We start from the raw sequence: 55668 nt of genomic DNA on the forward strand, positions 1-55668 counted from the left end.
CCTGGTTTCGATTTATCGCCAGAGTGCCTTACGCAGGAGCCCCTTGCCTCGCGGAACACGTTTCGGCGTGGACGCCAAGAAAGCTAATAACAGGCACATAAAAAACAAAGTCCCGGTTTTGGATTTTGTGCCGGAAGTTGCTTACGCAGGAGCCCTCAGCCTTTTGAACACGTTTCGACTATATAAAATAGAATGACAACCAAAAAAAGAAGGTAAACAAATGGCAGAAAAATTCACATTCACACCAACAGACATCAGCGCGTTAAAAGACCACTATGACGTCATCGTTATCGGCTCAGGCGGTGCTGGCTTAACCGCTGCCATTCAAGCTCATGAACTGGGTTTGAAGCCAGTTATCTTAGAAAAAATGGACAAAATTGGTGGCAACACGACCCGAGCTTCCTCAGGGATGAACGCTGCTGAAACGCTTGTCCAATTAAAACACGGCGTTGTTGATAGCTTCGAAGACTTCTATGCTGAAACGTATAAGGGTGGCGGCGAGAAAAATAACACGGAGCTACTGAAGTTCTTTGCTGAGCACGGTGCGTTAGCCATTGATTGGTTAGCAGATCACGATATTCATTTGGATGACATCACGATTACAGGTGGGATGAGCGTTATGCGGACGCACCGGCCAAGTTCACTGGCGCCAATTGGTGGGTTCTTAGTGACAGAATTATTGAAGCAGGTTGCTAAGGCAGGTATTCCATTATTTACCGGCGTTAAAGTAACCGAACTCGTTAAAGATGGTGATAAGGTTGACGCTGTTAAACTAGAAATTGACGGTAAGACGAGTGATTTAAAGGCGGATGCGGTCATTCTGGCTACCGGTGGTTTTGGTGCCAACCAGGACTTGCTGACAAAATTCCGACCTGGTTTGAAAGGTTACAAGACTACCAACCAACCAGGCGCTACCGGTGACGGCATCAACTTGGCGCACGCGTTAGGTGCTAAGCTAGTGGATATGGATCAAGTTCAAGTTCATCCAACGGTTCAGCAGGACACCCCACATGCTTACCTCATTGGTGAAGCCGTTCGTGGTGAAGGTGCTATCCTAGTTAACAAGCATGGCGACCGGTTCACTAATGAGCTGGATACCCGTAAGAACGTTACCGCTGCCATTGATGGTTTAAACGAGGGTGGTGCCTATCTTATCTTTGACCAAGGCATTCGTGACCGGGTCAAAGCCGTTGAATTCTATGACCACATTGGGTTAGTAACGACTGGTCAAACGACGGATGAGTTAGCTGACCAACTTGGGTTTGATAAGTCTGCGCTAAGCAATGCTGTTTCAACGTGGAACAAGGCAGTTGCGGATAAAAACGATGCTGAATGTGGCCGGACGACTGGTATGGATCGTGACATTGCGCACGCGCCATTCTTCGCCATTCATATCGCACCAGCTGTGCACTACACGATGGGCGGTATTGCCATCAACCACAATACGCAGGTGCTGGATGAAAACGATAACGTGATCATTGGCCTCTTTGCGGCTGGCGAAATCGTTGGCGGTCTGCACGGGAATAACCGGATCGGCGGGAATTCGATTGCTGAGACTGTTATTTTTGGACGACAGGCTGGACAACAGGTTTATAAGTATTTGAAGTAGCGCTTTAATGAGTAGCAGTTTTGGTTATTTAAGCGGTTGAGATACCGAAAAAACCTCAGGAATTTATTCCTGAGGGTTTTTAAAGTTTCGAATGGTTTGTTTATAGTGCGGCGCTAACTATTTTGTCCCGCACTTTCCCCAAACGCCAACGTATTCTGATAGATCGGTGTCTCACGCAGATCATAAATCGAAACAGTTCCCGTATAAACTTCCATAACCCGAAGCTGGGCCTTCTTCTCGTCGGTCGGGTAGATGGTATTCAGGTAGGGGTAAGCTTCAAAAATTTCTGGCATGAGGTCGGTGCCTGCATCGCGTACTTCACCATTAACGGTGATGGCAAATGACTTCAGCGTTTCTTCACCTTTTAAACCAGTCATTGCCAGGTTCGGATTGTCCTGAAGTTGGGCGTAAAAATCCTTTGTTTTGCCGGTGGTGAAGTAGAGCTTCCCATCCTTGGCATAGAGGGTATCGATAATCCGGGATTGGGGTTTGTTGTCAGCGTCGACCGTCGAGACAACGGTGGCGTGAATATCGGTTGCCAGCGAGTTCAAGTAGTCGGCAGCAGTCATGGTTTCATGGTTCATATTAAGCGCTTCTTTCTTCACGAAATTTAGGATGATCTCATAGCAATCGCACGCAAATGATATCAACCACCTGGTCACGCTATGAGATCGTAATAGAACATCAGTTTCCATTATACGGTTCTTTTCGTGAATTAGAAATTAGGAAGACTAAAAAAATTCATAGAAAATGGGATCAACCGTTGTTACTCACATTTCGGTAAATAAAATTGCCGCTACCGCAATAAACTGCCACTTTCCATTCCGACCACATAACCGGCTAACCGATTCGCCTGGGTCACAGCCTCAAGCAACGGTTGGCCTTGACTTAACGCAACCAATAACCCGCCACAGTGGGTATCGCCCGCACCAATCGTATTGACAACGGTCACGGTGTCAGCAGGCACCAGCGCCGTTGTTTGCCCATCGGTAAAATAACAGCCTCGGCGCCAAGGGTCACGACAACGGGCTGGTGGGTCAAGGCTACCAAGTGCGCTGTTTTTTGGGCGACGGTCGCAGCACCCGGCACCAGTGTGTTGAGCTCCGTTTCGTTGCAGTGCACCATCACACCTAGTGCCCACAATCGTTGCCAGGTCGTTTCAGACAAGAATGCCGCTCGTGGTGAGGCGTCAACTAACACGGTGGCATCGGGCCGCTTACGGGATAGGGCATCAAGAATAACTGCCGCGGTGGTGTCGTTTTCCAACTCATAGCCGCTGACGTAGAAGGTGTCGTAGTCGCTGAGGGTCAGCCGGTCAAACCACTCGGGCTGCCATAGCTGTTCGACGCCGTTGATGGTCAAAAAACTTCGCTCACCGTTGGGCTCAACGTACGCCACATCCCAGCCGTTATCGGCGTCGGGGACTGAAAGCAGCTGTTGAATGCGGGATTGGCGCATCGTCTGTCGAATCTGGTCAGCGTACTGTCCCTGACCAACGGGCACAAAGAGGTCGGCGCTTGCCTTAAGGTACTGGATGGCGCCGTAAACGTTGAAGGCGGACCCGCCCACCCGGTACCCCTGGAGGATGCCGGTGATATCTTCGCCCGTTTGCGGTAGTTTGGGCACGTGTACCAAAACATCGACGAAGGCCGCGCCAATCACCAGAATCTTTGCCATTACGCCACCTCCTCACTGGACTTGGTCGTTCCAGAAATAAGGTGTGAAACGATAATGCAAACGATGGCCACGATGGCGGACACGAAGACACCTAGGCTGTTATCGCGGAAGATATCATGCGCAAACGGGCCGTTCCAAACGGCATTGTTGGTGAAGAGAAACCCAGTAACAGTAGCGATGATCCAAGAAATGATGCCGCCCCAGTTGTAGTGCACGGGACTGTCCGGCTGCATAAGGGATACCGCATAACCATTTTTGCGCGACATCACGCTATCGCCTAGGAAAATTGCGACCCAGCTGGCGAGGCAGATTCCCAAGAAGTTCAGAAAAATCTCGAAATTACTCAAAAAGTTGCCCGAAATAAAGAGGACGTAAATCGGAATGGCGATGATGATCACACCGTGAATCAGCAATGATGTCCGCTGTGACACGTTAATGCCGATGGTTGCCAAATTGATGCGCGCTGACCGTAACGAGATGATGCATTGCGGAATGAGGCCACCAGCCGCGACTAGGAAGTAGATCACGCCCAACCAACTTGGCAGGGCGGCGTACATGACGCCAAACGGATCGCCAGTCGTCGCGAGGGTCGGCTCGATGGTGCTGAGCAGCACCCCGCCGGCCATCAAGACAAAGAGCGGCACGGCACCACCCATGGTCGTTGACCAAAACGTCGCAGCGGGTTTAGTACCAGGCTTGGCATAGCGCCCCAGTCGGCAGCTGCCATGGACCAGGAGATGCCTGATCCGGCGGCCACGATGCTGATGGCGGGTAACACGCCGGTGATCCAGTGTCCAGCCGGTAATTTGAGGGCTGCCGACCAGTGCGCTTTCACCAGAAAGATACCGAGAATCACGATGGTCAGAATTCCGAAAATATACGACAGCCAGGTTTGAATTTTCGCTAGTGTGGCTTCCTTTAAAAGACCCGATAACAGCACGAGACCGCCAAATATCACTAGGGCAATGCCACGGGTGACGTCATTTTTAACGACGTGAATGACGCCGAATAGGGAGACTAGCAACAGCGTTCCAGTGATGACGTTGACGGCTAGCCACCCCACCATGTTCAACCAGGCGATGGCGTTAGGAATCTTATTCCCGTGGGTGCCATAGGCTGCCCGACTGAGTTTAAACGTTGTGACGCCTTCACGCTGGCCCAGCATGGCGACCCAGCCAGGCACCAGAAAGGAGAGCGCGCCAATCAGAGCGGCCAGCAGGGATTGCAGAAAAGACAGGTGGTAGCTGACGATCATTGCACCAAAGACGAAGCCCATGATGCCAATGTTTGCGGCGAACCAATTGTAGAAGAGCTTGCTTGGCGTTAATGTTTTCTCTTGTTCGGGTACCTTGACAGGTTGTTCGTTCATATTGACCCCTCCTGTGGGTGATTAGCGGACAGAAAACTGCGCTATTTCGTTGGCGTAGGTGGTGAGATCGTGCTTCGGGTTAGCGGTTTCGATCAGCGTGATCCAGTCTGGCGAGATGGTGTGCAGCCCGTTCTTGGCGCCGCAGATCGCAGTGGCCATGGCGCCGATGGTATCGGTGTCGCCACCAAGGTTGGCACAGAGCAGGGCACACCGTTTCACATCGCGCGTAAAATAGGCGATGGCTACAGCTGCTGGGATGCTTTCGGACACCATGGTGCCAGTACCAATCAGGGTATAAATGGCAGTCGCAAATCCGACTTCATCATCGCGATATTGGTCGGCCAATTGCAGTGCTAGACGCAACCGGTCATGGGTTCGGGCTGCCCAGGTCGGCGCGCCCTGCTGAAAGGCAAGGTCGTTGGCTGCTAATGCCACTTGGATGATCTGATCCCACGACTGATCATCAACGGCAGCGCAGGTCGCACCCGCAATCATTGCAGCACCGGCCAACGCAACGTCGGTGGCGTGGGTGATCCGGGTGATCTGGACGACCATGTCGACCAATTGTGGCAACTGGTGCGGGGAAAACAGAGCACCGATGGGCGCAATGCGCATCCCGGCGCCGCTTGTCAGCGCAGTCGTCGTAAACGGCGTCGGGTCTTCACCCTTGCGGATGGCGGTTAACGCGGCCTTGCTGCTGGGACCGAGGACGTTGTTTTCCCAGGAATGGACGGCCTCTGCCCAGGTTAAAATATGATGGACGAGGGCGGTTTGATCTGGAATCCAGTGGGTTTCGATCAGGGCATCTAAAATGGCAAGCGCTTGGTGGGTATCGTCCGTATACTGACCTTTAGTAAAGTGGCGGGCAATATCGTTATTGGCAGGGCCATCTAAGAACGTGGTGATACGGCCGAACTGATTTTGAATTTTACCGACCGGCCAGAGTTCGGCAGGCATACCCATGGCGTCACCGATGGCCTGACCGTACAGGGTGCCAAGAATGTGGTCATTTGTGGTCAATTGAGAACTCCTTTCGAAATTTAAGTTGAAACGACTTTTATTGATGGACATCGACGACGGGTTGTTTAATCGACAGGTAGCCGTTAAAGGACAAGTGCACAATATAAAAGTAAATAATATCTAAACAGGTGTAAAATAAAAGTAGAAATCACTTCAATCCTACTTGTTAGATAAGATAGTTGATTTCTACTCGTTCGTCAAGTCAAAATAGTTGAGCTGATACTCCTTTGCCGGTCGGCCGGGGTGCTTAGCACTGCTGGTACCAACCGGTTTGAAAAGGTGCTTATGGTTCTTTTTGAAATTGGAATTATCGATCGATTCGAGCGGCACTTGCTGAAAAACAGCGAAGACGGTGCGGGCGCGCTTTAACGTGAAGTAGTCGCCAAGAATCAGTAAGATATTTGGCTGGTAGTCCAATTTGTTACAAATACGTTGGCAGGCGACTTTTAAGATCCAGTCGTGATCAAACCCCAGCGTGGTATTCGGGTCGGCGCTACGGTCAGTTAGCTGGTTGTAGTAAGTGTCGTGATCTTTGATTGCCGTTGTGTGAAAAATAAGCTGGTCGTTTTGCAGGCGGTACTGGGTCGCTTCGTAGTCAAACGTGAACCACCTGGCATCCGCAGCCCCGTAACCGGCTGTTAGCGGCGGCATTTCAGGTAAAAACGTCATGTAGGCCAATGAGAGCGAGCGGTCGCCCGGCACCCGATTAGGCTGGGTGAAGGTGGCGAGCTGTTCGGTGTGGAAGCTGGCTAATTCTAGACCAATTTTTTCGCGAACCAGTCGTAACGCGGCGGTGTCAGCCGACTCTGACGGCCGCATGACCGTTTCAGGCAACGCCCAGTAGTCTTTAAATGGGGCGTCCGCCCGTTTGACCAGCAAGAGATTGACGTGTTTGGTCGTGTGGTCAAAGCTCCAGATAATGTTCGTAATGGTGATCTTAGGTTGCATGGCACTGCTCCTTTCGTGAGAATGGCTACGTCTATTTTACTTTAAATAGCCATAAAATTCACTACTTAGGGGCAATCTCACTAGTACTCGCGGCGGGCTAAAGCACCAATGATCAGCATCGCAAGCACAGCCATACCAATCCCCGCAATCGGCGTAATCATTAAGCGACCTGTTCGACCAGTTGGCCGCCGGCAAAGGAACCGGCCATGACACCGACGTTAAACGCGGAAATGTTTAGGGCGGATGCCATTTGAACGTCTGCCGGCAAGAATTTTTCCGTTGCCTGCATGGTAAATAACTGTAAGCCTGGGACGTTCATGAAGGCCAGGAGCCCTAACAGCAAAATGAGGGCCAGACCAATAACTTGCAGGGATAAGCCAAACAGCATCGCAATCAGGACAACGGCCAGCGCTGCGAACATCATGAAGAGTGCTCGGAGCGGGTTTTCGTTTGCCAACCGACCACCCACTGTGTTGCCAACGGCGACTGCGATGCCGTAGATGATGAGAATAATGACGCTGGCGGAGGCGGCCCAGCCCTGTTTCGTGAGAATCGTGGTCAGGTATGTGTAGACTGGAGAGCTCGCACCATACCCAATGGCGGTTAAAATGAGCGACAGTAAGATCGTTGGTTGTTTTGCGATTCGCAACAAACTGCCGCGTTTGCCCTGCGCCGGCATTGGCAAGCCTGCGGGAACAAGAATAAAGTCGGCGACTAGACCAATTAGACCGACAAACGCAATCGTCACAAAGGACATGTGCCAACTCGCATGCTGGCCGATAAAGGTTCCCAGCGGTACACCGGTGACGGTGGCCACGGTCAGTCCGGTGAACATAGCAGCAATGGCGGATGCACGTTTATTCATGGGGACAACGTTGGCCGCAATCACCGTTGCGACGGTCATGAAAATGCCGTGAGCTAAGGCGGAAACAACGCGTCCGATTAACAAAACGGTGAAGTTCGGGGCAGCTGCAGTCAACAAGTTACCCACGATAAAGACGGTCATTATCAGTAAAATCAGGCGTTTGCGCGGAATCCGGCCCGTAATCGTCGTCAGCAGCGGGGCACCCACCATCACGCCAGCAGCGTACACCGAAACGGTGAGCCCCGCGGTGGCAAGACTAATGTGGAAGGCATCAACGATCATTGGCATCACACCCACGCTGATGAATTCGGTTGACCCAATCGCAAAGGCGCTAATGGCCAGTGCTAAAAGGGTGAGGGAAGGGGCAATTGTGCGTTCGTTTGTCATATCATTCTCCTTACTAATTGTTGGTTATATGTCAGCAAGAAACCATTATACGGGGAATGTCTGGGCAAACAAGTACGCACTATTTAGTGCCCTAGTACCTTTTTGGGTAGAATTGTGTGACGTGAGGTATTTGGAGCGCTAAAAAAAGAAGCAACGCCGATTGACGTTACTTCTTTAGTCGTTACGATTCAATAGTCAAGATTGCATCAAACACTTCTTGCGGCAGCTCAATATCACTGTGAGCAGCTGCACGTTTGTTGCTATTTTGACGTCGTAAGAGTTGCTGCTTTTTTGAAATACTGTGCGACTCACCATTGACCGCGGCGTTTTTGCGCAGCGGAGGAATGTCCACCCGCGCAATGGATTTGCCCTCAACGATAGCCTGAACCGGCATTGGGTACAGCCGGCGCGGCACCACGTACTTGAGCTTATGGACCAGTTCTTGTGTTTGGTCGGCAACATCGCTTCGATAGGTGACAAATGTGAGCGCATCAACCCTGGCGTAGTTGATCTGAACATCAACTCGCACCACATCTGCTGGTGCGTAGCATCAAAGCGCGTTGAAAGGCTAGCGTAGCCGTGGGTCAGGGACTTCAATTCATTGAAAAATGAGTACGCAATTTCGGCTAACGGAATCGTGTACGTCAAGACAACCAGGTCGTCTTGATTCGCCATATCGACAAACTCACCCTTATGCTGATTAGCTAAGCGCATGACATCATTTAATAGAGCTGCAGGTGTTGTGAGTTCGATCCGCATTCTCGGTTCTTCAACGTGTTCGATCTTGTTGAAATCTGGGAAGTGTTGGGGATTTGTTACCGTCAGGAGGTCACCAGTGCCGTTATTTTGCGTGACGCGATAAGTGACGTTGGGGGCGGTCACGATGACGTCAACACCGTATTCATCATGGAGCCGTTCCTTGATGATCTGCAGGTGAAAGATACCAATAAAACCGCAATAAAATCCCGGTCCTAAGGCATCTGACACAGCATTGGCGACATGCAGTGACGGGTCGTTCAACGCGAGTTTGTTGATGGCATCCTTCAATGCTGAATAGTCGTCTTGAGGGTAAATACCGGCAAACACCATGGATTGCGCAGGCGCATAGCCTGGCAATGCTGTATTTGTTGGGTGTTGTGTCTCAGTTAGCGTATCACCGACTCGAACAAGCTGTGGATCCTTGACGCCGGTGATGACGTACCCAACGTCGCCAGCATGAAGTTGGGTTTGCGCTAGTCGGTTGGGCGTTAGGATCCCGATCTCTTTCGTATTGAACGACAACGCGTTTGCCATTAATGTCAGGTTCGTCTGGGCGGAAAGAACGCCTTCAAACACTCGGACATAGGCAATGACGCCCTGAAAGGCATCGTATTCGGAATCAAAGACGAGGCTTTCAGGGGCAATTGGTCGTTGGCTGTTGGCGCTGGCAACCGATGAACAATGGCCTCCAAAACGTCATGAACGCCTAATCCAGTTTTAGCTGAAATGGGTAAAATGGGGCTGTTCTTTAGTTCCGGGAACATGGTCCGAATCTGATTCTCGGTTCGGTCAACATCGGCACTGGCACTATCGACCTTATTGACCACGGGCAACACAACGATCCCCGCCTGACGTGCCAGTCGATAGTTCGCAACCGTTTGAGCTTGAACGCCTTGAGTGGCGTCGACTAAGAGGATGGCGCCTTCCGCTGCCGATAAACTTTTTTCAACCTCGTAATTAAAATCTACGTGTCCCGGCGTATCAATTAAATTAAATTCATACTCCTGACCATCATCCGCGTGGTAGATATTTCGGACGGTGCGTGATTTGACAGTGACACCATGTGCCTGTTCAACAGCCATGCTGTCGAGCAATTGGTCGCTGGCTTCTCGTTTTGTAATGGTGGCCGTCATCTCCATGATCCGGTCAGCCAATGTGGACTTACCGTGATCGATATGGGCGATGATGGCAAAATTTCTAATATTCATGATTTAGTTTCCTGCTTTCTGAAACGCGTTTCCATAATGGTGTTGCTAACTAATGGAAATGTGACCAGTCAGGAGACTACTCCTGACCTCAACTATCGTGCAGGAGTTCCGATGAAGAGAATTTCAGTAGACATGGTGATTCACCTCCGGATTTAAAATACATATGGTTTACTGTAGACAACTTTAACTGAACTTGCAATGACCAATAATGGCATAGCGTCATGTAGGGCATGGCATACGCTAGTTTCCCAGTTGAAACGCAGCCTGATAGGGAGGCGTGACGGACAGATCAAAGATTGCGACCGTTCCCTGGTACACCTCAAACACGCTCAGAGTGGCCTTCTTTTCCGGCGTTGGATACAGTTCTTTCATATAAGGGTTCTGGTCCATGATGTCGGCAAGGTAGGTGGTGCCGATCTCGCGGACATCACCTTCAACCGTAATGGCGTAAGACGACATGGTGTCAGTCCCGTGGCGACCGGTAATTGAAACGGCCGGATCGGCCTGCAGTTGTGTGTAAAATGGCTTAAAGTTGGCGGTTAGAAAGTAAAGTTTGCCATCTTTTGCGAGCATCATATCGATAATCCTTGATTTGGGGCGGTTATCGGAGCCCATGGTCGATAAAACGGTCGAGTGAATGTCGTTGACCAGCAAGTTGAGATAGTCATTGGCGGTCATATTTTCATGATTCATAATTGTGCCTTCTTTCAAATAAATGAGACGGATACTTGTTATTTATATTAATACTGGTTAGAATAGACGTCAACCGGAACAGTAACTTTGAATGTTACAGGAAATGCGTGTATACTGTGCACAGAATTCAAGGATAATAGGTGACTAAAATGAAATTTTCCCATAAATTAAGTGACGCCATCCATATCTTGGCGTACGTTGATATCTATAAGGATGATGACCTTTCAAGCAAGGCAATTGCGTTGAGTGTCGAGTCTAATCCGAGTTTAATTCGCCGGCTGATGTCGACCTTATCAAAGGCCGGCCTGCTGACAACGCGTCCAGGAACTGTCTCACCGGAACTGGGCCGAGCTGCCAGTGAGATCACCGTCTATGACGTTTATGAAGCGCTAGGTAAGGAAGACCTGTTGCACATTGATGATAAGACCAATCCGAAGTGCATCGTGGGCGGCAACATTCAGCAAACGCTGGATAGTGTTTACGATAAGGTGCAATCCGCAGCTGAAAACGTGATGGGTGCGGTGACGTTGCAGAGTATTATTGATGATATTTTGGTTCGGAAAAGCAAGCGTCAGACAGCTGAATAACTAGAGTAGCAGGTGAAGCATAGTCGAAAAAGGGGCTATGCTTTTTTGTTTGCAAAAAAATTGGCCTCACTTTAAATGTAGAGACCGCGTAAAAGAAAGCGATACCGAATAATCGATAATCCTGTATTTTATAAATTAACGGGTTGACGTTTTACTTTTACCTATTACAATGTAAATAACAAGTTGAACGAAATTGTTTTGAAGATAGGTGCCTCGAGCGGCATCAGGAGGCACAGAATTATGATTAGTTTTAAAGATGTCACAAAGGGGTACGGCAACGAGAACGCACTTAAAGATCTGTCATTAACAATCAACAGTGGCGAGCTATTTGTACTCGTTGGCCCATCAGGAAGCGGCAAAACGACGCTGCTTAAAATGGTTAATCGATTAATTTCACCAACATCAGGTCGCGTGTTTATTGACGATGACGATGTCGCCAGCGTCGATGTTCAAGACCTGCGTCGGCATACCGGATACGTTCTTCAAACTGGGGCGCTGTTTCCGAATATGACGGTTGAACAAAACGCCAGCGTCCAACTAGAAGCGCTTGGTTGAGATGCAGACAAACAACATCAACGGATCAGTGAACTACTGGCACGCGTTGATTTAGATCCCGCAGTGTTCTTGGTGCGAAAGCCGAGTGAACTTTCCGGTGGTGAGGCACAGCGCGTCGGCATCGTTCGGGCCTTGGCTGCTAACCCAAAACTGATTTTGATGGACGAACCTTCAGTGCGTTGGACCCGCTGTCAAAGCGGCAGCTGCAGAACCTGATTTTGAAACTGCATCATGAGCTGCCCACAACGTTCATTTTCGTGACGCATGATATGCAGGAGGCCATTAAATTGGCTGACCGATTGGCAGTGATTCATGATGGGACCTTGCAACAGTTTGGCACACCAAATGACATTTTGGCGAGTCCCACCAATGACTTTGTGCGTGACTTTTTTGACGATGGTCAGTCGCGGAAACAATTTATGAAACAGGTTCTCGCAGCGGGCTATGGGCGACCAGTTCAAACCGCCGATGAAGTGACTGTTTTGAAAGACGAAAACACGATTTACGACTGGGCTGAAGTGGTTGCTGAAACACCTGAAATGTTGGTTCAGGTCAATCAACAAGTTTTGACCGGTGCTGACTTAATTGCTTACATGTCAACGTTAGGGTAGGAGGAAGTATTAAAATGAATGATTCATTAATTAAGTATTGGCATTCCAACTCCCACGCAATCATTGGCGCACTTGGCACGCATATTGAATTTCAGTGATTGCCGCTTTGATCACTATTATCATTGCCATTCCGTTGGCCGTTGCGCTGATCAATCACCGCCGCGCTGGCGAGTTTGTCTCACAGGTCGCAAGTGTGATTCAAACGATTCCAAGCCTGGCAATTTTAGGATTACTGATTCCAATTATCGGGATCGGGACGGTTCCAGCGGTGATTACGTTGGTCTTGTACGCCATGATGCCGATTTATCAAAACACCTACGCTGGATTGACGAATATCGATCCCGTTTTGATAGAAGCTGCGGATGCCATGGGGGTCTCAAAATCGTTTAAACTGTTTCGGGTCGAAATCCCGTTAGCGATGCCCATGATCTTATCCGGGATTCGCATCGGCGTCGTCATGATTATCGGGACCGCCACCCTTGCAGCCCTGATTGGCGGTGGCGGTCTTGGGACGTACATCCTGCTTGGGATACAGTCCAACAACAATGCGGCGCTGATCATTGGGGCGGTTCTGGCCGCTGTGCTGGCGCTAGTTGCTAGTTGGCTGATTGGCCTTTTGTCGCACGTTTCCTTTAAAAAGTTAGGTATCGGCGTGTTGGTCGTTATTATTTTAGGCGGCTTGGGTTTTGGCGTTGATAAGTTAGCTACGCCGCACCGCGAGACCATTACCGTCGCCGGTAAAATGGGTGGCGAGCCTGAAATTTTAATTAGTATGTACAAAGATCTCATTGAACAGGACAATCCAAAAATTAACGTGGTTGTTAAACGTAACTTTGGTGGCACGAGTTTCCTGTTCAAATCCCTTCAGAGCAAGAAAATTGATATTTATCCCGAATTTACTGGGACGGTCCTGCAGTCGCTGGTCAAGACAAACCGGGATGTGAACCCGGATCCGAAAATTGCGTATCAGGACGCCAAAACCGATTTACAGAAACAAGATAAGATGACGCTACTGCAACCCATGCAGTATCAAAATGGCTACGGGATGACTGTTCGACGGTCAGTTGCGGAAAAGTACCATTTGAAGACCATTGCTGATCTGGCCAAACACCCGCAGTTTAAGGCTGCCTTTGATCCTGACTTTTACTCTCAACGGGATGGGTATCCCGGCTTGAAGAGGGCGTACGGTCTAAACTTCAGTTCTGTTCGGACAATGGAGCCGTCATTGCGGTATCAAGCGTTGCATGATGGTAAGGTAGATGTGACGGATGCGTATACAACGGATCCGCAGATCAAAAAGTACGATTTGGTCGTTTTAAAAGACAACAAGAGCTTCTTCCCCCCATATCAAGGAGCACCATTGATGCTGACCAGCTTTGCAAAGTCACATCCAGGCGTGGTCAAGTCACTGCATAAGCTGGCTGGCAAGATCTCCACCTCAGATATGCAGGAGATGAACTATAAAGTCACGGTTGAACACGAAAAAGCGTCGACCGTTGCTCGAGATTATTTGAAGACGCATCATATTTTAAACTAATTCTTTAGGAGGAATTGAACATGACAACATACACAATTACAGGTGCAACAGGTCACTTAGGCAGCATCGTTGTTCAGGATATGGTCAAGATGGTTGGCGCAGCGTCACTACAGGCGGCTGTTCACACCCCAGCGAAGGCAACAGCGCTGAATGACCAAGGCATCAAAACCGTGAAGGCCGACTACCTGGATGTGGATACGATGACCGCAGCCCTGCAGGGGACTGACGTGCTCGTTTACATTCCAAGTAAGACCTACGATGTGCTGCAACGGGTTACTGAGTTTGAGAACACGTTAACTGCGATGAAAAACGCTGGTGTCTCGCAAATTGTTTTCGTCAGCTTCTATGCTGATCAGGAAGACAATCCCTCCACCATGTCGCCATACTACGCCTACGCACCGCGGCGGTTAGCGGGTTCCGGCCTGCAGTACGCGGTGGTTAAGAACTCACTTTATGCCGATCCGCTGGTGCCTTATCTGCCTGAGTTAATTGAACGCCAAGCCTTGATCTATCCGGTTGGTGATGCTGCGATGTCATTTATCGCCCAAGACGATAGTGCTGAAGCCATTGCGACCGTTGCCGTGAAACCAGAATTGCGCAATAACGGTCAGGTGTACACGGTGACCCAGATTGAGGCCTATACCATGGATAAGTTGGGGGCAATTATGACTGAAGTTACCGGTAAAAAGATCGGCTACAAGCCTGTTTCCGTTGCTGAATTTGGCCGCATTTATGCGCCTGAGGGTGACGGCGATGAGCTGGGGTCGATGTACGCTGGTGGTGCCAAGGGTGAACTTGGTGCTGTCACAACCGACTTTAAGACGATTACTGGGCGTGACCCGGAAGATATGGCGCATTTTTTGAAGGCGCGGTATCAAAAATAATGGTGCGATTAAAAGAGCTTGCTGCTTAACCTAATAAGTGGCAGGTTTTTTTGATTGTAATTTTCACGAGGACTCCTATACTTGAAAGAGTTGTGCACGACCATTTTCACTGCGTTGAGTGCAACGATTGCACTATATTCTCGTTACCTCTTGGGGACATTTTAATGATGCCTCATTTGTAGAAAGGATCCTTATTTTGGAAAATCAAGCCATTCCCAAGAAGACGTTGCTTGCCATTCTTGGCGCAAGTCTAATGGCTTTTTGCGGCGTGCTCGTTGAAACGTCGATGAACGTGACATTCCCAACGCTGATGAAACAGTTTGGGTTACCCATGAACGTGGTCCAGTGGATCGCAACCGGGTACCTGTTGCTGGTTTCGTTAACCATGGCCACTTCGGCTTTTGTGCAACGTCGCTTTAAGATTCGCAGCATTTTTATTTTTGCCGGTCTGGCATTCATTGTCGGCAGTTTTGTGTGTGCATTAGCACCAAGTTTTACAGTGCTGCTGATTGGTCGGCTGATTCAGGCGGTGGCAACCGGATACGCCATCCCGTTGTTATTTGCAATTATTCTGCAGCAGATTCCCGTTGCGCGGTTAGGCTCATTCATGGGTCTTGGCAGTATGGTGGTTGGGATTGCACCATCGCTGGGCCCAACGTATGGCGGCATGAGCACGTATTTGTTTACGTGGCGTGAGATTTTCTGGTTTATTCTACCCGTCGTTGTCATCGCGGTGTTACTAGGGAGTTTCACCATTCCTCAGAAATTCGAAACACACCGTGATCCGTTTGACACGTTCGGCTTTATTCTGCTGGCGGTGGCGTTTTTCTTAGTTGCCGAAAGCTTTACAGATGCCGGTACCTATGGCTGGATCAGCATACAATTCTGGGGATTTCTGGTTGCTGGTCTACTTGTGCTGGCATGGTTTGCTTACCATTCCACACATTCAAAACGGATTTTATTGGACCTCGCTATTTTTAAATCACCAACGTTAGTGTTGAGTCTCATTCCATATTTTCTGTTACAGCTGATCAATATCGGTATCTCGTATCTGTTGCCAAACTATGGTCAATTAGTTTTCGGAGCCAACTCACTGGTTGCAGGGTCGGCCATCCTGTTAGGCAGTTTGGCCGCTGCTGTCATTCAACCGCTCAGTGGTCGGATGCTGGATAACCGCGGTGCGGCGGTACCCATTCGTATCGGTGGCGCCATTATCGTGATTGCGATGGTCTTGTTTGCCAGTTTTGGTCTGCATCTGACAAATACACTGATCGTCCTGTTTTATCTGGTTTTTGGTATCGGCTTTGGCTTTAGTTTTGGAAATGCCATGACCAATGGGATTCAACAGGTTGATTTGAAATTACAACAGGATGCCAACGCGATGTTCAGTACCAGCCAACAGTATGCGGGGGCAATTGGTACGGCAATTATGGCAACTCTGTTGACCAGCAGCCAGGAAAGCGGTAGACATTTGTCCCAGGCAGTTTTGTCAGCACAGGGCAGTGAACATGATTTTATATTGCTAGTGGTGCTATCAATCGTCGCCTTTGGGTTGATGATCGTGAACTTTAGAAAGCAAGCACAACTTAAGACAACAAAAAGTGTTTTTTAGACACTAAAAATCTCCTCTAAACGTCAAGTTTAAAGGAGATTTTTGGTGTCTCGGCGAAGAACTAGTGCTTAACAGACACCTTATCACTATGATAAACAGCGCGGTCCAGCTCATCCTCGCCCGTGGCCAGCGCAATCGCAGTCGTGGTATCACCCACAACGTTAGTGACGGTCCGAAACATACCTGAGAACCAGTCGATGCCAGCGAATAATGCGATGCTCGACAGGGGAAGCCCCAGCGTTGGTACGATGATCGTTAGCGCCACCAGTCCGCCACCCGGGACCACAACGGTGCCAAGGCAGGAAAGTACGGATAGCAGCACGATTTGAACCAGTGCAATCGGTGTGACGCGGATGCCGTAAAGTTGCGTGAGCATGACGCACACCAAAGACAAATACATCGCAAGCCCGTTGCTGTTGAGTGCCATGCCAAGGGGTAAAACGAGTTGGCTGATTGGTTTGCTGACGCCAAGTTTGGACTGGGCATCACTCATTTCAACCGGCAACGCAACGGCGGAACTTGTGGTGGTAAAGGCCACCATGATCATTTGCGTAAAGCCGTGCACAAGGCCAATCAACGGCACTTTCGCCACCCAACTGATGACGCAGAAGAGCGCAATGAGAAACACTGCGGTTGCCAGACCGTAAATCAGCAGAAAGGTCAGCAGCGGCAGAAAAACTTGGCTGCCATTGTCCGCAACAACGCCTGCGATAAGGGCAGCGATGCCAAGCGGGGCGGCCTTCATGATCAGCATTACTAGCTTAACGGTCAGTTGATTAGTTTGTTTAACCAGCGTCAGAACTTGGCTGAACTTACCGTCTTTGTTGGCTTGACTCAGGACGAGGCCAAACAGGATGGCGAAGATGATCACCTGAATGACGTTGCCCTTAGCGAGGGCGTCAAAGATATTGGTTGGAAAGAAGTTCAGGATGGTTTGACTGATGTTGGTCGGGGTGTTGAGGTGGACGGGGGTCTTGCGCAACTGGTCTAAGTGGACGCTCAGGCCAGGTTTAAAAAGCAGACCAGTGCCTAGTCCAACCAGGGCGGCCAGCAGGGTGGTCATGAGAAACCAGAGCCCAGTTTTGGCACCTAACCGGCCGAGGTCACGCGGGTTCAGACTGCCGAGGGCTTCGATAACAGCACCGAAGATCAGCAGCACGACTGCCATTTGGATGAGTCGTAAGAAAATATCACCCACCACAGTCACGCCGCTGACGTTTTTGCCAAACAACATTCCGGCAATGGCACCCACTAGCATGCCAATGGTGATTTGGGTGGTCAGACTGACTTTGTGCATGCGGGGCCTCCTCAATAGGCTTGCTGGAACAGACTTGCGGTGAGCAGTTTAATGCCAGCAGCTAAATCCTCTGGTGCAGTGTATTCGTTTGGCGCGTGGCTGATGCCGTTGACACTGGGCACGAAGATCATGGTGGTTGGGGTGACCCGGCTCATGATCTCACTGTCGTGGCCAGCACCCGAGTCCATCACCACGGGATCAAATCCGAGTTGGGTGGCTAACATGCGGTTAGCTGCCAGTAAGGGGGCGGCTAACGGTGCCGGCTTATCGTGCACCCACCTGATGATCGACGCGGTGATGCCGGGCGCTGATGTTTGATTGACGAGGTGGCGCATGGCCGTTTCAAAGGCGCCTAAGACAGTGTCGTCAGCGTGCCGGCAATCAACTGTGAAGACAACCTTACCGGGGATGACGTTTGACGTGTTCGGCGAAACCGTCAGCTGACCCACTGTGAATGTGAGTTGCGACTCTGCCGTTGCTGCGGTCACACGCAACTGTGACATTAAGGTGATGGCAGCCTGTAGTGCATCGTGCCGCTGGTTCATGGGCGTGGTGCCCGCGTGATTGGCCGTGCCGGTTACGGTGATCGTGAAACGACGCTGGCCCACAATGGCGCTGACGAGTCCAATCGTGCGGCCAGTAGTGATCAGACGCGGTCCCTGCTCAATATGCAGTTCGGTAAACGACTTGGGCAGAGCTGGCAGCTGCCGAGTGACGCCAGGGAGTTGCTGCAGCTGGGTTACTGCGGTGATCCTTGCGGTGTCAAATGATGCGCCGCTATCATCGGTCAACCCAGTTATATCAGCAAGCCTGGCGTAGTGTTTGGACCCACTGAATGTGGTCGGAAAACGACTGCCTTCCTCTTCGCTAAATGAGATGGCGCGCAGCGTCTGATGCGGCTGGCCATGACGGTCGCGGAGGGTCAGCAATGCCTGAAGCCACCCAGAACACCATACAGGCCGTCGAACTGGCCCCCGTGAACAACGGTGTCCATGTGAGAACCCGTCGCGATAGCTGGCGCTGTTGCGCGTCCCGGCAGATCCATGTAGACCGTGCCGTAGTCGTCGACGCTGACGCTCAGGTCTTGCGCCACTGCAAAAGCTATTAAGGCCTTTTGGGCAGCGACCCAGCGAGGTGTGTACACCAACCGATTTTGACCGGTCGTGCCATCGGAAAGGTGAATGATCCGCTGAAACAGGTCAGCGATTGCTGGCTGCATTGCCGTTTCATTGGTCATCATGGTTAGGCCTTCTGACTGACACCGGCCAGTGGTGATGAGGCCACCGCACCGTGTTCGATTACCCGTCCAGGACCCGCGAGGTAGGCTTTTCGACCCGCTTCAACGGCGAGACGAAAGGCTTCTGCCATTAACGGAATATCCTTGGCCGTTGCCATTGAGGTGTTGGCCATGATGGCATCTGCCCCCATTTCCATGGCTTCGGCCGCCTGACTTGGTCGGCCGATACCGGCGTCGATGATAATTGGGACGTTGATCTCGTCGATGAGAATCTGAATCAGGTCCTTGGTTGCGAGGCCTTTATTTGTGCCAATTGGGGCAGCCAATGGCATTACGGTGGCGGCACCAGCATCGACAAGACGACGGGCAGTGTTGAGGTCCGGCAACATGTATGGCATCACGATGAAGCCTTCCTTTGCCAAAACTTCAGTCGCCTTAACGGTTTCTTCGTTGTCCGGCATGAGGTACTTTTTATCCGGAACGACCTCCAGCTTGATGAAGTCGCTGCCGCTGAGTTCGCGGGCAAGACGAGCCGTTCGAATGGCTTCTTCAGCGTTAGACGACCCAGAAGTGTTGGGTAAAATCGTCACGTCCTTCGGGATGAAGTTGAGAATATTCTCCTCGGCTGAGGCGGTCCGACGCAGGGCCATGGTGATGATCTGGGCCTTTGCGTGCGTCACTGCAGCATCAATCAAATCGTAGGAGTATTTACCCGATCCGAGAATGAACCGGGATGAAAAAGTATGGTCCGCAATGGTGAGTAAATCCTGAGTATCAGTTGTCATTTATAAAACTCCTTTGTTAAAGTTCGGTCACGCCTAAAATCAATTGGGTGATCATGTTGCTTCGTGTCCGGCAGCGACCATGACCCGTGGTGCCATTAATCCCTCTGCCCCTTTGGATTCACCGTCGCCGGCAATGTAGAGGTTGGGGCGCGGATGTTTCGTGGTCACGGTGTTGGCACTGTGCACGCCGGCCATCCCGGTCCCCATAACGAGGGGGGTATCAGGAAAAACGGCGCTGACAGCATCCAACAGCAGTGCCTTTGCAGCTGGGTTATCAAAGGCTTCGCAGATGATGTCTGCGTCCTTGAATAGGTCGGGCACGTTGTCTCGGGTCACTTCCGTTTGGACGGTATCGATAGTCACAAACGGGTTGAATTCTTGCAGGTTCTGCTTCATTGCCACGACCTTAGGCATGCCCACCTGACTGAGTTTAAACTGTTGCCGGTTGAGGTTGCTGAGTTCAACGCTGTCAAAGTCGATCAGGGTCAGGCGACCGACACCAATTCTGGTGAGGGCGATTGCGATATTAGTGCCAAGACCGCCGCAGCCAGCGATAACAACGTGGGTAGCCGTCAATTTTTCAGTGGAATCCTTGACGTTGCGTTCCTTCATGCCGGCATAGACATCCGAAATGGGCATGCCTTGGATCGTTGGTTCCGTAACTGTTTCTGACATAGTGTCCCTCCTAGCGTCCGCCACCGACAAAGGAAATGAGTTCCACCTTGTCGTTTTCGTTAAGTTGCGTGTCGTCAAACTGTGGTCGGTGAATGATCTCACCGTTCAATTCCACCACCACGTTGTCAATTGGTGCGTCACGGGCAGTTAAAAACGCCGTGATCGACTGGCCGGCAACGTGCTGTTCTTCTGTCCCATTTACAATAACCATCAAAAAAGCCTCCTCTTCAGATACCCGAAGCAGGAGACTGAAACCGCTTGCTCAACCGGGTCGTGATGGCGCCGTCCCACAACCAAAAAGCGAGTCCGCTCTTTGATTGAAGGAGCGGGCTCGCCAGTTAAGTCAAGTCAGTTTTAAGTCGCGCTTCCTTCGGTAGTATCAACTACATCAGGTTCGATGGGTATTATCTCAGCCGTTGCCGGCACCCCAGACGAACTTTGCATATTTTGTTTTGCGTCACTAGGTGTGACTTCGCTTATATTTATAACCGACTCGATTTAAAATGTCAACCGAAGACGTTTTTGTTGTTTTTCTTGTTTTTTTGCTCTGATGAAGCAATTCAATTTTGGCGCTCGGTGAGGGTGAGTCTGACTATACAAGCGAGAAATTGTTCGTTAGAATGCGAGTGCAATACTATTTTTGAGTCGGGAGGATGGTTTCATGACCCTAACAAACAGACCGTTATACCTTGTAACTGACCGAACCGGATTAACGGATGACACCTTTTTTGAACGGTTAGAACTTGCTTGCCAGGCTGGGGTTGACCTCGTTCAACTACGGGAGAAGACGTTGGCCAGTGGTGACTATTTCCGATTGGCACAACGCGTCAAGATGATTACTGACCGCTACGACCTGCCATTACTGATCGATGACCGGTTGGACATTGCCCAGGCGGTGGACGCTGCCGGCGTTCACGTTGGTCAAAGTGATCTGCCAGTGGCGGTCGTTCGCCAAATTTTGGGACCGGATAAACTCATCGGTGCCACTACCAAAACGATTGCGCAAGCTGACCGGGCAGTGCGTGAGGGCGCGGATTATCTGGGCGTCGGTGCTATTTTTCCAACGAGACCCACGTTAAGACGGTGCGTACCAGCGTCGATACGTTGGCAGAGATTAAAGCGCGGGTGCCGATTCCAGTCTATGCGATCGGTGGGTTGAAGGCCAGCAATGTGGCGGCAGTTCAGCCCGCTCACGTGGATGGCGTCGCAGTTGTTTCGGCCATTATGCAAGCGGAGGATACGATTGCTGCAACAGAGGCACTGCGGACAGCTGTCCTGAAAGTATTGTGAGGTTTCACTTGTAATTCGCCAACACTTATGGCATGATTTGAATCAAAAGCGAGGGGAGCCCCATGTGGGCTGAGACGGTTAACGACCGGACCCTTTGAACCTGAGAGTTAGAACTCGCGTAGGGACGGCTATGAGACATGAAAACACGCGCGATTTCTAACCTCTTGACTGCTAGTTGAGAGGTTATTTTGCGTGGATCAACACGTCTGTCCCCTGAGGAACACAGAAAGGATGAGCAGTTTGGCAAAAGCGACAGAACAGGCACTGCTGCAGGCGCTTGAAGATCACCAGGATGACTTGTTTGAAAAATTAGGACAATTAGTTGCGTTCAAAACAGTGTCGCCAACGGCACGGAATACCACACCGTTACAAGAGATGATTACGACACAACTGGAAACGGCGGGGTTTGACGTCAAGACGCAGCCTTTCTATGACACGGATACGCTGGTGTCCGCGACCCTTCATGGTACTGATGCGAAGGCACACAACAGTCTGTTACTTAATGGCCATGTTGATGTGGCCACGATAGCTGACCAGGACTGGCAGACCGACCCGTTTACCATGCAACGCAACGGTGACTTGGTGATTGGCCGCGGTGTGAGTGATATGAAGGGCGCCATGGCCTGTTTTCTGTACTTGTTCGACCAGCTGAAGGCCCTTGGTGTGCAGTTGCCGGGTGATTTGAAATTCCAATCTGTCGTGGGTGAAGAGGCCGGTGAAGCTGGGACCAAACGGTTGCTGGAACAAGGAGAGACGGTGGATTTTGCGTTGGTTGGCGACACAAGTGATCTGCAGTTGCAGGGACAGGGTGGCGTTATTACTGGCTGGGTCACGCTCAAGAGTCAAAAAACCTATCATGACGGTAACCGCGTCAACATGGTGGCGGCTGGTGGCGGATTAAAGGCTGCTAGTATGGTCGAAAAAATGGTTGTGGTCATTCAAGCGTTGCAAACGCTGGAACACTATTGGGCGGTTACGAAGTCTTATCCGGGGTTTCCTGCGGGGACGGATACGATTAATCCGTCGTATATTGAGGGTGGAATTCACCCAGCATTTGTGGCGGATGAGGCGAGACTCTGGATCACTGTGCACTTTTATCCCGATGAAAATGTTGATGATATCACCGCTGAAGTGGAACAGCAGGTTCTTGCAGCGGCGACGGCTGATCCGTGGTTACGTGATAATTTGCCAACATTTGAATGGGGCGGTGAATCGATGCTCGTTGATAAGGGCGAGGTCTTTCCGTCGCTTGAATTGGATGAGGATTCGGCGGCTATTCAGTTGTTAGAAGTAACTCATGAGTCACAGATTGGTGAGGCACCAACTGTGACCATGTCAACGTCTGTCGCGGATGGTGGTTGGTTTGACTACTTCGGCATTCCGTGTGTGATATACGGACCAGGTACTATGTCACAGGCACATACCAACGATGAACAAGCCAGCTTTACCCAGTTATTAACCTACATAAAGATCATTGCCCGCTTTGTTTGGCAATGGTGTCACGCTGAGAAACCAGCGAAGGAGAATTAACATGCAAAAGAAAAAATTTCACCTACAGGATATTATTTTAATTGCCGTGATGGCCATCGTTTTTGGTGCCATTTTTGTTGGGACAGATTATTTGTACAACGCACTGTATATTGTGATTGGCCCATTTGCGAACGAAGTGTTGTTTGGGCTGTGGATCATGGCTGGACCTCTTGCTATTTTTATGACGCGGATTCCTGGTGCGGCCATTGTCGGCGAAGTGTTGGGCGCTGCCGCAGAAGTGATTTTCGGTGGCACCTTTGGTATCGCAGCGTTGCTTTCAGGTATTGTTCAAGGTATCGGGAGTGAAGTTGGGTTTACCATCTGGCGGTACAAACGCTGGGACTGGGTCAGTCTGCTCACTTCTTCCGTGACAACGACTGTCGTGGCGTTTGCGTATGAAGTATTTAAACTGGGTTATATTCATTATTCGCTGCCGATGATTGCCGCGTTGTTTACAGTGCGGTTGATTTCCGTCATTTTCTTCGGCACGGTGCTGGTGCACAGCATTTACAGCCTGTTGGCACGATCGCGCGTATTGAAATTTAATCGATAATAAAAAGGGCTTTGACTGGATCGGTCAAAGTCCTTTGTGTGCTAGTTTAAAGCATTTTTGATGAAGTCAAATGTAATTTGTAGCACATCTGGCGTAAAGAACGCATCAGATCCGTGGTCGCTTTGGTCGATCTTATAGAACGAGACATTCTGATGGTGTGCCTTGAGTGCCTGATACAATAAGACGCTTTGCTGAAATGGGACAAGCCGATCCTTATTCCCGTGCATGATTAAAAACGGCGGCAGTTTCGTCACCCACATAGGTGATGGGATTTCCCTTTTGAACAAGGTCGGGGACGTCATAAATGTGGTTGGTGCCGAAAAACTCACCTTCGAGACTATGCGCGGTGATGTGGTCTTGAGTCGAGGGTACTTTGTTCATTTTGCTGATGTCAGTCGGACCATAAAAATCGATACATGCCTTATAATTCAGCGGTTGTTCAAGAACATCTTAGTCATTGAATTCTTGCAGGTTTGCGGTCACGACGGCCGTAGAAACAGTGTGGCCGCCGGAGGAATCTCCCCAAGCAAGATAGCGGTTAGCGTCTACGTGGTATTCGCTGGCATGACGTAACATAAAGCGCGTGGCCGTTTTCAAGTCTTTGATCTGTGCAGGAAAGGGGCTTTCTGGCGCCCATCGATATTCAACCATAGCAACCACGAATCCCTGGCTGGCGACGTGAATCATGTGTGCCATGTGATTGCCAAGTTGCTGCTTGTGAAAAGCTGACCCTTGAACCCACATGATGAGTGGGTACCGGTGAGGACTGTTTTCTGCCTCTGCTGGTGTAATGATGTGCAAATGTAGGGTCAAACCATTTTTAACTGCGTAAGGAATGTTGAGTTCAACGTGTGGATAACTTGGTGTAAGAGACACTTTTAAAGTCTTCATACCTTCTGGGACATCAGTGACTTCTGGAAACTCACTATAACTGTAGTTTTTTGGTGAAATGTATTGAGTCATATCTCGCTCTGTCATATCAATCTGTTCCTTTCAAAATGCTTTTTTGTTTTTTCGTATCAGTAAAGTATTCATATATAAGTCCGAGAACTAAGATAAGTGAAAATGCGCTCGCAAAATTAAATGCAAATTGACTGGTATTGTTACCGAATACGTTAGCAAGAAAACTATAAACATAAGGGGCAATGAAATTAGCTAGTGAAGCAGCGGCCGTTGTTGCTGAGGTTGCATAGGCCGAATTGGCTGCAGTGGTATGTTTGTTCACAGCTGCAAACATGTAAGGCATGAAAAGTCCAAATCCTGCGCCGGTTAGCATCATTGCGATGTAATAGACAACTACGCCATGCGTAGTAGCAATTATCAAATTTCCCATAAAAAATAGTACCGCAGCAATAATACCGCCAAAACGTTTAGCAAATTTCATATAAAATCCAAACAAAAGACCGGTAATTAGACCAAGGACTGAATAAGCAACCATCATGTTGGCAGCACCTGTGGCTGTAGCAATGTGTTCTTCAACTACCGCTAAGTTGAAATCAATATTAACGCCACCTTGACCTAAGTTAAAAAAGAAAGTTAAAAGTACCCATACAATCACATCTTTTCCAAGATGCCTACTCGTACCATTGCTTGAATTTTCTGAATTATCAATACGCTGATTTTCGCCTTCGCCGGCTAATTTTTTTGGTAAGAAATGAAGAGTTAAGACGAATACGACTAGACCTAATAGATATATCAAGAATGCTGACCGCCAGTTGATCGTAATGAGTAGGCCAATTGCGAAGGTCAGAACTGTACCTGAAATTCCGATAACAGCACTTTGAATTCCCATTAAGGTATTTCGTACTTCACCAGTATAAAGATCAGCAATCATGCTTGTCCCGATAGGTTGAATTAAACCTAAACTAAGCCCTAGAAAAACTCTGCTGGCTAAAATAATTGGAAAATTATTTAATACCATTGGCAGTAGACCGCTAATTGTCCAAAGCAACGCGCCAAAAAGAATGACATTTCGTTTGCCGATTTTTGTTGCAAGAAAAGCTGCCGCAATTAAGGCGATGAACTGTGGTAAGGCAGTGATTGAAAAAAAAGACTGCAAGGTGGCTTTAGACACCGACGGAAAGGCTTGACGGAGACTTGGTAACAGAGCCGATGTTGCGCTGGCGCCGGTGATTAAAAATGTTGAAGATAATAACGCGATTTTAAAAGATAGGGAATCGCGATTGTCGGACGTTTGATTCATGATGGTGCCCCCATTTCGTAAGATGTAAACGCATTTCACAAATTAATATTAAAGCGCTTTCAAATACGACATTAAGCAATATTCTGCTGAGATTGGGGTGAATCCTGCTATTGATGGGTCAGCCGATACTGGTTTGGGGACTGAGAAAAGTGATGCTTAAACGCCACATTAAGCGCTTTGACGTTAGGAAAACCAGTCGTAAATGCAATGGCCTCCAGACTGTCTGAGGTTGTTAATAACTGTTTTTCTGCTGCTAATAGACGCCGACTTGTGACGTACACTAATGGCGATTGATTCAGATATTTTTGGAACAAATGCGCAAAGTAGCTGGCAGACAAGTTGGCAATTCCTGCCAATTTTTCCACGGTGATCTTTTCTTGATAGTGGCGGTCGATCCACGTGATGACTGGGGAGAGATGATCCATTTGTGCGGAGTAATGGGGTGTTCTTTTAGTGGCATCGGCCTGAGAATAGTGAGTAACAAGGTCACTCAAGATAAGATAGACTAAACCAATCTGCTCTGCCTGCGTGCCAGTAGTTGCCGGGTGGCGGGTCGTCTGATATAAGGTGTTAAAATAGCCTTGGAGCTGAGTATCATTTGGAATACGATTCTGGATGTGGGTTTCAATCGCGATATTACTGGCAGTCAGGATATCGTTTGGCAACATCACGGTCAGCGCGACTCGTTTATGGTCTGTGGGTAAGTCCAGACTGTGCACCTCGTACGGATTGATGACGACAACTTCACCTTTTGATTGGTCAAAGTACTGACCGTTGACGGTGAAATTTGTGTTTTCACCAGTGATCACATAGGCGATTTCAAATGAGTGATGCCAGTGACTTAGGACACGGTGTGCAACGCCATTATCGTGAATGAGCAGGCGAAATGGCAGGTGTCGATTGGGCGTGATCGTTTCGTAGAAAATATCAGTCATGAGAATGACTTTCGTTAGTATAAATAGTGCCATTTTTGCTGGCTTAGTGTATGCTTATTCTAATTGAATTCTAATAGGATTTGTTACAGCTACCATAGCACGGAATGGCTGATTGCCCAACTATTCCAGATTTGTAGCAGTTAAAGGAGTGTCCTAAATGCCACCATACAACCAATTACCTAAATTCAACTTAGGCTTTTTCCCAACACCAGTTCATAAACTAGAACAGCTATCTGAACAACTTGGCGTGAACCTATATCTGAAACGAGATGACCTGACCGGCCCCAATCTGTTCGGCGGCAATAAGATTCGTAAGCTTGAGTACCTGGTTGGCGACGCCTTAAAGCAGGGTGCAGATACCCTGATCACCTTTGGCGCAACGCAGTCTAATCACGCGATGGAAACCGCGGTAGCAGCGCGAAAGGCAGGCATGGATGCCATTTTATACCTTGAGACGATCACGCCCAACAAAGTGGGGGATGATCGGGCTAATATTCTGGTCGATAAAGTGTTAGGTGCGAAGATTCACTACGTCTCGATGGAAAACCGAACGGAAGCAGAAGCGGATGCGTTTGCGATGGCGGCAGCCAAGAAGGAAGCGGCCGAGCTTGCCAAATCGGGTCACAAGGCCTACATCATTCCGGTCGGCGGTGCAACACCAATTGGGTCAACGGGGTTTGCGCTTGGGTTTAAGGAACTGATGGCTCAATTACCCGATATTGACGTTGATTATATTGTGCAGGGGAGCGGCACCGGCGGCACAGCAGCCGGGTTGATTGCGGGTGCTAAGGCGTTTTCTAAACCAGACCATCCCACGCAGATCTTATCGATGAATGTTAGTCCGAAACCGGAGGAACATTATCAAAAGGTTGTCGATATTGCCAATGATGCGCTTGAATTACTCGGTTTAGCGCGGAATGTGACCTTGGCGGATACTCATTTTGACCAGTCTTACTTTGTTGAGGGGTATGAGATTCCGAGTGCGTCAGGGTCAGCAGCAATCCAGTTATTGGCACGAACGGAAGGTATTTTGACCGATCCAGTTTATACCGGAAAAGCGTTTGCGGGATTACTGGATTACGTCAAGACCGGGCAAATCAAACCTGGTAGTAACGTTGTGTTCTGGCATACTGGCGGTGTTTCGGCGCTGTTTGCTGAAGATAAGATCGTTGGGAAATTGTATTAAACTAAAAAGCCAGCCACCCTTTGTTGGGGATGGCTGCGTTTTTGGTGTTAATCCAAATGACTTCTCTTCTGAATGATGGTGATGATATTTGATCTGAAAATAACAGTGAGCACCACCACGTAAATCACAAATGTAATGACTTCTTGTACGGTTCGAGTGGTCAGTAGGACTGACCAGTTGATTTGATACATGATGTGCAACCATAAACTATTTAACAAGAGATTGAGCCCCATTGTGACAATGAAACTCGAAATCATAATTTTAATGAACGATGGCGTGCGCTGTAAAAAGATACCGAACACAAGCCCCGTTAAAAAAGCGGTCAGAATGAACCCAGGGAAAAAACCGAACTTAGGGAATAAAATCATGCCAATTGTATACGCAATGGCTGCGATACTGGCTGTCCAGTAGGGTGAGAAGAGCTGGGCAGTTAAGGCAATGACAATAAAAGCGAAGGACAGTTTCATCGTTTGAAACTGGAGGACAAGAATACTATTTAAAACAACTTCAATGGCGACAAACATGCTGGCCAAAACGAGCTGTTTCAAGGGTGCAGAGGTGCGGGTCATTAGTGGGATTTTTCCTTTCGTGGCTGGGCGTCTAAGCGGGCAAATGAAGAGACCGTTGTAGCATTATTTTCTGAACTGCTTTAGTATAATGGAAATAATGATGATTGAGAAGACCCAGGAGGTGATGTGACACATGTTGTATTGTGATACATATGAAATACCAATCGTTGGCCGTTTAACATTGCTGGCAAACGACGACGCATTAGTAGGATTATGGTTCAATGGTCAGGCACACTTTGCCGCCAACTACGATCTAAGCCAGGCTGAGAAACGTAGCAATGCGATTATTGACACAACGAAACGGTGGCTTGACCGCTATTTTGCGGGTGCTTAAAGTGTTGCAGACGATTCCATATGGGCAATCGATGTCTTATCAAGAAGTGGCAAATGAAATCAGCCGTCAAACTGGGCATCGCTCCTCTGCCAGAGCGGTGGGTGGTGCTGTCGGGAAGAACCCAATTTCAATTATTATTCCTTGTCATCGAGTTTTGGGTAAGAATGGCGCGTTGACTGGGTATGCAACGGGCACAGATAAGAAGATTGCCTTGATGAAATTAGAGAACATGATTCTCGTTTGATGAAGTGCAAAATTGAGTTGGATGCCGAAAAGACTTGGGACGACGCCCTCAAGCCTTTCCGGTATCGTTCGGTATCGACTCCCATCGACTCATGAGGGAGCCGATACATGTAGAAAGGATCTGTTTCATGACCATCTTCGAAAAATTCAGCCTCATCGAAAACCCAATCAATCAGACACCAATGGCGAAGTACATGCGCAATCAATTCCCGTTTGCCGGGCTTAAAGCACCAGAACGTAAGCAACAGTCGCATGATCTGATTCAAGCTAGTAAAAAATTGCGAATCTCAGAGATCTTATCCGGAGTTACCCAGCTTTATCAACGCCCACAACGTGAGTATCAGTACGTTGCCATTGACATGTGTGTCGCTAATGTCAGGCGATTGTCGTTTGCTGATATCACGCACCTCACCAGATATATTACTGAAAAGTCCTGGTGGGACACCGTTGACACATGGCGAAAAGTTTTTGGCCTTTATATCATGCGTCACCCAGAGCAAAAACAAGCCGTCTTTGCGTTGTTTTATCAGAACGCGAATATGTGGATGCGTCGGGTGTCGATTATTCTACAACTGACTGAAAAAGAGACTCTGGATACGTTGTTGCTGACCAAGGCAATTGAAAACGACCTGAATACGGATGAATTTTTTATCCAAAAGGCGATTGGCTGGGCATTACGCAATTACAGTAAAATGGATCCTGAATGGGTTAAAAGGTTTATACAGACGCACCAGCTTAGCAAACTTGCCCGGCATGAAGGTGCTAAATACCTGACAGGTGTTTCAAATTAGTCATCATCTGTGTTAGGGTTAATGGAGTGACTAATCGGTCGAAAAATGGAGGCAGCACCAATGACACGCGACACCATTATTAATAATATTTTAGCAACACTAAAGACCCGTCAAAACAACGCAAAGGGTGTTCAGACTCGGGAAATGACGTTTCCAATCACCTTCACGCATGAGCATAAGGAAGCGGCGGGGTGTGCGATTATTCATGTTCAGCCGGATGGCCAATATGAGGTTAAAAGTTTTGATTCCAAGTACGCTAATGTCGAAGATCCATGGCGGACAATCTACCACGCCGCCCTATATGACTGCGACGAGGACCTTGATGGCCGTGAAAGTCTGATCGATGCGATTAATGATGGCATGCAGGTTAATTCATAATTGTATATGGTGATAATTTGAAATGACAAAACCGGCTATAAAGTCCTATTCATTAGGATTTATAGCCGGTTTTTATCGATTACTATCAATTGCAAAAATGCATATTTAATCGACCTATTAAGTATAAATTCTCATGAAAATATAACCGCTTTCGGCCTGAATCAGTGCTATCCTAAATCACTGGAAAGGACTGACAAAATTGCCTGAAAGTGCAGTAGCATCACGTGTACCCGTAGTACCAATGACGAGCTGGAAAAAACTAGCTCATCAGTATGATATCGAGGAACTCCCTGAAACCTGGAGCGCCACCAGCAAGCGTCTTTGCCGGCAACGCAACATTGGTTATATCGAAACGTTCAACGATCTAAAAGAGATTTATTACACGCTGATCGATAACGAATTTTTACAGGATATCGTGCGCTACCATCCTGAACAAGTCCACACTTACTGGGTTGATGATTTAGCACAGTATGTGTTTATTACCGAATAGTATTTTTGATTAAAATGATAACGGCGCGTTTAACTGCTGATGAATGGCAGTTAACGCGTTGTTTTTGATTTTTTTGGAGGTTTTCTCTGTTATATTGCGGAAACGCGTTTCAAAAGGGCCCCTTCGATTGTCGCGTTAGTTACATAACGCTAATATACCGCTTCGTTCCAGCGTTTGGCCCTGCAGGCTGAGGTGGAGTTGCTCCGGCAAAGCCGAATGATTCCACTACGCTACGATTCTGGCAGTGGTCGTTGCAGCTAGTAAGCATTCAAAGATGGTATCACGAAACCTCTATATTAATCGTTACTGGTGACTGACACATCATAAGAAGCATTGCTGTTAATAGCCTTACTAGCAGTCGAGGGCGGATTCTCTGCGAACTAGTTTTAATGTAATTGTGATGCTTAACTAGTGATAAAAAGGTAGCTCAACGTTAGTGGAATACAGCAATTTGGCACGGAGCTGTGGTGTCGAGATGACTTGGCGAGGGTTCTTTCCTCGCTTAGTCATCTGCGAGACGATGGAGATCCATTCGAGAGTTGCGCAGCAGAAATCGAATTAGCTTCATCGCGAGCCACTACGCGGAGTGCCAAATTGCGGAATGCAACGGACTATCACTGAAAAGTCCGCCCCCTAGGCTTCTTCCACGCTCTGTTGTTTTCTCTGTTATATTGCGGAAACGCGTTCCGAAAGGCAGGGGGCTGCTACGTAAGGGACTTCTTCCACGCTCTACAACTTCCAAAACCACTGCGCCACACCCATAAAGATCGGGATAGTTACCAGTGAACACAGCGTTGTTAAACCGACCACCGTGGTACTGAACAGGTAATTTTTCTTGAACGTTTTACTGAAGATGGCCATCAGAGCTGCCACCGGCGTTGCTTGCCCCAGCAAGATTACTTCCTTGACCAGCATTAAGTTGTTTGGCACAGCTTCAGCATGATCATCACAATCAGTGGGGCGATAATCAGCCTGGCACCCACAGCTTCGTACAAATCGCGGCTCTTCAGCGCATTACGAATGTCACCTTCTGCAAGGTAACAGCCCATCGCAATCATGACCAGCGGCAGGTTCATATTGGCAAGGTCGGATACGGCGGTGCCCAGTACGTGTGGCAGTTGCACACCTGTGAAGGCGAAAATCAGGCCGAAAACTAGTGCTAAAATGGCGGGATTAACCACTAACTTTTTCAACTGAATCGTGCGCCGGTCGCCCGAAATCATATAGATTCCATAAGTCCACAGTGAAAAGTTCGACACCCCAACGAAAATACTCATGTAAAACACACTGCCAGTTCCAAGAACGGCTTTCGAGAGCGGCAGACCAATAAAGCCAAGGTTTGCAAAAATCAACGCAAATCGTACCAGCATTTGACTTGGTTTACGAAAGAGCAATTTAGCGATAACGATGGTGACCAGCATCATGATGACCAGCAGCACCAAAATATCCAGACCATCCATGAGTTGCGACGATTTTAATTTACCGATAAAGGAATTCAGCAACAGGGCTGGATTTGATATGTAAATGACCACGTTTGAAATCTGCTGACTCCCATTTTCATCGATCAGGCCAACACGAAAACACAGAAAACCGATCAGCATGATCAAAAACATAATCATGGTCTGACCGAAAATGACACTTACGATTGCCAAGATAGTTCCTTCTTTCAATTCTCAATACTTTACATTATAGAACGAAGTGACGATGGAATTGTATAATTAATTAAAACGGCAGATAGTGGCGCTATTCATTCTGCCGGTGACACCACGTTGTCGCAATGAAAGCCAGTACTAAACACTCGACGAAAACAAAAAAAGCCCACCTGATCAGTGTCATGAAACACAGTTCAGGTGGGTGATTCGGTTACAAAACCTTGCGACCATTATAATACCCGTTATCAGAAACATGGTGGCTCAGTGTATAGGCTTGGGCCTTTTCGTCCCAATGAATCGCGGGGGTGGTCAATTTTTGGTTGGCGCGTCGGGACCGTTTCTTGGTCTTAGACGTGCGTCGTGCTGGTACTGCCATCGGTGGGCCTCCTACTTAGTGTTGGCTTGTTGGCGCTTGAAATCATTGATGATCTTCTTTGCGCGACTGCGGGTCTTGGCGTTGCTGCTCTTTAGACGACGGTATGCACTTGCTAAATCTGTTTTTTCCATAGTTTTGTTGCTCCTTATCTGCTGATTTCCCGAAAAACGACTGGGCGGCGTAACTTTGGTGAATACTTACGCAGCTCAAGTTTTTCTGGGGTGTTTTGCACATTTTTACTTGTGAGGTAGAGGCGTTCGTGGGTTTCCGGTGCCTCTAAAATAATGTTTTTTCTCATTGATTTTCTCCTATACAGTAATCATTACGATTGACATCATACCGAATTATTTGGCTAAGTGCAAGAAATTGTCTTTCCTATTTTCATGACGGTCACGATGAATGAAAATAGGGCGTTGACTATTCCCAACAATCGCGCTACGATATATTTCGTTAGTCTACTAACGAAATGAGGATGATAAAAATGCAAGCAACAACCAAAACACAAAAAATTGACCCGAAAGTCATTGCGGCAGTGATTGCCACTGGATTGATGTCTTTTTGCGGGGTCATTGTTGAAACGTCAATGAACGTGACGTTCCCGACACTGATGAAACAGTTCAACGTCACGACTAGTACGGTGCAGTGGATGACCACGGGCTATCTGCTGACGGTGGCCATTATTGTCCCGTTGTCAGCGACGCTTAAGCGACGATTTAAAACGAAATCCCTCTTTATTACAGCGAACCTGTTGTTTATGGCGGGTGTGCTGATCGATGCGACCGCACCGGCATTTTCGTTGTTGCTCTTTGGCAGAATCATTCAGGGGCTGGGTACTGGGATCGCGTTACCGCTCATGTTTAACATTATTTTGGAACAGGTGCCCATTAGCAAACGCGGCCTGATGATGGGGGTCGGCACCCTGATTACCGCAGTTGCGCCCGCGATTGGCCCAACCTTTGGCGGCATCGTTGCGAACGTGCTCGGCTGGCGGTTTGTCTTCATTATTCTGTGGCCGCTGCTTTTGATTTCTTTGGTGATCGGCATGCTGACAATCTCGCAGAAGAGTGCGATTCAAAAGGTGCGTTTAGATGGCATCAGTGTGGTCTTGATCATGGTCACGTTTATCGGTCTGATTGTCGGCTTCAGCAATATTGGCAACGGCCATTTTCTGAGTTTGAGTGTCGGTGGTGCTTTGCTGATTGGTGTCCTGGGCGTGATCGGTCTCGTCTACCGATCGATGCACATCACTGACCCGGTGATTGATCTGCGCGTTATCACCACCGGCCGATTCGGCGGTCACGTGCTGGCGTTCTTTTTACTCCAGCTGATTTCGCTTGGGATGTCGTTTCTGCTGCCAAACTACATTCAACTGGTCAATGGGTCAACGTCGACGATTGCTGGATTGGTCGTGCTTCCGGGGGCCGCATTAGGTGCAGCGCTAGCCCCAATCAGTGGTCGGATCCTCGACAATTTCGGTGCCCGTAAGCCAATTCTGTTGGGCTGCGGACTCGTGCTGGTCTGTTTGGTAATTTTCACGATTGTGGCACAAAACATGAGCAATGTCGTCATTATAAGTGTATATTTAGGCTACATGTTTGGCATTGGGCTGAGTTTCGGGAACATCATGACCAGCGGACTTGCGGAATTGAGCGCGCAGCAGCAAAGTGACGGCAACGCTGTCTTAAATACGCTGCAACAGTTTGCTGGGGCAACTGGGACGTCGATCGTGTCGGCCATTGTGGCGGCCAGCCAGTCTGGGCAAGGATCGCAGGCACAGTTGACGGCCGTTGGTACGCAACACGCGCTGATGGCGCTGACGCTCGCGATGGTCGTGGCAGTGATTGCGTTGTTTCGGTCGGTTCGGGTGTCAAAAATGCAAACAGTAAATTAGCAGAAACTAGGTAAAAACATGGCATCTAATTTTGGTGTGTTAATTAAACGGGCAGCTAACGATCAGGATAAGGCAATGGACGCCTACGCGCGGCAGTTTGATCTGACGGGTGTTCAAATGTCGATGATTGATTTTTTGGGGCGCCGGTCAAACGATATTGTGCTCCAACGTGATATTGAAGCAGAATTCAACATTCAGCGCTCCACGGCAACCGTGTTGCTGCAACGGATGGAGCGCAAGGGCCTCGTCGTGCGGCAATCAGCAGCAAGCGATGCCCGGCAAAAACAGGTGATGCTGACGCAGAAGGCAGTGGAACTTAAGCAGCACGTAAAGGACTATATCGACCAGCAACAGGCAAAGATTGAAGCGCAATTTTCAGAGGAAGATTTAGCCACGTTTAATCAGGTACTTCAGTTTTGGATTGAGGAGAATGCAAAGTAGAGTGTGAAGGAAAACGGTAGGAAGCGGAGTGTAAGTTAACTCTGGCAGAAATGCCCGAACTTGGCATTTTTGCCAGAGTTGGCTTACACGCAGCTTTCTGTTTTCCGAAACACGTTTCGGCACGGTAACAGAGAAAGCCAAAAGGCAGAAATGCCCGAACTTGGCATTTGTACCAGAGTTGGCTTACACGCAGCTTTCTTTTCCAAAACACGACTCAGCACGGCAAAAAGCGAGACTTTTAAACGCAACCCATAATTAATCAAACAAATAGGCGCCAACTAAACCCAAAATTTCGGGCAATAGTTGCGCCTATTTACATAGTTAAAAACAATTGAGTATCTTTTTTTATTTTTTTAAGCATTATCTCTTGCCTTCAAGTGCACTTGAAGGACTATTCTTGAGAAGAATTAAGAAAGGAAGTTTTAAAACATGACAGTTAAGGATAAAGTTGTTGTCATTACTGGCGCGTCATCGGGGATCGGTGCCGCCACTGCCAAACTATTAGCACAGAACGGGGCAAAGGTCGTTTTAGGTGCCCGTCGTGAGGAGCGGTTGCAGGCGCTTGTCAAAGACATTACTGCCGCTGGCGGTTTGGCCAGTTACGTTGTGACCGACGTGACGAAGCCGGAAGACCTCAAGGCGTTGGTTGCTCAGGCCCAGGCCGAATTTGGCGGTTTAGACGTCATCTTCAATAACGCCGGCATCATGCCATCGTCACCAATCAGCGCACTGCATACGGATGAATGGAACGACATGATCGACATCAACATCAAGGGTGTTTTAAATGGCGTTGCCGCTGTAATGCCGATCTTTACCGCACAAAAACACGGCCAGATCGTCACGACATCTTCCGTTGCCGGCATTAAGTCGTTTGCGGGCGCCGGCGTATACGGGGCAACGAAGTTTGCTGTCCGTAATTTGATGGAAGTCATTCGGATGGAAAGCGCACAAGAGGGAACCAACATTCGGACCGCAAGTCTGTATCCGGCAGCAATCAATACCGAGTTGCTGCACACGATTACGGATGACGCCACCAAGACGGGCATGGATGCCTTTTACAAACAGGTTGGAATTACACCCGACGCCGTGGCGCGCGTGGTCAACTTCGCCATTGATCAGCCAGAAGATGTGAACGTCAACGAATTTACAATTTACCCAACGAAACAAGCTTAATTGAACGCACCTAATTAAAAAAGGAGATTTTAAAAATGGCAAAAAATGAAACTGTTAAAAATGGTATTTTTCCAATGGGACCAAAGAATGACGCTACGCAAAATTCTTTACTGGTCAGAGTTATTTACAAGGTTTGGTAGCGGATCCGGCCGTTAACGTTGGCGTTGGTAACGTGACGTTTGAACCGGGATGCCGCAACAACTGGCACATTCACCACGATGGGTTTCAAATCTTGCTGGTCACTGGCGGTGAAGGACTTTATCAAGAAGACGGCCAACCAGCTCGGTTATTAAAGCCCGGTGACGTTGTGGTCACTCATGATGGTGTGAAGCATTGGCACGGTGCCACCAAGGACAGCTGGTTCTCCCACATCGCAATTACCGCTGGGACACCAGAGTGGCTGGAAGCCGTCTCTGACACTGATTATGCAAAAGCAGAGGAGGGTGCGAAATAATGGCTAAAAAACAAACAGCTGGCCGCGATAATTTAGGGGATTTTGCCCCTAAGTTCGCAGAATTAAACGACGATGTGTTATTTGGCGAAGTCTGGTCACGCGAGGACAAGATGTCCGCCCACGACCGCAGTTTGATCACGGTATCAAGCTTGCTGACCCAGGGCGTGCCACAGTTGGAAGCGCACATGAAGATTGCGAAACAAAATGGCGTGACCAAGGATGAAATGGTTGAATTGATTACGCACCTTGCCTTCTATACGGGCTGGCCAAAGGCTTGGTCTGCGTTTACACTGGCTAAGGAAATTTACGGCGACTAACCGTTAGTTGTGAATTTTCAACGCAATTAAAAGCTTATAAAAAGGATCATCACACGCAAGAAAGCGCTGATGATCCTTTTTTAATGTTGTGCCTTGAGTTGGTTTATAATTGCTTGTGCATCATACGCCCAGGCAATCCCTAACACGCCAGAACCAGTATGACAGCCGATGGCGGGGCCAATAAAGCTCGTGTCAATGGCTAGATCAGGAAATTTGGTCTTCAACTGATCCACAGCGCGCCTTAGCCGTGGCATGATTACCGTCAAACACCACCGCTGCATACGGCAGTTCGGTATTGGCGTTCATGATACGTTGGATGTCATCCTGAATATGATTTAACGCGCGTCTTTCAGTACGTTCCTTCGCCATTGGCGTGATCTTGCCATTGCCGTGAACGTCCATGGTCAGGACGGGACACACGTGCAGGAGACTACCCAGAATTCGCGCAGTGTTGCTGATCCGACCAGTCCGTTGCAGGTGGGTCAGGTCCTTCACGACAAACTCAATCGTCATTGAGTCGCGTAACGTGGTCAATCCTTGAAGCACTTCATTGATACTAAACTGTTCATCTGCTAGCTAAACAGCCAAACTGACCAATAAATTATTACCGCCAGCAGTACTGTTTGTGTCAAACAGGTGGACACGTGGTGCTGTCCGGTCATCAAGCTCGTGCAACGTATCTGCAAATGAGCTGATGCCCTTTGACATCGGGATGATCACGACGTCGTCATAACCAGCTTCCTGCGCTTTGTCCAGCAGCTCAGTCATGGTGCCAAGACTCGGCATTGACGTTGACGGCATGTCAGCGGATGTTGCCAGTTCTGGATAAAAGGTGTCAGGCGTGATATCCACCATGTCGGTATAGGTCTTGCCATGCCACAGGACCGGCACGGGTGCAATAAAGAGATTATGGTGATCATGAATAAATTGGGTCGACAGATAGGCGGTGCTATCCGTAATAATTGCAATTGCCATTGAGTTCCCCTTAATAAATTGAAAAATAATAGTTGATGTCGTCAATTATGCTAAGCTTGCGGGCAGTATTAGTCAACTGTTTAGGGTGAAAATTCAAATCTTAAGAATTCGAAAAATTAATCACAGTATAAAAATAGCGCTGACCCAGGGGAAGGTCAGCGCTATTTTTATTGAGGAAAGGGGGTAAATGATGAGTTGATACGTTACACCTCATTGGATTGTGTGTTTGGGGGAATATCAGTTATTTAGAGGAAGGGGTGTAACTCCAGTTAGGCGTGACAAGCGGATTGGCACGCTTCCGGAAAACAATGGGCGAGCTGGTAGGCTTGAGGTCCAGGTGACGAAGCTTAATGTGTTGGAGTGGAGAATTGAAATTGGTGTTGGTGTTGTTAGTGTTAGGCGTCATCATAATCATGGGCAGTCATCCTTTCAGTTGCGAAATTGTTTGTATCGCTTGATTGATATTAACTATAAAGACTATAGGTTAAAGCTAATTTAAAAGTGTGTGAAGATTTTTAGAGTGCGGAAGAAGGGCGGTTAGAGGGCGGAGCACAAGCCAACTCTGGCAGAAATTCCCGGGCCTGGAATTTTTGCCAGAGTTGGTTTGTGCAGGAGCCCTCTGCCCTTCAGGAGCACGTTTCGGCTATGTAAGGATAGAAAGACTGCAGAAATTCCCGGGCTTGGAATTTTTGCCTGAGTTGGCTTGTGCAGGAGCCCTCTGCCCTTCAGGAGCACGTTTCGGCTATGTAGGATAGAAAGACTGCAGAAATTCCTGGGCTTGGAATTTTTGCCTGAGTTGGCTTGTGCAGGAGCCCTCTGCCCTTCAGGAACACGTTTCGGCTATGAGGCTAGAAGGCTGTTGTCTAAACATCTATGAAAAAAATTTATTCAACCTCTATGTATAAAATTAAGACTAGCAGTCTAACTTAAATTAGGCTTGGCATATGTAGCTACCTGAAAATCATCTTTGATTTACGTGGCAGTTTCTGCAAGCCTTTCTATCCTACATAGCCGAAACGTGTTCCGGTGGGGCAAAGGGTTGCACCTAAGCGACTTCGACCATGAAAGCCAGGCCCGGCTTTCATGGTCAAAGTCGCTTAGGCTCCACCCTCTGACCGCCCCACCTCCACACTCTTTCACAAGTCATCATTCCCCTCACTTCCCGCATTTATTGTTATGATTAACCTGAGAGAATGATTCGGTAAGAAATCTGGTTGCTCAGTCAAGGATTTCCCCAACAAAAAGGACATCGACCCACTAGTGGTCGGTGCCCGGACGTTTAGGAAATTTAACTGTTGTAGCTGCTGAGGGAGATTCATGCTGACAGCTGTCCTGGAGAGTGACGTGGTAGGGGGTATCTACCCTGCCAACACGGCTCGAAATAACTAGGTACTACAGCTACGTTTATAGTATACCCAGTTTTATTGGGGCTATCTGTTCAATATCTGAGTCTAGTAGCGTAAATCATGACCATTTTTTGAACCTTATGGGTGTATATGTTGCATTCAAATGGGTGCCATTGGCGGTGGCACTATCAATTATTCATAAGGCAATGTCAAAAATTGATATTCATGTCCTGAAAAATGGCTTTAAAATGGTAGTATTCATGTTAAATGATTGCGGCGTGGGGGCAAAGCGTCATTTATAAAGGCGTTTTTAAATATGGAGGGGTGTTTTTTAGTAATCATGCTGGAGGTTAAGTACCTCCAACATGGGAGAAAGCGGGGAAGTCAAGGTGAAATTATTCGAATTACTGGATCATAGTGATGTTCGTCAAATTAAGATGATTCAATTACTATCGAAACAGCAACGGGCTTTGACGGTTAACCAAATTGCCAAAACGTTTGCCATCAACGTCAGCACGGTTCGAGAAGATATTAAGCTGATTGCGTTTAACCTCCAGACACTGGGGCCGAACCTAGTGATCGTCAATATCGATGGGGAAGTCTCACTGCAGCATAGCGGTGATGTCTCTTTTAGCGATGTTTACTATCATTATCTGCATAAATCGGTGAAGTATCAGGTACTGATCTACCTGTTAAACCACCGTCAATTTAAGATACAAAAATTGGCGGATGCCTTAAGTGTCAGTACGTCAACGCTTATTCGGCGCATTCGGGAGATCAACCAGAGTCTGGCAGAGTTTAATATTCGAATCAAAAATACGCAACTATTTGGTTGCGAGGCGCAGATTCGGTATTTTTACTTTCAACTCTTGTGGTTGGGACGGCCGATTCAGGTCAATCGCTTTGAATACGCGGATGATCGGGTGGACAAGCTCATGCAAAATGGGCACTTTGACACGTTTATTACCGAAACGGGACGGGTGATGCTGGCCGTTTATTTTGGGTTGGTCAAACAGCGGCTGAACTCAGCGCGTGAGTCAGATATCGATTACGACACGTTTAACTTCCGGAATACCGGTTCGGAGCCCTTCATTCAGCATTTCTCGGATGATTTGCAACACTACTTCCACCAGGTTCATCTAGCGTGGGATCCACGCGAGTTAAATCAGGCGGTCGGCTTTTTAGTGATCCATTTTTGTCTTAACACGGAAAATCCAAGTGCGCGCCGCTTTTTAGAAAACCTTGGCAAACAATTTCCAAAAATTGGTAAACTCAACCGAAAATTCATACAAACAGTTGGCCGAATTCCGCTTGCTGCGAGGCTGCCAAGCGCCTTTACAGAGGAGACTGAATTGTCACTGAGCCAAATTCATTTCTGCCTCGCCTTTTACCAGGCGCGCTGTCGACGGATATCACGTCAGTTGCCGCCAAGGCGTTTGCTGAAGAAGAACTTAGCCGATTTTCTGACGGTCAAGCTGCTAATGAATTGGTCCAAAAGTGTGACACGCTCTGCGAAGAAGCGTTTAATACCTTAGCGATTTCAACGCATGATTCCGACAAGTTTAACAAAGTGTTCATGCGGTATGCCGTCATTTTGAACATGGCGCTGGGCAGTAGTAATAGTTTCTTAACGATTGCTTGTGATTTTAACCTTGAACAGATCCTCAACGTGGCGGCCATTGCGCGGGTCGGTGCGCATATTAACCAGCACATCAAGGTGAGTCTGCAACCCTATGAACCGCAGGAAGACTACGATCTGATCATTACCGACCAGATGAAGTCGTATCCGCACCACGATAGCGCGCGGGTCTTTGTGTTGCTCGGCATGAATTACGGACCGGATTATACGGAGTTGAATCGCGTTTTGAAACAACTTTACTTCGATAAGTTGCAATTCTAGTCAATAATTCCGTTAAAACGCTTTAATATTGATAGGCACCAAGGTGATTTGGGGCATACACTAACTTTGTAACAGGGATATAGGAGATAGGCATTAATTTCTCACAATCCGGGGGGTGCGAGAATGAAAACAATTGATCTAACAGGCAATCATTACGGCCGGTTAACTGCCATCAAAAAGGTCGGTAAACGACCGAATGGGAATGCACTTTGGCAGTGCCAGTGTACATGCGGTCAGTCATGTGTGGTTGATGCGTATAATCTAAAAACGGGTGTGACCAGAAGTTGCGGATGCTTGCGACGCGCACAGTCAAAGGAAAATTGTGCGAAGAACGAGGCTTTCCGTAACCATATTGGCAACACCGCGTCATTAGGTATCGTTGACGGCACAAATGTGTTAGCCATGACCAAGCGCCGACAGACCAATCGCAGCGGCGTGATTGGCGTCAGCTACGAAAAGGGTCGTGATGTTTGGGTTGCCAGACTCTATGTTAAGGGACATCTAGTGCTAAACTCCATTTTCAAGGAGCGCAGCGATGCTATCAAGGCAAGAAAACAGGCGGAAGAGCAGTATCTCAAACCAGTATTAGCCAGTCTTGAACGGCAATAGAGTGTGGCGCAAGGCGGTTAAGGGGCAGAATGTAACGGACTCTGGCAGAAATGCCTGAACTTGGCATTTTTGCCAGAGTCCGTTACATTGCCGACCCTTGCCTTGCGGAACACGTTTCGACAATGAGCCAAGAAAGCACACAATCAAGACCTCAAAAAAGCAAAAAAAACGGTCAGATCCTCAAACCTGGATCATGACCGTTTTTTGCTGTCCTAAAAATCACTTAGTATCTGCATCATTCAAATCCTGATAAATCGTCTGCATCCGTTCTTCAATCGAAGTGATCTCATCCGAAAACCCCTTGATCTGATCCGCATACTTATCGACCAACTCAGGATTGGTATCTGTTTTATAGCGCAACTTATGTTCAAGACTGGCCCACATGTCCATCCCAACCGTGCGAATCTGAATCTCAACGGGGATATCATGCGCACCGTCCGACTGGTATACCGGTACAGAAACGACAACGTGCAGTGACCGGTAGCCGCTTTCCTTCGGGTGCCGAATATAGTCTTTGCGGCGAGTCAGCGTAATGTCTGACTGCTGTAACAGCATCCGTTCAATCTGGTACACGTCATCCAGATAATTGGTGATGACACGGATGCCGGCGATATCGTAAATGTTATCCCGAACGCTCTGCGCTGAAAGCTCAAGATTCTTGCGCTTCAGTTTCTTAAACAAACTTTGCACATCCTTCATCCGTTCTTCCATGTGGTGGATCGGATTATGATCGTGCTTGATTTGAAATTCCGTGTCAAGGTTTTCCAGTTTTGTACCGACCTCGTTAACACCAGATTGACCAAGTTGGTAAATGATGCCCAACTCTTGGAGTTGTTTGACATTATCCGTGCCAATTGCGCGCTTGATGTTATCGTTTGTCTTTGGAATACTCATGAAATTTTGACGTTCTAGGATCATATTAGTTCAAACCTCACTTTAATACGATGTGTCCTTTAGGTGACAGTATGACTCGCTGTTGCCCCAGTTTATCACTTTTCGATATACCTGTCGGCTAAGAAGGTCTCTGGTGGTGCCATTTTTTAAGCATCAGCGCCACGACTTCATTGCCGCCGATACTTGTCCAAGAAAAGATAAGGACAAGCAAAACGAGCGCCACCATTGGCACCGTGTCCTTAGTGATCAGTGGAAACGGGTGTCTAACTGGCTGGGTCGTCGGACTGGTGATCAGCAGGGCGGACTCTTGGCTGCCCTGCTGTGCTAACCGGTGATCAGTACTGGTGAAGGTGATCGGCGCGGATACTGAAGATGTGCTGACAAGTGACGTTGACACTGCCTGACTGCGAAATACACCAAGGGTAATGGTGGGGTTGGTAGCGGCTGATATGTAACCAGAAGTTTGAAACGGTAAACTAAAAGCAATTAGCATGATAACCGCCATGATGACGTGTTTTATCCGGTGATGTCTCATCTGAATCATTCCCCCAAAATTGAGCCTGCATTCCATTATAAGCCATTTATTGCGGTTTTCGCATCTGGAATGTGAAAAAATAAAGCGCTATTATGGCAACTTGGAAAAAGATTGCGCTACCAGCGCGTTTTCGGCGTTAAATCTGACCCAATTCCGCGAATTTTCTGGTAACATGTGAGTAGACTATTTTTGAGGGAGCTGATCGTCATTTCGATTGTTGGGGAATTAATCATTAATAAGGATGCGGGCAACGCCAGATTAGCGAAACAAATGCCACAGCTGATCACAATGATCACGGCTAATTTGACGGCGTACCATGAGCATCAGACGCATCAACCGGGGGACGCAAATCTGATCGTTAAACAACTGGTGCGCGATTACCGCGACCATTTGGCAGATCTGCAGGTGATCGTGGTCGGCGGTGACGGGACGTTGCATGACGTGGTGAACGGCTTGCAGGAGATGGGCCAGGGCCAGGTGCCGATCGGTTACATTCCGACGGGAACGGGAAACGATTTTGCGCGTGCCAACCATATCCCGTTGACGTATCAAAAAGCGGCTGCGAGCCTCGCAACAGCGGAACCGCGTGGCGTGAACGTTGGCCGGGTCAGCGCCAAGGAGTTCGACACGAAGTATTTCATTAATAATTTCGGCATCGGCATTGATGCACTGGTCGTTTACGCAACGAACCATTCACGGTCAAAAAATCTGATGAATAAACTAAAATTAGGCAGTTTGTCATACCCGTTACACTTTGCGACGGCGCTGATGCATCAAAAAGCCTTCACGGCAAGTTGGGGCCAGTGGGCGCTTGACCATCACGATGACCGGTCGTATTTGTGTGTCTTCACGAACCACCCGTTTTTAGGCGGCGGCGTGCGGTTGATCATGCCAGAAGATGACGACCGCAGTGCTTTGCACCTCGTGATCGTGCATAAGGAAAAATGGCAGGTGATTGGGCAAGCGCTCGTGGCGTTGCTAAAAAAGAAGCCAGATGTGCCGCAAATTCACCATTATCAAGGGCCAGAATTTCATTTTGAGACCGAGGCTGGCGAGCACATTCAAGTGGACGGCGAGGAACTTCAAGCACCGCTCCATGCGACGTTGACCCAGGTCACACAACGGTTTTTATTACCTACGGATTAGTGAAGGAGACATGGTCAGGTGAGACGACAAGTACGGCAACGCTGGGAATGGTGTTTGATCGTTAGCGCGGTCTGCTTTCTGGTGCTTATGGGTCTAGTCGCAGCGGGGGTGACCCATGGGCTGGACCAGGACATTTTGAATGCTATCAGAGCATTTAAAACTACGCAGCACACTAGGGTGATCACGGGCATTACGAACACTGGCGGGCCAACAGCCACGCTGATCGAGACGCTAGTGATCGCGGTGATCTTAGTGCTTCGCCGGCAGCTTGGCAAGGCGGTATCGCAGTGGCGACCATTTTAATGGGTGACGGGTTTTATTCGGTGATCAAGTCGATCGTGAAACGACCACGGCCGTTGCATCAAATTTTACCGACGGGCGGCTACAGTTTTCCTAGCGGGCACACCCTGGGCACGACGTTGGTGGCACTTGTGATTTGGACGTTGTTTGTGACTCAGTGGCACCGAAAATGGCTACGGTGGACAGCCACGGTTGTTTTGATACTGTGGGTGCTCCTGGTCGGGTTTTCAAGACTCTATCTGCAGGTGCATTTTCCAACGGACGTCCTCGGTGGTGTCCTGGGTGCGATTTTGCTGTGGTCGGGCATCCGATACTTGGTGGCAATCAGCCCAATTCGTGAGCTGTGCACTAGGGTCATATTAGTGTGAATTAGGGTCTTAAACGCAACCGTGTTTTAGGCTATTAAGTAGGAAACGTGTCAAAAGGGAGGCGCTATGAGTAAGTATCGGATTCAAGCTATTATTTTTGTTTTAGTGGCGTTTATGTTGGGATGTAATGAGTTTATCGTTGTCGGCATTCTATCGGACATGGCTAAGTCGTTTGGCACGCCGGTGGCAACAATGGGGTATCTGGTGACGATTTTTGCCACCACGTATGCGATTTGCACGCCGTTTGTCACCATTTTGACGAGCCGGTTCAGCCGGTATAAAACGTTATTGACGCTGATCATTATCTTTTTGATTGGCAATACGTTGAGCGGTTTTGCGACCAGCTTTTTGACCATGATGTTAGCACGGATGTTGACGGCAACGGTCGCCGGCGCCATCATTTCACTGATCATGACGTTTGCGAGCGCGATTGCGCCGGCGAATAAGCGGGCAAGTCTAGTGTCCTGGATCTTTGCTGGGTTCAGCATTGCGTCGGTGTTTGGCGTGCCATTAGGAACGACCATCAGTATGACCTATGGCTGGCGGTATACGTTCTTCGTGATCTCCATCATCACCATTTTGACGTTTGTGCTGTTGATCTTTATTCTGCCGCGAAATTTGCCGCAGGTTTCCAGCTCGGTTGGCGGTCAGCTGACCTTATTAAAGGACCGGCGAATTTATATTGCCGTTTTCTTAGTGCTGTTTACGGCCGCCGCGATGTATGGCTATTACACTTACATTCGGCCACTGCTGACTACCGCGCTGGGATTCAGCACGGCGAGTCTGAACTGGCTGCTGTTTATTATCGGGATTATGAGTATCATTAGCAATCGACTTTCAGGGACACTTGCGGAACATCAGGGGTTACGATACATGCCGCGATTCTACGTGGCTGATATTGTGCTGTTGGCGCTGTTACCGTTTGCATTGGGAAACAAGGTCGCTGGGTTAGCAATCCTGTTGATCTTGACGCTGATCATTACGATCTTAAATTCCCCGATTCAGATCCACTTCTTAAACGTGGCTGAGCGCGAGTATCCACAATCAATCGTGCTGGCATCCTCGCTGAATTCGATCTTCTTTAACTTCGGCATTTCGCTGGGATCGGCGACGTCCTCGTTGATGATGAGCCACGTCGGTTTGAAATGGATCAGCCTTGGTGCGGCGGTGTTTGCGTTTATTTCGTTGATTTTGGCACTGATGTTGAATCAGTCTGTTAAGCGACGTAAGGTGGCTGAGGGCGTTTTGAGGGAAGGGCATAGAGAGTGGAACGAGGCGGTTAAGGGGCAGAATGTAAGGGACTCTGGCAGAAATGCCTGAACTTGGCATTTTTGCCAGAGTCCCTTACATGGCCGCCCCTTGCCTCGTGTAACTCGTTTAGTCTATGTAAAATAGAAAGCCAAAACAGCAACTTGTCACCCAGAATATCCACCCAAATAACGACAATATACAAAAAAACAGCCTAATCTCAAATCGAGATCAGGCTGTTTTTATTCAATTTATTGTAACCAACTACTGTTAAGCCACAGCATTAAACGCAATATCTGAAGCATGCGGCATATAGGTTACATCAATCTTAGCAGCAGTTTTCCGATTCTTCGCCTGAACCGTGTATCCAAGCCGTTTGCCATATTTGGCATACTCGCCTGAGGTCAGGGTAAACGTTGCTTTACCACTCGCACCAGTAGTCTTGGTGGCGAGCAACTTATCACCACCGTAAAGCCGAACGGTACGGTTCGCGCCCAACGTTGTGACGTTGAGCGTAAAAGTCGTTTCACTGCGGTTCTCGTTATAGTTCAACGGGTCGGTAGTGCCATACTGCTGGTTGGTAATCGTTGCGGCCTTAGTCAAGCGACCATTCTTACTGGTGGTGCCATAAATTTTGAAGTTATGGTTGCCACTGAATGTGTAGGTAATCGCTGTGCCGTTCTTTTTAGCCGGATAATAGGTTGTTTTGCCGTTGTAAGCCACAGCAACCTTACTGACTGCTGCCTTGGTCGTTGTCTTAAATGAAAGTGTCTTCGTTGCTGATTGGTAGCTAAGCTGACTGATCTTCATTGCCGGCAATGTACTTGCCTGAGCCACCGAAGAGCTTGCACTGAATCCACCAAAGAGTGCGCCAAATAGCGCAATGAGTCCTAGGAATTTCCCCGTTCTAGTCATAAGCCTGCTCCTTTGTAATGATGCTGCCGGGATGTCCCCAACAGTTCCCCTTAGCCTATTACAGTATACCTAGAATTTCCTAAACTGCAAGCAGATTAAACGATTGGTGGTGGGCATTGTTGCATACTGGCTTATTTACGGGAGAGAGAGGATATACGTTTAAATGCGGTGTTATAGGGATTGATGCGGGTCGACATTAGTTGTTATTTTGTTGTAAAAAAAGTTTATTCTGTTTTTTAGTCATGATTAAGTGATGCGAGTATTTAGAGGTTATGGTTCTTTTTAAACTCTATATTTGTGTCTTTCTTGTCAACGTAGCGAAACGTGTTCCAGGAAGCAAGGCACTGCATGTAAGCCAACTTTGGCACAAATTCCAAGTTCGGGAATTTCTGCCAAAGTTGGCTTACACTCCGTTCCATAACCGCTTCCTTCCACACTCTGTTACTTCACTCTCCCCAGCCACCATGTTAAAATAGACGCAACTAGATCAGGCATCAAATTAGGCATCAAATTAGGCATAGGAAGCGAGTTGATCTACAGTGTCAGAATTGGATCCAAAGAAATTTACCCATATTTTGGTTGGGGTCGATGATTCTCCCGACGCCCAATTGGCCTTTCGTTACGCCATGAATCGGGCGAAAAGTGACGACGCCGAACTGACCATTACATCGATTTTAGAATCGGAAGACATGAACGTTTATCAAGCCCTGAGCAAGGATTTTGTGCACGGCAAGCGTGACGAACTCCAAAAACACTTGGAAGAATACCGGCAGTTAGCGCTTCGCTTTGGTATTAAAAAGGTGAATACTGCGGTGTCCGAGGGTGATCCCGGTGAAACGATCGTTAAGGAGATCATTCCGGCTTTGAAACCAGACCTTCTCGTTATTGGTTCACTCGCAAAGACTGGCCTGCGGAAGCGGTTTGGCTCGCAGGCGGCCTATATGGCTAAGTACGCACCCATTTCAGTGATGGTCGTTCGCTAATGATTAAAAAACAAGCATTTGATCCATCTACGAAGCGGGTCTTTGCCCACCGCGGAATGTCACAACTCGCACCAGAGAACACGCTGGCTGCGTTTCATAAGGTTAAGGAATCCGGGGTACATTGGTTAGAAACCGATTTGGATCTGACTGCTGACGGCCAGATCGTGATTCTGCACGATGAAAGTATCGACCGGACGACAGATAAGAAGGGTGCCATTCATGAACTCACGCTGGCTGAAGTTGAGACGGCGGATGCGGGTTCGTGGTTCGGCTCAGAATTTACGGGTCAGCGCATCCCGACATTGCCGCAATTGATTGATTTGATCAACGCCGATGGCTGAACGTGAACTTTGAGTTGAAACCCTATCTAGGCGGGGATGAACGGGCGACAACTTTGATTGAAGGCTTCGCTAAAGAACTTAAGCGCGTGTCCCCGCAATCGCAGGTCATTGTGTCGAGCTTTAACGCGACAATGTTGAAGCAATTTAAGGCCCTAAGCAGATACGCCGACTGCGATGCTGTTTAAACGTACCCAGTCCAAGCAGGATTGGGCTGCCATTGCGACCGATACTGGGTCGAAAATCATTCATCCAGATGTCCGCGGGTTGACACGGGCACGCGTTGAAAAATTGAAAAAGGCTGGCTTTGAACTGAATGTTTGGACAGTTAATTCCCTTAAGGCGGCGTACCATCTGTTTGACTGGGGTGTTGATGGTGTGTTCACTGATATTAGCCATCGGTTTCCAGAAGCGTATAAGCGCCAATAAAGACAATCAAAAAAGTCTCCGAGAATTCAATTCTCGGAGGCTTTTTACTAGTCTTCATTCGCAACACTTTTATTCAGTTCCTCGGCGCGATAGTAATCACCGGTCACAACATAGCTCTTGATACCCCAGTAATAGAAGCCCAGGGAAGCCAAAATGATGACGATGAAATCTAACGGGTAGGGGATCCAGTTTTGACCGTTGAACTGTTTACTGCCGATATAGGACATGATTGAGATAAAAATCAGGTACCCAATCATCCACAGACTGGCTTTGAAGGCTTTCCGCGTTGCCACGAAGCCGTTTTTCCATTCATAGTAGAAGTAGAAAGGCAGCCCCAAGAGAATGACTAAGATCACTTGAACGGTTGTCGGCCACATGGCCCAATAGGTCGCTAGTGAGGCCAACACAAAAGAGATGGGGGCAATCCACGGCAGTCGTTTTAACCGAACCGGACGATGTAATTTTGGCCCCATTTTACGCAACGACATCGCGGTGACCGGTCCCGTCAGGTAAGCAATCAGGGTCGCTGTTGACAGCACCGTCGCCAGCACCGCCCACGACCGGAAGACCGACACCATGACCATGCTCAGCACCGTATCTGCCAGCGTGGCAACTCGCGGAATACCGTACTTCGGATTGATCTTGCCGATAAAGCGGGGAATGTGGTGGTTACTTTCCATCGCAAACAACGCCCGTGCGGTGGATGCTACGAAGGAGACGCCCGTCCCAAACGGCGAGATAAAGGCGTCCATGTAGAGGAGCACTGACAGCCAGTGAATGCCCAGCAGAATGGCCATGTCAGCGAACGGCGAGTTAAATGTGATGCCGTGCCAGCCGTATTTCGCAATCATTGCCGGTGGTATCGCCGTAATGAAGGTGCTCTGTAAAATAATGTAAATGATGCCGCTGATCAGCAGCGAAATCGTGATCCCGCGACCGATGTTTTTCCGGGGATTCGTAATCTCGCTTCCCATATTAATGACCGTTTGAAAGGCGTCAAAGGAGAAGATGATCCCGGCAGCGGAGGTCGCGGTGAAGATCGGCGCCGACCCATAGGGCATGAACTGGTGCCAGTTCGTCCCGTAGTTGGCGGGATGGAAACCAGACATGGTCAACAGGATAATGGTCAGTAACGGCACACCGATTTTAAAGACCGAAATCAGACTGGTGAAGTGGGTCAGCACTTTGACCGACCAGAAATTCAACAGGGTAAAGACAATAATGAACCCGAAAACGACGAAGAGCCCGGATGTTGTGATGACGCCGCCGCTAAGAAAGTGGTGCGTCCATTTTGCCCAAGACCACGGCCAGGAACTCATGTACTGCACGGCGGCAACGGCTTCGATGGGAATCAGCGTGATCAGCGAGACCCAGTTGGCCCAGGCGGCAATGAAGCCCAGCAGTGAGCCGTGGGAGTATTGCGCATACTTGCTCATCCCGCCGGATTCGGGGAACATGGCGCCGATTTCAACGTAGTCGTAAGCGATGGCGCCAATAATAAGGCCCCCAATGATCCAAGAAATAATGGCGGCGGGTCCAGCAATTTTGGTCGCTTCCCAGGACCAAAGAGCCACCCAGACCCAATGAGGGAGCCAAGGGCAAGCATGACAAGGGGAAAGAGGCCGATTTTTTTGTTGTTTGTGGGTTGCATGGGAACCTCCAGAGAGTGCGGAAGAAGGCGGTTAGGGGGCGGAGTGTAAGTCACTCTGGCAGAAATGCCCGAACCTGGCATTTTTGCCAGAGTGACTTACATAGTAGCCCCCTGCCTTCTGGAGCACGTTTAGTCAATGTAAAAGAGAAAGAGAGTGCGGAAGAGGGGCGGTTAGAGGGCGGAGTATAAGCAACTTTCGGCAGAAATGCCCGAACCTTGAATTTTTGCCAGAGTGACTTATACAGTAGCCCTCTGCCTCGCGAAACACGTTTCAGCAATATAAAATAGAAAAGCTGTCCAACGATGGCGGCCAGAACATAGAACGCCTACACCTCGCGAAAAGGGTGTCAGTAATACAAAGTAAAAAAAGAAATATGATCCCATCAATAACGGACAGGTAGTAATAAACCAACCAGGCAATCAAGCCTGTATGTAAAAGAACACGGCAATATGCCGAGCCAAATACAGCACATAGTCCAGTAGTTAAACTCACACCAAGACCACAATCATACCGCACCAAAATAAAATCATCCTGTAAATCAAATTGGCCAGCTTAACAATTATCTCATTATATTTTAATAAAAACAATCAACCGTGTCAAAATCCGTGATTGTTAAAAAATGGCATTAAAAAACGATGCCGTCTAGTGCGTCTAAATGGCATCGTTGATCGATTACTTGTTATCGGTTTCTTTCCGGAACGGACTAGTTTTATCCGAAGTAGACGTATTCGCCACATCCGTCCGAACGACCAGCACATCACACGGCGCGTTGCGGGTGACAAAGTCAGTCACGGAACCGGTCAGGACCCGTTCCATGGCCGTCATGCCAGTGGCGCCCATCATGACCAAGTCATTTTTATGGTCGTGGATGAATTCTAAGGAAATCACCGTCTTGGGATTCCCAAACCGCACGTGGGTAGCGACATCGGTCAAGCCGTAGTCGTCTTTAATTTGTTTTACTAAGTTATCTAAGTATTTAGTCGCATCTCCGACCAGTTTATCAACGAGGTCGCTGGTCATCATCGAGCCAAAGTAGCTGGATGATGACCGTTGCGTATCAATGACGCTGAGCAGGTCGAGGTGGGCGTCGTTTCGTTTTGCGACGGCAACTGCCTTAGCTAAGGCCAGTTCAGATAACGATGAGGTATCAAGTGGTACCAACACATTTTGGTATTTTAACATTGGATCAATCCCCTTTTCTTCGCGATTACACGCGGCTCAGGACAACCTCGGTTGCCTGGGCAAGTACGTGGCCTTCCATGGCGTCCCACAGTTCGTTGAGCCAGAACCCGTCCTGCAACGGTAACTGGTCGTCAAGGGCATACACTGTAGTGGTATATCGATGGTCTTTATCCGGCGGCATCGGTCCCGTGTAGTGGGTACCAAGCGCCTCGTCAGGATTATTGACCATGTGGCCGCCCTGTGAGTTTTTGCCATACGTCATCTGAATGGCTGGATCAAGACTCGCATTTTCAGGAATGACAGTGAGTGACCCATCGATGTTGGCCGCGACCCAGTGAATCCAGGTGAAGCCGCCGACCGGAATCGCATCGTGGTCGATCATGGTCACAGCGAACGTTTTGGTGCCGGCCGGAACATCGGTTAGGGTGATCGGAAATGACCGGATAGGCCCACCATCGCGTTTGAATTCATCGGCAGCGTGCTTGCCAAATTTATCTGGTAAATAGCCGTTTGTAACTGGGATATCAATTTTCATAAACACAACCCCTTCATGAATCTTTACTATATTATACAGCAAAGATGAAATAAACCGTAAGTAATTCAATTTTTGTCTGAGTTTCAGTTGCTTCCCAGAGGATAAACAGGGTATCCTAAAGTTAACGGACACAAAAGATAAGAACTGAGGGGACAAATATGGAAACGACGACCATGGTGGCGATTTTGCAACAGTTAATACGGATCCAATCGGTCAATGGAAACGAGGCAGACGTTGCCCGCTATATTGCCGGATTGTTTGCTCCATACGGGAAGCGGGCCACAGTTGAGACGGTGACGTACGCACCGGGCCGCGATAACCTGGTCGTGACCATTGGCAATCCCCAGACAGGCCCGCAACTGGGATTTTCTGGCACATGGACGTGGTGGCACCTGGCGAGCTGAACGAGTGGGACGTGGCCCCATTTGCGGCTGAGATCCAGGGTGATCGGTTGTACGGTCGCGGGGCATCAGACATGAAGAGCGGTTTAGCTGCCCTGGTCATTACCATGCTTGAGATGTTGGAACAGGGCGAGCCGACGACTGGATCGATCCGGTTACTGGCAACGGTTGGTGAGGAGACCGGTGAGTACGGCGCTGCTCAACTGACGGATGCCGGTTACGCGGACCATTTAGCGGGGCTCGTGATTGCTGAACCCAGCGGTATGACAAAGTTGAGCTATACCTCGCGCGGGGTCATTGACTACTACGTTGACTCACTAGGAAAGGCTGCCCATAGCGCTAACCCGCAGAAGGGCATTAATGCGATCGACCATTTACTGGCGTTTTACAACGAAGTGACGGCGTTAATGAAGACGTTTAATAAGATGGATCCCATTTTAGGCGGTCTCATTCATAACGTCGATATGATCTCCGGCGGTGAACAGATCAACAGCGTGCCCGATCACGCCAGGTTAGCAGCAAATATTCGAACGACGCCAGCGTATCCCAATAAGGTGATCTACGAGGCCTTAGAGGGCTGATCGATCACTTAAACCAACGACCGGGGTATCAGTTAAGCATCACGTACAGTTACCCGGAGGAGGCCGTTCCTGGCCGTGTCGACGGCCGATGGTCAAGTTAGCACAAAAGGTGGGTCGGCGCGTCATGGGCCGGCCAATCATGCCAGTGGGATCCGCTGGGGCCAACGATGGTGCTGAATTTAGGCGGGCTAAGCTGCCGTTTGAAACGATCGTGATCGGCCCCGGTAGCAATACGTCCCATGAAGTGAACGAATTTATCAGCATCAATCAATTTTTGTTGAGTGTGCAGTTTTATGAGCAGTTTGCGTTGCGGTTTTTGGGAGAAAAGTAAATTTGATAATGTAAAAGTCTGGAGAGTAGTGTTGTTCTCTGGGCTTTTTTGGTTACTTGGTTTAAAATGCCGCTTCGTTCCACCGGTCGATTCTGCAGGCAGAGGTGGAGTCGCACCGGGGGGTTATAGCAGAAATTCAAGGATCTCCTACGTCTCTCGTGGCAGTAACCGGCCAACGAACAGCCGCTAACGACCATTGACACCCACCAGCCTGCAATGCCGACCGGTTCCACTACGCTCCAATACTTGCAAAGGCAGTCAAACATAATAAGTGGTGCCATGAAATTTGTTAATTAATTGTCGCTGTTAACGACGACCACATGGTGAGAAGCATTGCTGTTACAGTTCTTGATAGCAGTCGAGGGCGGATTCTCTTCAAACTTGGTTTAACACTATTGCGATGTTTAATCAGATTAAGAAGTAAGCTCACTGTAAGTGGAATGGAGCAATTTGGCACGGAGCAGTGGTGCCGATGTCACTAGGTGGACGCGAACTTCGGCCACCTAGTGACATGCGAGACGACTGAGATCCACTCGAGAGCTGCGCAGCAGAAATCGAGTTAGCTCAGTCGCGAGCCACCACAGCGGAGTGCCAAATTGCGGAATGCAACGGATAGATGACTGACATTTCGAAAACAAAAAAACGCACAAACCAAGAATCTGGTTTGCGCGTCGAATTAACCTGTTTCGGGGATTACTTTGTAAACTGTAACACGTAGTTACCCTGAGCATCGGAAGTAATCGTATAGGTGGTGTATCCTGCTTTTAGCCATGATGACTTCGTTGCTGAAGCCCACGCCTTGGCGTCAGAAATGGACGAGAAGGTGTGTGATGAGCTGAAACTGTAGGATGAAGCATCGTTGTCTGTTGATGAAGACGATGCTGCTTTCGATGACTTTTTGGATGAAGATGTCGATGATTTAGCAGTAGTATCAGATGAAGTCTTGGATTGCGACGAAGCCTTCTTGCTTGTCGAACCTGTTTGCCCGCTGTCCTGAACATTTGATTCTGATGTTTGAGTGTCTGAGCTGTGGCGGCTTGAGGCTGGTGCCTGACGGGTGCCGCCCTGACTAGTTGTATCTGTTGAGTTGTCGTTATCCTGTGTATCACTAGCCGATGAGCTTGTGGCGCTATCGGCGTCGGATGAACTGTCACTGTCCTTTTTTGATGTATCATCTTTACTACTTGAAACTTGCGTTGTGTCGTCGTTGTTACCGACACTGGTCGAGCGATTAGCGAGCCAAACACCGATGCCGACAATAAGCGCTAAGATAACCAAGAAACTCACGATGATCTGACGGATCCGGTGCAGCTTCTTGGGACGTTTGCGATTGGGACGCTTATCGTTGTCCTCGGTGTTGAAATTGTAGCGTTGCATTCGCGATTGCGGTTCCTGATTATTCACGTGAAAAACCTCCAGTATCAAGAACGTGCGAGCTAACCCCACATGATATACTACTAAACTTAAGAATACTTCATTTGCCCTAAAAGTTTAACCTTTTTTTCTGGTTTTGTAAAATCAAAGGCTGATGAAAGCGGGAATAATATGGGATTAGCCCAATTGTTAAATTTGCGGACGCTCACGACAATCGGCCTGCATTCTGTTGTAAAAGTTAAAAAGAACACTCAAAAACCCCAGAAATTAGTCTGAGGTTTTTTAAAACAGTTCGCGATTTAAAAACGTCTATAGAGGGTGTGAGACGAGTTATGCCTTACCAATCAGTCGCGCCACATAGTCGCCGAACTGACTCGTCCCAAGCACAGTAGCTGTGTCGTCTTGGGCGAAGTCTTCCGTAACGTGGTGGCTGGCGATGGCTTGTTTGATGCCATCACGGATGAGGGTGGCGGCTTGGGTCCAGCCAGATAGTCAAACATCATGG

General features: G+C 48.5%; 56 protein-coding genes, 15 pseudogenes and 2 riboswitches (1 of these 73 only partly in view). Of the genes and pseudogenes, 35 read left to right on the forward strand and 36 right to left on the reverse strand.

Annotation, left to right across the window (positions count from 1 at the left end):
* Together JCM11969_RS18640 and JCM11969_RS03750 are read left to right on the forward strand one after the other, a co-directional pair.
* Positions 1-196, forward strand: a 196-nt coding sequence (locus JCM11969_RS18640; RefSeq protein WP_054708429.1) for a hypothetical protein, incomplete at its 5' end; no start/stop codon positions are given.
* A gap of 24 nt (positions 197-220) precedes the next feature.
* The gene (locus tag JCM11969_RS03750) at positions 221-1609 is read left to right on the forward strand and encodes a flavocytochrome c (protein ID WP_054708432.1); all 1389 of its coding nucleotides are present in this window, start codon (positions 221-223) and stop codon (positions 1607-1609) included.
* 113 nt (positions 1610-1722) lie between these two features.
* Here the strand turns inward: JCM11969_RS03750 and JCM11969_RS03755 are convergent, their stop codons facing one another.
* The 10 genes and pseudogenes from JCM11969_RS03755 to JCM11969_RS03790 form a co-directional block, all read right to left on the reverse strand.
* Positions 1723-2193, reverse strand: coding sequence for a pyridoxamine 5'-phosphate oxidase family protein (locus JCM11969_RS03755; RefSeq protein ID WP_054708435.1), 471 nt, complete (start codon positions 2191-2193; stop codon positions 1723-1725).
* A gap of 212 nt (positions 2194-2405) precedes the next feature.
* Positions 2406-3286, reverse strand: a pseudogene (locus JCM11969_RS03760) (PfkB family carbohydrate kinase).
* Positions 3286-4655: pseudogene (locus tag JCM11969_RS03765) on the reverse strand (purine-cytosine permease family protein). Before JCM11969_RS03765 ends, JCM11969_RS03760 begins: the two co-directional pseudogenes overlap by 1 nt.
* Positions 4656-4676: 21 nt before the next feature.
* Positions 4677-5675 carry an ADP-ribosylglycohydrolase family protein gene (locus tag JCM11969_RS03770; protein ID WP_156319245.1) on the reverse strand — a complete coding sequence of 333 codons (999 nt, stop codon included), beginning with the start codon at positions 5673-5675 and terminating at the stop codon, positions 4677-4679.
* A gap of 186 nt (positions 5676-5861) precedes the next feature.
* Positions 5862-6623, reverse strand: a complete 762-nt coding sequence (locus tag JCM11969_RS03775; RefSeq protein WP_054708437.1) for an NUDIX domain-containing protein — start codon at positions 6621-6623, stop codon at positions 5862-5864.
* Between the two features lie 80 nt (positions 6624-6703).
* Positions 6704-7875 (reverse strand): annotated as a pseudogene (locus tag JCM11969_RS03780) (MFS transporter).
* Positions 7876-8056: 181 nt separating this feature from the next.
* Positions 8057-8407, reverse strand: a complete 351-nt coding sequence (locus tag JCM11969_RS20655) for a hypothetical protein (RefSeq protein ID WP_439709733.1) — start codon at positions 8405-8407, stop codon at positions 8057-8059.
* A gap of 77 nt (positions 8408-8484) precedes the next feature.
* Positions 8485-9210, reverse strand: a pseudogene (locus JCM11969_RS20660) (elongation factor 4 family protein); the annotation flags it as partial.
* Positions 9174-9842, reverse strand: a complete 669-nt coding sequence (locus JCM11969_RS20665) for a GTP-binding protein (protein ID WP_439709732.1) — start codon at positions 9840-9842, stop codon at positions 9174-9176. The pseudogene JCM11969_RS20660 and the gene JCM11969_RS20665, both read right to left, overlap by 37 nt.
* Positions 9843-10082: 240 nt before the next feature.
* Positions 10083-10535, reverse strand: a complete 453-nt coding sequence (locus tag JCM11969_RS03790) for a pyridoxamine 5'-phosphate oxidase family protein (protein ID WP_054708439.1) — start codon at positions 10533-10535, stop codon at positions 10083-10085.
* 149 nt (positions 10536-10684) lie between these two features.
* Between JCM11969_RS03790 and JCM11969_RS03795 the strand changes: the two genes are divergently transcribed.
* The 6 genes and pseudogenes from JCM11969_RS03795 (at position 10685) to JCM11969_RS03815 (ending at position 16321) form a co-directional block, all read left to right on the forward strand.
* The gene (locus tag JCM11969_RS03795) at positions 10685-11122 is read left to right on the forward strand and encodes an Rrf2 family transcriptional regulator (protein ID WP_054708441.1); all 438 of its coding nucleotides are present in this window, start codon (positions 10685-10687) and stop codon (positions 11120-11122) included.
* 240 nt (positions 11123-11362) lie between these two features.
* Positions 11363-11893 (forward strand): annotated as a pseudogene (locus JCM11969_RS18645) (ATP-binding cassette domain-containing protein).
* Entirely contained in the window at positions 11857-12288 is a 432-nt protein-coding gene (locus JCM11969_RS18650; protein WP_225353128.1) for a P-loop NTPase family protein, read from the forward strand. The pseudogene JCM11969_RS18645 and the gene JCM11969_RS18650 overlap by 37 nt, the downstream one beginning before the upstream one ends.
* 14 nt (positions 12289-12302) lie before the next feature.
* A pseudogene (locus JCM11969_RS03805) lies at positions 12303-13825 on the forward strand (ABC transporter permease/substrate-binding protein).
* Between the two features lie 20 nt (positions 13826-13845).
* Positions 13846-14709: an SDR family oxidoreductase gene (locus JCM11969_RS03810; RefSeq protein ID WP_054708443.1), complete on the forward strand. Its 864-nt coding sequence runs from the start codon at positions 13846-13848 to the stop codon at positions 14707-14709.
* 196 nt (positions 14710-14905) lie between these two features.
* On the forward strand, positions 14906-16321 hold the full coding sequence (locus JCM11969_RS03815) for a DHA2 family efflux MFS transporter permease subunit (protein WP_054708445.1): 1416 nt from the start codon (positions 14906-14908) through the stop codon (positions 16319-16321).
* A 61-nt stretch (positions 16322-16382) separates the two neighbouring features.
* Here the strand turns inward: JCM11969_RS03815 and JCM11969_RS03820 are convergent, their stop codons facing one another.
* The 6 genes and pseudogenes from JCM11969_RS03820 to thiS form a co-directional block, all read right to left on the reverse strand.
* Entirely contained in the window at positions 16383-17618 is a 1236-nt protein-coding gene (locus JCM11969_RS03820; RefSeq protein ID WP_054708446.1) for a dicarboxylate/amino acid:cation symporter, read from the reverse strand.
* 11 nt (positions 17619-17629) lie between these two features.
* Positions 17630-18547 (reverse strand): hydantoinase/carbamoylase family amidase, encoded by a 918-nt coding sequence (locus JCM11969_RS03825; protein WP_054708447.1) that lies wholly within the window; start codon positions 18545-18547, stop codon positions 17630-17632.
* Complete coding sequence (locus tag JCM11969_RS18035) at positions 18541-18858, reverse strand: zinc-binding metallopeptidase family protein (RefSeq protein ID WP_054708448.1); 318 nt, start codon at positions 18856-18858, stop codon at positions 18541-18543. The genes JCM11969_RS03825 and JCM11969_RS18035 overlap by 7 nt, the downstream gene beginning before the upstream one ends.
* A 2-nt stretch (positions 18859-18860) precedes the next feature.
* Entirely contained in the window at positions 18861-19640 is a 780-nt protein-coding gene (locus JCM11969_RS03835; RefSeq protein ID WP_054708450.1) for a thiazole synthase, read from the reverse strand.
* 16 nt (positions 19641-19656) lie between these two features.
* Positions 19657-20315: pseudogene (gene thiF, locus JCM11969_RS03840) on the reverse strand (sulfur carrier protein ThiS adenylyltransferase ThiF).
* 10 nt (positions 20316-20325) lie between these two features.
* Positions 20326-20526, reverse strand: a complete 201-nt coding sequence (thiS, locus tag JCM11969_RS03845) for a sulfur carrier protein ThiS (RefSeq protein ID WP_054708454.1) — start codon at positions 20524-20526, stop codon at positions 20326-20328.
* 136 nt (positions 20527-20662) lie between these two features.
* A riboswitch (TPP riboswitch) is annotated at positions 20663-20755 on the reverse strand.
* 221 nt (positions 20756-20976) lie between these two features.
* Here thiS and thiE point away from each other — a divergent pair.
* From thiE to JCM11969_RS03860, 3 genes and pseudogenes are all read left to right on the forward strand, one after another.
* Positions 20977-21479 (forward strand): annotated as a pseudogene (gene thiE, locus JCM11969_RS03850) (thiamine phosphate synthase); the annotation flags it as partial.
* Positions 21480-21646: 167 nt separating this feature from the next.
* Positions 21647-21747, forward strand: a riboswitch (TPP riboswitch).
* 89 nt (positions 21748-21836) lie between these two features.
* A complete protein-coding gene (locus JCM11969_RS03855; protein ID WP_054708457.1) occupies positions 21837-23135 on the forward strand; it encodes an acetylornithine deacetylase in 1299 nt (432 codons plus the stop codon).
* 1 nt (position 23136) lies between these two features.
* The gene (locus JCM11969_RS03860; protein ID WP_054708460.1) at positions 23137-23688 is read left to right on the forward strand and encodes an ECF transporter S component; all 552 of its coding nucleotides are present in this window, start codon (positions 23137-23139) and stop codon (positions 23686-23688) included.
* A 41-nt stretch (positions 23689-23729) separates the two neighbouring features.
* Here the strand turns inward: JCM11969_RS03860 and JCM11969_RS18655 are convergent, their stop codons facing one another.
* The 4 genes and pseudogenes from JCM11969_RS18655 to JCM11969_RS03875 form a co-directional block, all read right to left on the reverse strand.
* Positions 23730-23915 (reverse strand): alpha/beta hydrolase family protein, encoded by a 186-nt coding sequence (locus tag JCM11969_RS18655; RefSeq protein WP_263850002.1) that lies wholly within the window; start codon positions 23913-23915, stop codon positions 23730-23732.
* Positions 23902-24666 (reverse strand): annotated as a pseudogene (locus tag JCM11969_RS18665) (alpha/beta hydrolase fold domain-containing protein). The gene JCM11969_RS18655 and the pseudogene JCM11969_RS18665 overlap by 14 nt, the downstream one beginning before the upstream one ends.
* Position 24667: 1 nt before the next feature.
* Complete coding sequence (locus JCM11969_RS03870; protein ID WP_054708463.1) at positions 24668-25891, reverse strand: MFS transporter; 1224 nt, start codon at positions 25889-25891, stop codon at positions 24668-24670.
* A 107-nt stretch (positions 25892-25998) separates the two neighbouring features.
* Positions 25999-26826: an AraC family transcriptional regulator gene (locus tag JCM11969_RS03875; RefSeq protein WP_054708466.1), complete on the reverse strand. Its 828-nt coding sequence runs from the start codon at positions 26824-26826 to the stop codon at positions 25999-26001.
* Positions 26827-26983: 157 nt separating this feature from the next.
* Between JCM11969_RS03875 and JCM11969_RS03880 the strand changes: the two genes are divergently transcribed.
* Entirely contained in the window at positions 26984-28012 is a 1029-nt protein-coding gene (locus JCM11969_RS03880; RefSeq protein WP_054708470.1) for a D-cysteine desulfhydrase family protein, read from the forward strand.
* A gap of 47 nt (positions 28013-28059) precedes the next feature.
* On the opposite strand, the gene JCM11969_RS03885 is transcribed toward JCM11969_RS03880, so the two are convergent.
* A complete protein-coding gene (locus JCM11969_RS03885; protein ID WP_054708473.1) occupies positions 28060-28581 on the reverse strand; it encodes a folate family ECF transporter S component in 522 nt (173 codons plus the stop codon).
* 133 nt (positions 28582-28714) lie between these two features.
* Here JCM11969_RS03885 and JCM11969_RS16980 point away from each other — a divergent pair.
* The 4 genes and pseudogenes from JCM11969_RS16980 (at position 28715) to JCM11969_RS03910 (ending at position 30817) form a co-directional block, all read left to right on the forward strand.
* A pseudogene (locus JCM11969_RS16980) lies at positions 28715-29159 on the forward strand (methylated-DNA--[protein]-cysteine S-methyltransferase).
* 127 nt (positions 29160-29286) lie between these two features.
* A complete protein-coding gene (locus JCM11969_RS03900) occupies positions 29287-29949 on the forward strand; it encodes a DNA alkylation repair protein (RefSeq protein WP_054708482.1) in 663 nt (220 codons plus the stop codon).
* Positions 29950-30009: 60 nt separating this feature from the next.
* On the forward strand, positions 30010-30327 hold the full coding sequence (locus JCM11969_RS03905) for a hypothetical protein (RefSeq protein ID WP_054708485.1): 318 nt from the start codon (positions 30010-30012) through the stop codon (positions 30325-30327).
* A gap of 199 nt (positions 30328-30526) precedes the next feature.
* Positions 30527-30817, forward strand: a complete 291-nt coding sequence (locus JCM11969_RS03910; protein WP_156319246.1) for a hypothetical protein — start codon at positions 30527-30529, stop codon at positions 30815-30817.
* Positions 30818-31546: 729 nt separating this feature from the next.
* On the opposite strand, the gene JCM11969_RS03915 is transcribed toward JCM11969_RS03910, so the two are convergent.
* The 5 genes from JCM11969_RS03915 to rpmG form a co-directional block, all read right to left on the reverse strand.
* Positions 31547-31747, reverse strand: a complete 201-nt coding sequence (locus tag JCM11969_RS03915; RefSeq protein ID WP_156319247.1) for a hypothetical protein — start codon at positions 31745-31747, stop codon at positions 31547-31549.
* Positions 31732-32469, reverse strand: a complete 738-nt coding sequence (locus JCM11969_RS03920; protein WP_054708493.1) for an AEC family transporter — start codon at positions 32467-32469, stop codon at positions 31732-31734. The genes JCM11969_RS03915 and JCM11969_RS03920 overlap by 16 nt, the downstream gene beginning before the upstream one ends.
* A 211-nt stretch (positions 32470-32680) precedes the next feature.
* The gene (gene rpmF, locus JCM11969_RS03925; RefSeq protein WP_054708495.1) at positions 32681-32845 is read right to left on the reverse strand and encodes a 50S ribosomal protein L32; all 165 of its coding nucleotides are present in this window, start codon (positions 32843-32845) and stop codon (positions 32681-32683) included.
* A gap of 11 nt (positions 32846-32856) precedes the next feature.
* Positions 32857-32976, reverse strand: a complete 120-nt coding sequence (locus JCM11969_RS18040; RefSeq protein ID WP_162231448.1) for a putative metal homeostasis protein — start codon at positions 32974-32976, stop codon at positions 32857-32859.
* Between the two features lie 14 nt (positions 32977-32990).
* Entirely contained in the window at positions 32991-33143 is a 153-nt protein-coding gene (rpmG, locus tag JCM11969_RS03930; RefSeq protein ID WP_054708498.1) for a 50S ribosomal protein L33, read from the reverse strand.
* 183 nt (positions 33144-33326) lie between these two features.
* On the opposite strand from rpmG, the gene JCM11969_RS03935 reads away from it, so the two are divergent.
* The 5 genes and pseudogenes from JCM11969_RS03935 to JCM11969_RS03955 all read left to right on the forward strand — a co-directional run bounded on the left by JCM11969_RS03935 (position 33327) and on the right by JCM11969_RS03955 (position 37121).
* Entirely contained in the window at positions 33327-34736 is a 1410-nt protein-coding gene (locus tag JCM11969_RS03935; protein ID WP_054708501.1) for a DHA2 family efflux MFS transporter permease subunit, read from the forward strand.
* Positions 34737-34754: 18 nt separating this feature from the next.
* Complete coding sequence (locus JCM11969_RS03940; RefSeq protein WP_054708504.1) at positions 34755-35177, forward strand: MarR family winged helix-turn-helix transcriptional regulator; 423 nt, start codon at positions 34755-34757, stop codon at positions 35175-35177.
* A 429-nt stretch (positions 35178-35606) separates the two neighbouring features.
* Complete coding sequence (locus tag JCM11969_RS03945; protein WP_054708506.1) at positions 35607-36350, forward strand: SDR family oxidoreductase; 744 nt, start codon at positions 35607-35609, stop codon at positions 36348-36350.
* 35 nt (positions 36351-36385) lie between these two features.
* Positions 36386-36804 (forward strand): annotated as a pseudogene (locus JCM11969_RS03950) (cupin domain-containing protein).
* Positions 36804-37121: a carboxymuconolactone decarboxylase family protein gene (locus tag JCM11969_RS03955; protein WP_054708509.1), complete on the forward strand. Its 318-nt coding sequence runs from the start codon at positions 36804-36806 to the stop codon at positions 37119-37121. The pseudogene JCM11969_RS03950 and the gene JCM11969_RS03955 overlap by 1 nt, the downstream one beginning before the upstream one ends.
* An 80-nt stretch (positions 37122-37201) precedes the next feature.
* Here JCM11969_RS03955 and JCM11969_RS19645 read toward each other — a convergent pair whose 3' ends face one another.
* Positions 37202-37345, reverse strand: coding sequence for a hypothetical protein (locus tag JCM11969_RS19645; RefSeq protein ID WP_162231449.1), 144 nt, complete (start codon positions 37343-37345; stop codon positions 37202-37204).
* Positions 37326-38096: pseudogene (locus JCM11969_RS18670) on the reverse strand (DegV family protein). The gene JCM11969_RS19645 and the pseudogene JCM11969_RS18670 overlap by 20 nt, the downstream one beginning before the upstream one ends.
* A 1735-nt stretch (positions 38097-39831) precedes the next feature.
* Here JCM11969_RS18670 and JCM11969_RS03970 point away from each other — a divergent pair.
* The 3 genes from JCM11969_RS03970 (at position 39832) to JCM11969_RS03980 (ending at position 41951) form a co-directional block, all read left to right on the forward strand.
* Positions 39832-40977 carry an AcpB/EbpR/MafR family transcriptional regulator gene (locus tag JCM11969_RS03970; RefSeq protein ID WP_162231450.1) on the forward strand — a complete coding sequence of 382 codons (1146 nt, stop codon included), beginning with the start codon at positions 39832-39834 and terminating at the stop codon, positions 40975-40977.
* Positions 40978-41018: 41 nt separating this feature from the next.
* Positions 41019-41342: a hypothetical protein gene (locus tag JCM11969_RS03975; RefSeq protein WP_156319249.1), complete on the forward strand. Its 324-nt coding sequence runs from the start codon at positions 41019-41021 to the stop codon at positions 41340-41342.
* A 123-nt stretch (positions 41343-41465) separates the two neighbouring features.
* Positions 41466-41951 carry a hypothetical protein gene (locus JCM11969_RS03980; RefSeq protein ID WP_054708526.1) on the forward strand — a complete coding sequence of 162 codons (486 nt, stop codon included), beginning with the start codon at positions 41466-41468 and terminating at the stop codon, positions 41949-41951.
* A gap of 219 nt (positions 41952-42170) precedes the next feature.
* On the opposite strand, the gene JCM11969_RS03985 is transcribed toward JCM11969_RS03980, so the two are convergent.
* Positions 42171-42869 carry a GTP pyrophosphokinase gene (locus JCM11969_RS03985; protein ID WP_054708529.1) on the reverse strand — a complete coding sequence of 233 codons (699 nt, stop codon included), beginning with the start codon at positions 42867-42869 and terminating at the stop codon, positions 42171-42173.
* 94 nt (positions 42870-42963) lie between these two features.
* Positions 42964-43389, reverse strand: a complete 426-nt coding sequence (locus tag JCM11969_RS03990) for a hypothetical protein (protein ID WP_156319250.1) — start codon at positions 43387-43389, stop codon at positions 42964-42966.
* Positions 43390-43569: 180 nt separating this feature from the next.
* Between JCM11969_RS03990 and JCM11969_RS03995 the strand changes: the two genes are divergently transcribed.
* From JCM11969_RS03995 to JCM11969_RS04010, 4 genes are all read left to right on the forward strand, one after another.
* Entirely contained in the window at positions 43570-44526 is a 957-nt protein-coding gene (locus JCM11969_RS03995; RefSeq protein ID WP_225353124.1) for a diacylglycerol/lipid kinase family protein, read from the forward strand.
* A gap of 18 nt (positions 44527-44544) precedes the next feature.
* Positions 44545-44829 (forward strand): hypothetical protein, encoded by a 285-nt coding sequence (locus JCM11969_RS04000; protein ID WP_054708535.1) that lies wholly within the window; start codon positions 44545-44547, stop codon positions 44827-44829.
* Positions 44814-45194, forward strand: coding sequence for a phosphatase PAP2 family protein (locus JCM11969_RS04005; protein WP_054708538.1), 381 nt, complete (start codon positions 44814-44816; stop codon positions 45192-45194). Before JCM11969_RS04000 ends, JCM11969_RS04005 begins: the two co-directional genes overlap by 16 nt.
* A 66-nt stretch (positions 45195-45260) precedes the next feature.
* Positions 45261-46514 (forward strand): MFS transporter, encoded by a 1254-nt coding sequence (locus JCM11969_RS04010; RefSeq protein WP_082409174.1) that lies wholly within the window; start codon positions 45261-45263, stop codon positions 46512-46514.
* 198 nt (positions 46515-46712) lie between these two features.
* Here the strand turns inward: JCM11969_RS04010 and JCM11969_RS04015 are convergent, their stop codons facing one another.
* Complete coding sequence (locus tag JCM11969_RS04015) at positions 46713-47357, reverse strand: hypothetical protein (protein ID WP_054708541.1); 645 nt, start codon at positions 47355-47357, stop codon at positions 46713-46715.
* A 539-nt stretch (positions 47358-47896) separates the two neighbouring features.
* Between JCM11969_RS04015 and JCM11969_RS04020 the strand changes: the two genes are divergently transcribed.
* Genes JCM11969_RS04020 through JCM11969_RS04035 form a run of 4 tightly spaced genes read left to right on the forward strand, consistent with a single transcriptional unit; the run spans position 47897 to position 49107 of the window.
* Complete coding sequence (locus JCM11969_RS04020) at positions 47897-48340, forward strand: universal stress protein (protein ID WP_054708544.1); 444 nt, start codon at positions 47897-47899, stop codon at positions 48338-48340.
* Positions 48340-48681 carry a glycerophosphodiester phosphodiesterase family protein gene (locus JCM11969_RS04025; RefSeq protein WP_054708547.1) on the forward strand — a complete coding sequence of 114 codons (342 nt, stop codon included), beginning with the start codon at positions 48340-48342 and terminating at the stop codon, positions 48679-48681. Before JCM11969_RS04020 ends, JCM11969_RS04025 begins: the two co-directional genes overlap by 1 nt.
* 2 nt (positions 48682-48683) lie before the next feature.
* Positions 48684-48866 (forward strand): PI-PLC domain-containing protein, encoded by a 183-nt coding sequence (locus JCM11969_RS04030; RefSeq protein WP_054708550.1) that lies wholly within the window; start codon positions 48684-48686, stop codon positions 48864-48866.
* Positions 48856-49107 carry a glycerophosphodiester phosphodiesterase family protein gene (locus JCM11969_RS04035; protein ID WP_054708554.1) on the forward strand — a complete coding sequence of 84 codons (252 nt, stop codon included), beginning with the start codon at positions 48856-48858 and terminating at the stop codon, positions 49105-49107. Before JCM11969_RS04030 ends, JCM11969_RS04035 begins: the two co-directional genes overlap by 11 nt.
* Before the next feature lie 47 nt (positions 49108-49154).
* Here the strand turns inward: JCM11969_RS04035 and JCM11969_RS04040 are convergent.
* The 3 genes and pseudogenes from JCM11969_RS04040 to JCM11969_RS04050 all read right to left on the reverse strand — a co-directional run bounded on the left by JCM11969_RS04040 (position 49155) and on the right by JCM11969_RS04050 (position 52476).
* A pseudogene (locus tag JCM11969_RS04040) lies at positions 49155-50758 on the reverse strand (APC family permease).
* A gap of 673 nt (positions 50759-51431) precedes the next feature.
* Positions 51432-51941: a universal stress protein gene (locus tag JCM11969_RS04045; protein ID WP_054708557.1), complete on the reverse strand. Its 510-nt coding sequence runs from the start codon at positions 51939-51941 to the stop codon at positions 51432-51434.
* Between the two features lie 25 nt (positions 51942-51966).
* The gene (locus JCM11969_RS04050; protein WP_054708560.1) at positions 51967-52476 is read right to left on the reverse strand and encodes a YbhB/YbcL family Raf kinase inhibitor-like protein; all 510 of its coding nucleotides are present in this window, start codon (positions 52474-52476) and stop codon (positions 51967-51969) included.
* A 158-nt stretch (positions 52477-52634) separates the two neighbouring features.
* On the opposite strand from JCM11969_RS04050, the gene JCM11969_RS19650 reads away from it, so the two are divergent.
* The 3 genes and pseudogenes from JCM11969_RS19650 to JCM11969_RS19660 form a co-directional block, all read left to right on the forward strand.
* On the forward strand, positions 52635-52880 hold the full coding sequence (locus JCM11969_RS19650) for a hypothetical protein (RefSeq protein WP_263850003.1): 246 nt from the start codon (positions 52635-52637) through the stop codon (positions 52878-52880).
* Complete coding sequence (locus tag JCM11969_RS19655; RefSeq protein ID WP_263850004.1) at positions 52853-53458, forward strand: M20/M25/M40 family metallo-hydrolase; 606 nt, start codon at positions 52853-52855, stop codon at positions 53456-53458. The genes JCM11969_RS19650 and JCM11969_RS19655 overlap by 28 nt, the downstream gene beginning before the upstream one ends.
* Positions 53459-53522: 64 nt before the next feature.
* Positions 53523-53789, forward strand: a pseudogene (locus JCM11969_RS19660) (M20/M25/M40 family metallo-hydrolase); the annotation flags it as partial.
* A 693-nt stretch (positions 53790-54482) separates the two neighbouring features.
* Here JCM11969_RS19660 and JCM11969_RS04060 read toward each other — a convergent pair.
* Complete coding sequence (locus JCM11969_RS04060) at positions 54483-55193, reverse strand: hypothetical protein (protein WP_054708563.1); 711 nt, start codon at positions 55191-55193, stop codon at positions 54483-54485.
* Positions 55194-55493: 300 nt separating this feature from the next.
* A pseudogene (icd, locus tag JCM11969_RS04065) lies at positions 55494-55668 on the reverse strand (NADP-dependent isocitrate dehydrogenase); it runs 1088 nt beyond the window's last position.

It is taken from the genome of Secundilactobacillus paracollinoides DSM 15502 = JCM 11969, assembly GCF_001311135.1.
Taxonomy (GTDB): domain Bacteria; phylum Bacillota; class Bacilli; order Lactobacillales; family Lactobacillaceae; genus Secundilactobacillus; species Secundilactobacillus paracollinoides.

Excerpts from the sequence above, each read along its gene's own strand:
- JCM11969_RS03750 (WP_054708432.1), top strand. The coding sequence starts at position 221 with ATGGCAGAAAAATTCACATTCACACCAACAGACATCAGCGCGTTAAAA.
- JCM11969_RS03755 (WP_054708435.1), bottom strand. The coding sequence starts at position 2,193 with ATGAACCATGAAACCATGACTGCTGCCGACTACTTGAACTCGCTGGCA.
- JCM11969_RS03775 (WP_054708437.1), bottom strand. The coding sequence starts at position 6,623 with ATGCAACCTAAGATCACCATTACGAACATTATCTGGAGCTTTGACCAC.
- JCM11969_RS20665 (WP_439709732.1), bottom strand. The coding sequence starts at position 9,842 with ATGAATATTAGAAATTTTGCCATCATCGCCCATATCGATCACGGTAAG.
- JCM11969_RS03790 (WP_054708439.1), bottom strand. The coding sequence starts at position 10,535 with ATGAATCATGAAAATATGACCGCCAATGACTATCTCAACTTGCTGGTC.
- JCM11969_RS03795 (WP_054708441.1), top strand. The coding sequence starts at position 10,685 with ATGAAATTTTCCCATAAATTAAGTGACGCCATCCATATCTTGGCGTAC.
- JCM11969_RS03810 (WP_054708443.1), top strand. The coding sequence starts at position 13,846 with ATGACAACATACACAATTACAGGTGCAACAGGTCACTTAGGCAGCATC.
- JCM11969_RS03820 (WP_054708446.1), bottom strand. The coding sequence starts at position 17,618 with ATGCACAAAGTCAGTCTGACCACCCAAATCACCATTGGCATGCTAGTG.
- JCM11969_RS18035 (WP_054708448.1), bottom strand. The coding sequence starts at position 18,858 with ATGATGACCAATGAAACGGCAATGCAGCCAGCAATCGCTGACCTGTTT.
- JCM11969_RS03835 (WP_054708450.1), bottom strand. The coding sequence starts at position 19,640 with ATGACAACTGATACTCAGGATTTACTCACCATTGCGGACCATACTTTT.
- thiS (WP_054708454.1), bottom strand. The coding sequence starts at position 20,526 with ATGGTTATTGTAAATGGGACAGAAGAACAGCACGTTGCCGGCCAGTCG.
- JCM11969_RS03855 (WP_054708457.1), top strand. The coding sequence starts at position 21,837 with ATGAGCAGTTTGGCAAAAGCGACAGAACAGGCACTGCTGCAGGCGCTT.
- JCM11969_RS03860 (WP_054708460.1), top strand. The coding sequence starts at position 23,137 with ATGCAAAAGAAAAAATTTCACCTACAGGATATTATTTTAATTGCCGTG.
- JCM11969_RS18655 (WP_263850002.1), bottom strand. The coding sequence starts at position 23,915 with ATGCACGGGAATAAGGATCGGCTTGTCCCATTTCAGCAAAGCGTCTTA.
- JCM11969_RS03870 (WP_054708463.1), bottom strand. The coding sequence starts at position 25,891 with ATGAATCAAACGTCCGACAATCGCGATTCCCTATCTTTTAAAATCGCG.
- JCM11969_RS03875 (WP_054708466.1), bottom strand. The coding sequence starts at position 26,826 with ATGACTGATATTTTCTACGAAACGATCACGCCCAATCGACACCTGCCA.
- JCM11969_RS03880 (WP_054708470.1), top strand. The coding sequence starts at position 26,984 with ATGCCACCATACAACCAATTACCTAAATTCAACTTAGGCTTTTTCCCA.
- JCM11969_RS03885 (WP_054708473.1), bottom strand. The coding sequence starts at position 28,581 with ATGACCCGCACCTCTGCACCCTTGAAACAGCTCGTTTTGGCCAGCATG.
- JCM11969_RS03900 (WP_054708482.1), top strand. The coding sequence starts at position 29,287 with ATGACCATCTTCGAAAAATTCAGCCTCATCGAAAACCCAATCAATCAG.
- JCM11969_RS03905 (WP_054708485.1), top strand. The coding sequence starts at position 30,010 with ATGACACGCGACACCATTATTAATAATATTTTAGCAACACTAAAGACC.
- rpmF (WP_054708495.1), bottom strand. The coding sequence starts at position 32,845 with ATGGCAGTACCAGCACGACGCACGTCTAAGACCAAGAAACGGTCCCGA.
- JCM11969_RS18040 (WP_162231448.1), bottom strand. The coding sequence starts at position 32,976 with ATGGAAAAAACAGATTTAGCAAGTGCATACCGTCGTCTAAAGAGCAGC.
- rpmG (WP_054708498.1), bottom strand. The coding sequence starts at position 33,143 with ATGAGAAAAAACATTATTTTAGAGGCACCGGAAACCCACGAACGCCTC.
- JCM11969_RS03935 (WP_054708501.1), top strand. The coding sequence starts at position 33,327 with ATGCAAGCAACAACCAAAACACAAAAAATTGACCCGAAAGTCATTGCG.
- JCM11969_RS03940 (WP_054708504.1), top strand. The coding sequence starts at position 34,755 with ATGGCATCTAATTTTGGTGTGTTAATTAAACGGGCAGCTAACGATCAG.
- JCM11969_RS03945 (WP_054708506.1), top strand. The coding sequence starts at position 35,607 with ATGACAGTTAAGGATAAAGTTGTTGTCATTACTGGCGCGTCATCGGGG.
- JCM11969_RS03955 (WP_054708509.1), top strand. The coding sequence starts at position 36,804 with ATGGCTAAAAAACAAACAGCTGGCCGCGATAATTTAGGGGATTTTGCC.
- JCM11969_RS03975 (WP_156319249.1), top strand. The coding sequence starts at position 41,019 with ATGCGGTATGCCGTCATTTTGAACATGGCGCTGGGCAGTAGTAATAGT.
- JCM11969_RS03980 (WP_054708526.1), top strand. The coding sequence starts at position 41,466 with ATGAAAACAATTGATCTAACAGGCAATCATTACGGCCGGTTAACTGCC.
- JCM11969_RS03985 (WP_054708529.1), bottom strand. The coding sequence starts at position 42,869 with ATGATCCTAGAACGTCAAAATTTCATGAGTATTCCAAAGACAAACGAT.
- JCM11969_RS03990 (WP_156319250.1), bottom strand. The coding sequence starts at position 43,389 with ATGATTCAGATGAGACATCACCGGATAAAACACGTCATCATGGCGGTT.
- JCM11969_RS04010 (WP_082409174.1), top strand. The coding sequence starts at position 45,261 with ATGAGTAAGTATCGGATTCAAGCTATTATTTTTGTTTTAGTGGCGTTT.
- JCM11969_RS04015 (WP_054708541.1), bottom strand. The coding sequence starts at position 47,357 with ATGACTAGAACGGGGAAATTCCTAGGACTCATTGCGCTATTTGGCGCA.
- JCM11969_RS04025 (WP_054708547.1), top strand. The coding sequence starts at position 48,340 with ATGATTAAAAAACAAGCATTTGATCCATCTACGAAGCGGGTCTTTGCC.
- JCM11969_RS04035 (WP_054708554.1), top strand. The coding sequence starts at position 48,856 with ATGCTGTTTAAACGTACCCAGTCCAAGCAGGATTGGGCTGCCATTGCG.
- JCM11969_RS04045 (WP_054708557.1), bottom strand. The coding sequence starts at position 51,941 with ATGTTAAAATACCAAAATGTGTTGGTACCACTTGATACCTCATCGTTA.
- JCM11969_RS04050 (WP_054708560.1), bottom strand. The coding sequence starts at position 52,476 with ATGAAAATTGATATCCCAGTTACAAACGGCTATTTACCAGATAAATTT.
- JCM11969_RS19650 (WP_263850003.1), top strand. The coding sequence starts at position 52,635 with ATGGAAACGACGACCATGGTGGCGATTTTGCAACAGTTAATACGGATC.
- JCM11969_RS19655 (WP_263850004.1), top strand. The coding sequence starts at position 52,853 with ATGGACGTGGTGGCACCTGGCGAGCTGAACGAGTGGGACGTGGCCCCA.